Here is a 42,558-nt window from a genome sequence, read left to right as displayed (position 1 = left end):
ACCAAACGCTGTCGGCTCGGTTAACTGGCAAAACGAAAGCCGCCACCTGAAAACAGGCGGCGGCTTTTAACCATTAAAGTGTTTTAACCCTTGTGGCGACAGTTCTTAAAAAGAACAATAAAAGAAAAACGTGGCTTTAGTTAGAAATTTCAGCCAGTTCAATCACCCGACCGTCATAGTCTTTTACCAAAAAATTAAGCGGCTGGTCACGCCGAACTTTGTACTTAATCCGGCGTAGCTGTACCTGCATTAACACCTGCTCTAAGCAATCATGATCAAAACAAACATGGCGCTGACGGTCTTTGTGCCCTAAGCTAGCTCCGGTGATCACATGTAGCTGCGTATTCTTTTTCAACTGATACCAAAGTCCATCAGGGCTACCAATGGCGCGATCGCTGCTACCCAAACTGCTCGACAAATACATCGGATCTAAACCAGCCGTGCCCAGCGTTTGCTCATAGTTGTAATAGTAGTGCAGCGGCACATCGGCAGCAGGTAGCCCCAGCATCCCTTCATAAAATCGCCGCGCCATCTCTAGGTCAGAAACCATCATGGTATGCACCTTGGGGGCGCTGGTCAAAAATAGCCACATAGCCCCTGCATAAGCCACCAGCAGCATCACCATGATGCCTTGGGTAGACAAAAGGCTATCGAGCGGTAGACCGGGCCAAAAAGCACCAACGAAAGAGGGCATAGTCATAAAAAAAGGAAGGATGGCAGTCATGGATATTTTGAGGGATAGCGCCGCCATTTGCCCAACGGCAGAGAGGCCGATAGTGAAATATTTAAAAATTTTGGCGTTTCTTCTAGTTTATCAAGCCCAGATTTGTAAAAAATGTGTTCACTGGATAAGACAGTCGGTATAGTAGGAGCAATTCATTTTTCTATTGGTCTTATAGCCAGACACTAAACCTGTGAAGATTCCCCAGTTTCCTGAAAGTAACCACGAGCTGATCCGGGCACTTGGCCCCCTGAGCGACCAAACGCTGGTAGAGCTGTTTCAGCGCCACCCTGATTCAGGTAAATACTTCACGGCGATTTTTTGTCGCTACAGCCCGATTGTCTATACCCTCATTCGCCACTCAGCGCGATCGCCTGTTCAGGCTGACTATTTATTTGCCCTAACGTGGCGGCACATTCTCCACGAGTTGAGCGGTTTAGACATTCCGCCTCTCTCCAGTACCTCTCAGCAGCCCGCCTTTTCGCTACAAAACTGGCTCATTAACGTCACTGCCCTTTGCATTAACCAGGCCGTTCTGCCGCCAGTTGAATCTATTCATTATTCTTTGACGGAAGCCTCGCCGCCGCTTTGGTGTTATATCGAGCTAGCCCTCGATCGCCTGCACCCCACCCAGCGACTCATTATTGTGATGGCGCAAACCTTCCGCTGGAGCGAAACCCGCATTGCCGCTTATTTGCAAGCCGAAGGAGAGCGCATTTCTCCGGCGCAGGTGCGATCGCGGCGCAGACGCGCTTACCAAGAGCTAGAAGCCGCCTTACCAGAAGACATTCAAGAAATTTATCTGGCGGATGGGCAAGCCTTATCACCCGCTACGAGTGAACTCGAAGCGGCAGATTTAATGCCAGCTTTGTAGTGTGTTTGAACCGTTGCGATCGTCATTTCATTTTGCAAAATCGTCATGGGCAAGTTAAACCGTCCGTCTCGCTCAGTTTGTCAGGTGCTCTTTGCTGTGCTGGCTTTGGCTGTGAGCAGTCCGCTGGCAAAGGCTGTTGATATTAATGAACAGCTTGCCATTCCCGCTTTTAACGGCACCGAAAGCCGAGCGCGAGATGTGGCCGATCAGCTCATGCGGCTCGGTTCTCAACAGCAGCTTGAAGGCAGCTACCAGCAGGCCATTAACTCTTGGTTTCAGGCGATCGCCATTTACCAAGATCTGCAAGACTTCAGCTCGATGGGGCTAGCTTATGACTATATTGGCCTCACCTACACTCAGCTTGGCCAGTACGAAGCGGCAGAAGAAGCGCTGCGCCGCCGCTTGGCCGTTGCCCGAGACAACGAAGATCTACAAGGCCAAATTTTTGGCTGGAACAACGTCGGTAGCCTTTTTTTGCAGCGTGGCTACGTAGGCGTTGCCAGAGAGTCTTTTGAGCAAGCCCTTACCATTGCCCAAAGCGTGCGCCACTTTCAGGGAATTGGCATGAGTTTGAGCAACCTGGCTTTGGTAGAACGTTCAGTCGGAAACTTGCAAGAAGCGGCCAAACTTTACGAGTCAGCGGCTAACTATCGCTATCAGGGAAACGATCTCATTGGTGAAGCCAATACGCTCAACAGTTTAGGCGATGTTTTTCTAGCCCTCGAAGATTATTCGGGTGCGGTTGGTGCCTATCGGTTGGCGCTGCGTTCGGCTAGGGAACTGGGCGATCGCCCCCTACAGCTTCGGGCGCTAGACGGGCTGTTTACCATTTATCTGGCAAGAGGCGATCGCCGCGACCTGGCAGAAGTTTTAGACGCGCGGGTAGCCCTCACCCTAGATGGTGGTAGCGATCGCTGGCAACAACTGCTTACCTATCGACAACTAGGCGAGTATTACGAAGACTTAGGCCGCTTTGCCACCGCCCAACAATACTACCGTCAGGCGCTTGACCTTGCCCGCAGCCTGCAAGAAAAGCAGCAAGAAGTCTTTTTAACCAACAGCCTAATTCGGCTGGGCGAAGGGCCCCAGCCAGACTAAGCTATAACTTTTTAAGGGGGGTGCTGGCCTGCTGCCAGCGGCTACCCTTTAGATTCTGCCAGGGCTGAGGCATCCGCGCTAACGTCTGGCGTTGGCTGAGGGGTGCTATTGGCGGCGATCGCTGAGCTTGCAGACAGCGAGAGGGGTTTGCGCTCTTCAATCAAACCAATGGCTCGGCGCACGCTTTCGGGCAAAATGACCACCAGACTGTTGTCGGGGGCTTCGTCCAAAGCGGTATGGATGGCTTCAACCTCGTTGAGAATAACCCGATAGTGGCTTTGCTCACCTGCTGCTTTGACCCCTGCCACAATCAGATCAGCGGCTTCACCCCGCGGGCGACCTCGGGTATCGTCATCTTCTTTGACAATTACCTGATCGAACATGCCGTCCGCTAGCTTGCCTAAGGTAATAAAATCTTCATCGCGGCGATCGCCAGGGCCACCCACGACGCCAATGCAGGTACCCGGCCAGTTATTGACAAATCCCGCCAGCGCTTCATAGCTAGCTGGGTTGTGGGCATAGTCAATCAACGCATGAAACCGCCCCAAGTCGAAGAGATTCATGCGCCCTGGGGTCTGGTCGGCAGAAGCTTGGAACGTATGTAGCGCTTGCCGAATTATTTCAATGCTCAGCCCTTGGGTAAAAGCCGTCAGGCTAGCCGCTAGGGCGTTGGCAATCATGAAGGGAGCGCGCCCCATCATGGTTAGCGGCACATTCACCGCCTGCTCAATTCGCAGCACCCAATCCCCCTTGAGAATACTCAAATAGCCATTCTCATAGACTGCGGCCAGCCCGCCTTGCTGTGTATGAGCCTGCACCAGTTCATTGTCAGGGTTCATCGAAAAGTAGGCCACCTGAGCCTTAACCCGCTGCGCCATAGCCGCCACCAGCGGATCGTCGGCATTCAAGACGGCATAACCGTTGGGTCGAGCCGCTTCGACCACCACGCTTTTGAGATGGGCCATTTCTTCGACGGTATTAATATCACCTAGCCCCAGGTGATCGGCAGCTACGTTTAGCACAACGCCAACATCACAGCTATCAAACCCCAGTCCTGAGCGCAAAATTCCGCCCCGCGCCGTTTCCAGCACCGCTATCTCAACGGTGGGGTCTTGCAAAATCACCTGGGCGCTTTGCGGGCCAGTGTTGTCACCGGGTTCTACCAAATAATCGCTGATGTAAACGCCGTCTGTAGTGGTGTAGCCCACCACTTTTTGAGTTTGCTTGAAGATATGGGCAGTGAGGCGGGTGGTGGTGGTTTTGCCGTTGGTGCCCGTAAGGGCGATAATGGGCACCCGCGTCGGTGTACCGGGCGGAAACAGCATATCAATTAGCGGCTCTGCCACGTTACGCGGAATGCCTTCACTGGGCGAAAAGTGCATCCGAAAACCAGGTGCAGCGTTCACTTCAACTACCACACCGTCGGTTTCCCGCAGCGGGCGGGTAATGTCTTCGGTGACAACGTCAATACCGGCAATATCTAAGCCAATGATTTTGGCGACTCGCTGAGCCAACCAAACATTTTGCGGGTGAATTTCATCGGTGCGATCGATGGCAATGCCGCCTGTGCTGAGGTTGGCTGTTGCTCGTAGATAGCAAACCTCGTCTAAGGGTAAGACGGTTTCTAAGGTGTAGCCTTGCTGGTCGAGCAGTTGCCAACTGGTGCGATCGACTTCAATCCGCGTCAGGATGTTGTCGTGGCCTTCGCCGCGCCGTGGATCTCGGTTAGTGGCTGCGATCAGTTCTTCGATTGTAGAGCGGCCATCCCCCACGACGTGGGCGGGTACCCGTTCAGCAACGGCAACAACCTTACCGTTGATTACCAGTACCCGATGGTCACGACCGCGATAAAAGCGTTCAACAATCACCCCCTTAGAAACGGCTCTGGCCGCATCGTAAGCTGCTTCCGCCTGAGCCCAAGCGTTGATGTTGATGGTGATGCCCCGACCGTGGTTGCCATCTAACGGTTTAATCACAATCGGAAAGCCACCGACCGTTTCAATGGCCTCCTCAAGTTCGTCTAGATAGTAAATAACGGTTCCTCGCGGTACCGGAACCCCGGCATCTTGCAAAATTCGCTTGGTTCCTTCTTTGTCGCAGGCTAGTTCAACGCCTAGAATTCCTGTTTGGCTGCTTAAGGTCGCCTGAATGCGCTTTTGGTAAACACCTTGACCCAGTTGAATCATGGCGCGACTACGAAGCTGCGTCCAGGGAATGCCTTTGGCTTCAGCTTCTTTGATGATGGTTTGTGTGCTGGGGCCTAGGGCGGCATCTGCCCATAAGTCTCTTAGGTCAGAGAGATCCTGCTGGAGTTCATCGACTGGGTAACGTCCTAGCTCAATCAGGCTGTTACACAGGCGAACGGCGGCTCGAGCGGCATACCGACCCGCTTGTTCATCCAAATACTCAAACACAACTTGCTGGATGTCTGAGGTTGCCGTAGAGCGCGTACGGCCAAAGCTTACTGACATGCCTGCTAGGGTTTGCAATTCTAGCGCGACGTGCTTAACAACATGTCCTAAGTCGGTTCCCGACTTGACGCGCCGCAAAAAACCACCCGCTTCGCCGTCGGCGCAACGATGTTCGGTCAGCGTTGGTAGCGCTTCGATCAACCCTTCGTAAAAGTCTGGAATGTCGCGGGTAGATGTTTCGGCTAGATCTTCTAAATCTAGGCGAACAACAATCAGTTGGTGGTATCGGGTGCTCCAGTAGTTGGGGCCGCGCAGGGTTTGGGTCTTCAGGATTCTCATGGTGGTTATCTAGCCAGCAGCAGAATAGCAGATGCGAAAAAGCTTACATGGACTCTATAGGCGTCTAAGCACGCAGCATAACTATTAAGCACCGCCCAGGAAGCTCTTAAAGGACTGATTGGAGGTCAACCACGACTTGAGCCAGGGACGTTGTGGCGACAAGCTTGAAATTAAAGCCAGTTTAAGAAAATTCGGGCGCATCTTTTATCTACCTAAAGCCTAATCTGAAACGGTTGGGTGTTAATTAGTGACTGACAATGTGGTGGTGCTGCAGGTCATAGCGATCGCCATGGGTGAGCACATGAACTCGCAGATTGTGTAAACTCAAGGGTTCTGTGGCATCAATATCCGGCTCGTTGGTGTAGGTTACCTCCGTGGGATCGACCACCGTGACGGTGCCTTTACCAATCACACCAAACACGCTATCGCCTTCAAATAGGGCACAGGTGTCTTCATCGATACCAAGGCCAATTTGATCGGGCTGCATGGCGATGGCGCTCACTAAACGCGCCATGCGGTTGCGGTTGTGAAAGTGCTGATCGACCACAATGCTGGGTAAAATAGCCAACCCAGTCGCCATATCGACCAAAGACCGATTGGGAGATTCGCCACTGCCGCCGCCTGCAATCATATGGCGACCCATGACAGCGGCTCCCGCACTGGTGCCTGCTAGGGTCATTTCGCCGATCTGAACTTTGCGCCGAATATGTTCAATCACCGGGGTATCGGCTAGCAAGCCGCAAAGACGTACTTGGTCACCCCCGGTCATGAAAACCCCTGTGCAGTTTTCTAAATGTTTTTCCCAAACGGGATCTTCACCCTGTTGGCGATCGCGGATATCCATCACCTCGATCGCTTTAGCCCCCATCTCGTCAAAAATTCGTCGATAGCGCTCAGAAATAATACTGGGCTCTCGCGAGGCACAGGGAATAATGGCGATATTGGCATCTCGTCCGCCTGCTCGTTCAAAAAAGGTGTAGAGGATCTCTCGGCCATGAACTTTATCTTCTGCACCACCAATGACCAGAACAGCCGATTTAGTTAGGGGAGGCATCCTCTGCTCTAGCGAAGATTCTAATTGCTGCATGATAAGCTTTTGGGTCACACTTCGGTCAATTTCCCCAGCAGTTGTAAAAAGTGCAAGAAGACTTCTCGCCGCACACTGACTTTGGCTTAAACATCGCCATAGGGGACCCATATTTGCAAGAGTGTATCACTCTTACCGACGTAGGCTGGTATAACAATCATCTGAAGCTTGGATTGAGGCTTAAATATCAACCCAAATTTCAGACGACTCAAACAACTATTATTTCAGACCCTTAAGCGAATTGGGCAATCGGTTTTTGAGTCTGGTGTCTAAATTTTTGGCAGAACTTGGCTGTACTATGGCTGTTTCTCTAGCGGCTCCGCTTCGGTTTGATGTGGTTAGCCTTTTCCCCGATTTCTTTGTATCTCCTTTGGCCTCAGGTCTATTGGGCAAGGCCATTGACCGCGGCATTGCTGAGGTTCACCTGATCAATCCGCGTGATTTTGCCACAGACAAGCACCACCGTGTAGACGATGAGCCTTACGGTGGCGGGGTTGGCATGTTGATGAAGCCAGAGCCAATTTTTGCTGCGGTTGAGGCGTTACCGTGCCTTCCTCGACGAGAAGTGATTTTGATGACGCCCCAAGGAGAGCCGCTGCAACAGCCCCTGCTGCAAACGCTGGCAGCAGATTACGATCAAATTGTTATCATTTGCGGACATTACGAAGGGGTGGATGAACGGGTTTTGCACCTGGTGACGCGTGAGGTGTCTTTGGGGGATTTCGTGCTGACCTGCGGCGAGATCCCAGCGCTGGCGCTGATTAACGGGGTAACGCGCCTGAGGCCAGGTACAGTCGGTAAGGCTGATTCGCTCAAGTACGAAAGCTTTGAAGCGGGGCTGCTCGATTATCCGCAGTATACGCGTCCGGCCAATTTTCGCAGCTGGCAGGTACCCGAAATTCTACGCTCAGGTAATCATGCTGCGATCGCCCAGTGGCGACAACAACAACAGCAGCAGCGGACGCAAACCCGTCGTCCTGATTTGTATCAAAAATGGTTAGAACAGCAGTCTAATTTGGAGCCGCCTCAATCGTGAACATTCGTATTGGTAACGGTTACGATATTCATCGCCTAGTTAGCGATCGCCCGCTTATTCTCGGTGGCGTCAAAATAGAGCATTCGCTGGGTTTGCTGGGGCATAGCGATGCTGACGTTTTAACCCACGCCATTATGGATGCCCTATTGGGCGCTTTGAGCTTGGGGGATATTGGCCTTTATTTTCCCCCCAGCGATCCCCAATGGCAGGGAGCCGATAGCCTGGTTTTACTCGAACAGGTTCATCAACTGGTGCAAGCGCGGGGTTGGCAAATTGGCAATATTGACAGCGTCATTGTGGCTGAGCGACCCAAGCTAAAACCCTACATTCAAGCTATGCGCGATCGCCTCGCCCAAAAACTTCAGCTTGAACCAGAACAAATTGGCATTAAAGCCACCACCAACGAAAAGCTAGGCCCAACTGGGCGCGAAGAAGGCATTGCGGCCTATGCCGTCACCTTGTTGCATAAAGTTTCTTAACCTAATTTCTGTAGTTCATTAAATATTTTGATGACTGGCGCTGGCTTGACCGAAAAGCCGCAGAGAATGAGTGTAATTCACCGTTACTGAATCAGATAAAGTTTCGACCCAGCAAAAAGTGACTTCAAACTCTATTTTCTTAAGCTTTTCGTTGGTTTTGGCGATTCTAAGCTTTGGGCTGAGCTGCGTCCGTCCGCCTGTTTTCTCGATTTTTATGCCGACAGGTAGATTACATCAGCCGAGTCCAGACCTATAAAATCTGCTAACTGGGCCACAGAATCTTCTCAGAAAAATAGTGAAAATACGGAAATAATTGGCTTTTTTGGTTAAGATACTAGTCAAAATCTTAAGAAGCCGTCGATCTTTAACCCTTAATTGTAGCAAGAAGCACATTTAAGTTGTTAACTTCCGCCCTAACAGAGAACGGATGTGTGTTCCCAGAAGAACGTGAAGAAGTTGCCCAGTTGTGATGGGCTAGTGCTGTTTCAATTATTTGTGGAAGGTGATCACCTATGGGTGCGTACGAAGCCGCCTATACATCCGGTCAAATTGCTGTAGGCATACGGGCAGGAACATCGGTTGCTCCAATGCCTGGTCTGTCATGGTATCGCGCGATTCCGCCTGAACGGGTTGGCCTGCGGGGAGAATACGATCATCAGGGGTTGGCCAAGCGCGTACAGCAGCATTTTCGCAGACGATTTAAGGCTGAAGTGGCGGGAATTTCTGTGCGCCAGCGAGGGCGGGTTGTGATTTTACGCGGCCAGGTAGCTTCTGAAGCCCTTATAGACCAGTTGGTGCGAACTGCTATGCAAATTGAAGGCGCAGACGCCGTCGAACTACACGGGGTAACGGTTCAACCTCAAAAGTAGCCGCCAGACTCAGAGGTTGGCAAAAACGCCAACCGCAGCAGCGACAGCCCCAAAATGATTAAAAACAGAACCAGCCCAATTGTGCAGGCGTAGTTAATTTCTAAAGATTGAAAGGCTTGCTCGTAGACGTAATAAACGACTGTTTTTGAACTGTTGCGTGGCCCACCCTGGGTCATGATAAAGACTTCTTCAAAGACCTTGGTGGCTGAAATCGCTGAGATGACACTGACCAAAAAAATGTAGGGACGCATGAGCGGGATCGTAATGTCCCAGTGCCGTTTCCAGCCGTCTGAGCCATCAATGGCTGCAGCCTCGTAAAGGCTGGTAGGAATGGCTTGCAACCCCGCTAGATAAATCACCATGTAGTACCCTAGCCCTTTCCAGATGGTAACCGCCATGACGCTAGCCAAGGCCAGATCAGGGCTGGTCAGCCAGGGAATGCCTTGCTGGCTCAGGCGCAGTCCCCTCAGTATTTGGTTAAACAGTCCATTTTCGGCGTATAGCCACTGCCAAGCAATGCCCGCGACCACCATCGAAATCACCACCGGGGTATAATACGCCACCCGAAACCAGCGAACACCTTTGAGCTTTTGGTTGACCAAAATTGCTAATAAAAGCGGCGCGATCGCCAAAATTGGGACAACCCCAACCAGGTATAACAGCGTGTTTTTAAGCGTTTGCCAAAACACCTGATCGCCCAGCAGGCGGCGAAAATTTTCAAAGTTGTTCCACTGGGGCGGCTGGGTCAGGTCGTAGCCATAGCTCGTAAAGCTTAGATAAAACGCCTGCAAGGCTGGGCCAAAAACCGTCAAGCCTAAAATAATTAAAGCTGGTAGTAAAAAGAAGTAGGGCGTTACCCCCGGTGGCCAAACTGAACGAACTTTGGTCATGGTCTAAAAAGCAAGTTCTCCGAGCGCTGTGCGGCGAAAAATGTAGCTCAAGGCAAATTGAACGGTTTCCTGTCAGTCGCTTTCAGCCACTTAAGGGCTTGAGGCTTAGGGGCTGTCGCTATAGGCGGTGCTGCGTGCCCACCGAGGCAGTCGGGGCTAGTTAGAGAAAACGACGAAAGTCTTGACCTAAAAACAGCGATCGCTCGGCATTGCGGCGTCGAGTCAGACCATCGAGCACCCGTCCGCCCGCTCGATTCCAGCGGGGAAACTGGTCGGCTGCCCCTTGAATGTCGTTTTGATTTAAGAGCCGTAACAAAGTTGAGCTACGAAAGGCTCCTGAGCCAACGTTATAGGTAAAAGACACCAGCGCTGAAAACTGGTTTTCATTAATAGGCACAGTGACGCCTTCCTGGACGGCTTGTTCAAACTTGTTTACGTCTCGCCGTAAAAATTGCTCTGCCTGAGCCTGAGTAATCTCCATGCCTGGGGTAACGCCCTGCGTAGTGCCATAGCCAATGGTCCAGATACCAACCGCATCTTGGTAAGCTTTGAGGCGTAATCCTTCAAACGATTTGATCAGCAAAAGGCCGTCATCGTTAATGCGCCCCCCGCTGGTTTTGGTAGGGGGTGGCGGCGGCGGCAACGGCAGCGGTTCTTCGCCGCCAGGAGAGACGGTCATACCGCGAGGTGCATCGTCACGGGTAAACCAAGCCTGCATGCCGCGAATGTTCAGAATTTTCTCGTTGGGATTGTTTTTAGAGGGGTACTTAGAGATCTTTGATAAGTAATATCCTCCCTGCATTAGGTAAATGGCGTTATCTGTCTCTTTGATCCAAGTTCCCATCTGGTATTTTCCCCAATTGCACGTTTTGAACTGATTACCGCTCAATTCTCCATAAGAGATAACAGATAGAGCCATTAACATGGATTAAGAAAGTTATCTCTTTAAGATTGTATGTACTCCACTCTGGCTACCCCGGCTTTGGGTTCCCAGCTTCATTTACCGACTATTCAGAAATTATCTAATGGTCTGACGCTGATTGTGGAACAGACTCCCGTAGAGGCGATCAATCTCAGCATTTGGTTGGGAATTGGGTCATCTGTAGAGTCAGAGTCGATTAACGGTATTGCTCATTTCTTAGAACACATGATCTTTAAAGGCACGCCCCAGATTCCTTGTGGGGAGTTTGAGCGTGCTTTAGAGGCTAGAGGCGCTGTTACTAACGCTGCGACCAGCCAGGATTATACCCATTACTATGTCACGGCAGCCCCTCAAGACTTTGCCGTGCTTGCGCCGCTTCAAATTGAGTTGCTCATTAACTCTAGCCTAGAGACAGAAGCTTTTGAGCGAGAACGTCCGGTGATTTTGGAAGAAATTCGTCGCTCTGAAGATAATGCCCGACGCCGCAATTTTTACCGTTTTATGGAGCTGGCTTTTGACCAGTTACCTTATCGGCGGCAGGTGCTTGGCCCTGCTAGCGTGATTGCTGATCTGTCTGTAGAACAAATGCGCCTTTTCCACCGTAGCTGGTATCAGCCTGATCATATGACGGCGGTGGCTGTGGGTAATTTGCCTGCTGAACAACTGATGAGTATTGTTGCCGATAGCTTTGAGCAGGCGCTTAGCCGTCGTGACCAGGTGTATCCCTTGGCCTCTCTGGCAGAAACGCCTGCTAGCCGTCGTCCAGAACCTTCATTTAGCCAGATTCGGCGACTGCACTATGCCGATAAAACGCTGCGTCAGGCTCGTTTGGTGATGAGCTGGCGGGTTCCGGGTATGAACGATTTAGCCCAAACCTATGCTTTGGATGTGATTGCTTCAATCTTGGGTCAGGGGCGGACGTCCCGTTTAGTCAGAGATTTGCGGGAGGAACAGCAACTGGTTGACGGTGTTGTGGCCAGTAATATGAGCTATCGCCAGCAAGGACTGTTTTCAATTTCGGCTCAGTTGCCTGCTGAGCATTTGCAAAGCGTTGAAGCTAGCATCATCAGTCACATCAGCCGCTTACAGAATACGCCGATCGCCTTAGCCGAACTACAGCGGGTTCAAACCCAGGTGGCCAATCGCTATATTTTTGGCAGCGAAACCCCAAGCGATCGCGCTGGACTTTACGGCTACTACCAAGCGCTGGCGGGTGATATTAGCCATGCGCTCAGTTATCCAGCTAGTATTCGGGCGATTACCCTGGAGGACTTGCAGCAGGCAGCTCAACGCTATCTCTCGCCTGAAGCTTACGCCATTATGACGGTGGTACCCGAGTAGAAACGTCGGTAGACAAAGAACCAGCCATGTGGAATACGATCGCCCAGCATATTAGCCAAACAACTGGACAGCCGTTTGAAATACGCGATCGCCGCTCTGTCGGCGGCGGCAGTATCAACCAGGCTTATGCCATTACAGACGGGGAGCAAACTTTTTTTCTCAAGCTGAATCAAGCCACCCAACTGGCGATGTTTGAGCGAGAAGCCTTGGGGCTGAAAGAAATTGCCGCCAGTCATACTCTGCGAGTGCCCCGTCCGGTCTGCTGGGGGCTAGCTGAAAGTTCGGCTTACGTGGTGATGGAATGGTTAGACTTAGGTGCTGGCAATGCTCAAGCTTGGCAAAAGATGGGGCAGCAACTAGCCGCTATGCACCAGGTAGAAAGTTCGCAAGGCTTTGGCTGGTCGCAAGACAATACCATCGGCTCTACGCCCCAGCTAAACCCCTGGACGTCTGATTGGCTAACGTTTTACCGAGAACATCGCCTCCGCTATCAACTACAACTAGCCAGTCGTCGCGGCCATTTTCCCCGCTCGGCAACGCTGTTGGCAGCCCTGCCAGATCTGCTTGCTGGTCATGAGCCTAAACCTGTGCTGGTGCATGGCGATTTGTGGTCAGGTAATGCTGCTGTGACGACTACTGGCGAACCAGTGGTGTTAGATCCAGCCGTTTACTACGGCGATCGCGAAGTAGATGTCGCCATGACTGAATTATTTGGGGGCTTTCCGGCCTCTTTTTATCAAGGCTATAACGATGCCTATGCGCTCGATCCAGGGTATGCCCGCCGCAAGGTGCTGTATAACCTGTATCACATTCTCAATCACTTCAACTTGTTCGGCGGCGGCTATGGCGCTCAGGCCAATCGCATGATTGATCAAATACTGTCGTCATAAATTGATTTGATTAATAGACTCGCCTCAATCCATAGAGGGATGACAATGCTTTACATAACTTGATATAAAGGATCCAGTCACCAATCGTACAAGAGGTCTATGAAATATAGCGTTCAATTAAAAGGCAAAAGCGCTGAAGAACAGTCGGAACTGTACGCGCTAGAGGTTTTTGCTGACCACAAGCAAGAAGCTAAGACAATTGCTTTAGTAAAAGCGCAATCAGCCGGAATTGATGTGAAAGTATCTTCGATTGAAGTCACAACTAGCCGCTAAGCTGGTTATCACTTCAGACCTGTCTGGGTCACTTGGCGCTTTAGCCTACGTATAGGCTGTCTTCGTTATCCCCCCAACTCTCCACTTTGGGGGGATTTTAACTGCCTCAAGGCACGCCTTGGCCTTTGGGCGTAAGCGGGTTAGTCTTGCTGGTGAGAAAACTGATAAGCGCCAACAAAAGACAACGCGATCGCCACTGCTAGCAAAATGGGAATTGAGTACCAGGGAAAAACCGCGATCGGCTGATAGGCAGCGGCTCTCAGGCCAATAGTGGTATAGGTCAGCGGTAACAGAAACACAATAACTTTTAAGGCTAAGGGCAGCGTCATCGGATCAAAGAAGGTGCCACCCAAAAAAGACATCGGCACAATCAAAAAGTTGTTAAACAAACCTACGCTCTCTAACGACTTTACGTTCAGCCCCACAATGACGCCTAATCCGGCAAAGACCGAGCAGTTTAACACCAGCAATAGCAAAAACAGCGGATTAATAAAACTCCAGACCTGCCCGGTAAAGAGTACCGCCACCAAAATGACCGAAGCGGCTGTCATCAGACCGCGTACTACCCCGGCCAGCATTTTGCCTAAATGAAGCGAGAGGGGATGTACCGGCAACAGCAGCATTTCCTCAAAGGTTTTGCTGAAGAGGCGATCGCCGCAAATTGAGAAGGTTGTGCCCCCAAAACTGATCACCATTGAAGAGAGCGCCACCATCCCCGGCAAAATAAACTCCAGGTAATTGTCTCCGGCGCTAGGTTCGGTAACTTGATCAATGGAACTACCCAGTCCCAGCCCAAAGGCCAAAATATAGATTAGCGGCGACACCAACCCGGATGCTGCTACTTGGGGAATGCGGACTCGGAGATCTAACCAGTCTCCCCAGAACACAGTGAAGCTGTCTAACACAATCGTTTGTAACGGAAGCTGGCGAATGCGTTTCACGGCCATTAGCAACAATAAGCTTTATTTTTACTTTATCTTTTATTCTTTCCTTAGACTGTGTTCTGTTAGCGGAATACTCGGAAGTCTTATTTTTGACAAACTTAGCGATCGCTAGCCCAGTTCTGCAAAAATCAGCGTTAAGTTTTTACCGAATTTGTAACGTTGACGGCATACTGGAAGAATAACGGTGTACGAGCAACCGATATTTCGGCTGAATTCGTGAGTTTATGAAACGAAAATCCTCTCGATATGCACCTCCAGCAGAATCCCCCCGTTTTTCTGGCGGCGGGGAGCGGGGGCCTTTCAACTATTTAACGGTAGCTGTTCTCGGTGGCGTTTTTATTCTAGGTATTGCGCTAGGCATTGTTTTTAGCTCATCGGCTAGCTTCAGCCCAGAAAATATCGCTTCCCGTGAAGCCATCGACCGCAGCGCCCCTAACCCTGAGCTATGCGCTCGTTACGGAGCCAGCGCTGTCGTTTCAGATATGCGCGTTTTTATGACGTTTAATCCTTTCAACGTCTACATTTCTCAGCCGAGAATGCAACCGGGTTGCGTTTTGCGTCGCAACAACTGGGCCGTTCTAGAACAGCGCGACCTGGTGAGCAATACAGACGTGCGCCAGTGCCGTAATCGGATGAATACCTTTGGCTTTACAGGCGATATTGGTGATACCCCCAATATTGACTGTGTTTACCAAAACGATGCAGCAGGCAACATGTTCCTGAATCAGCCTGGATTTGGCGCACCTCCACCCGAATCAGAGCAGTTCTAAACAAAAAAGGCTAGGCACTGATGCCTAGCTTTTTTTTGCGACAGACTGGCTGATAACAGGGGGGGTATCAGCAAACTAGCATTTGCCAAACGGGGGCTATTAAGCTTGCTCTAGAAGATGGTCATAGCTATAGCCACCAGCGTTGAGACACTGCAATGGCTGTAAGCTGCTGAGAGGAAACGTTTCTTTCTGCTTTCAGCCTTTTGCTTTGAGCTATAGCTCAACCACTGGCTATCTGTGCAGCCAGAAAACTAACGCCGTAAGTCTTCTAGCACCTGTACCTGAATAATCTGGTTGGGTTGAATCACTACTGCTGGTGGGGAGGTGGCATAGCTGGTAGCAGCCCCTAAAGCTGCACCGGCCACTAGGCCAATACCAGAGAACCCTGATAAAACGGTGATGGCAGCGGCTCCTAGCCCTGAGTTGCGCAACACATTGGAGCCTGAAACCTGAGGATTACCCAAGACGTCTGATTCAGCCGAGAGGGGTAAATTTTGCCCTTGTAAACTAATGGCCTGAGCAATAAATCGGGGGTTGGTGGCCGTCAGGTCAAAGCGGCCTACAACTAACGCTCCTTTAGGAATGAGTAATTCATTCGTTTGGGGATGACGAACATCTTGGCTAAGAACCAGTACCTCTTGGTAATTGATGGGATCGTTGAGGGCTAAGGGATCAGGCTGGGTGTATTGCAGCGGTAGTTGCGTACCAGCCGGAATTAACACCGAGTCGCTATCTTGTCTGGCTATTAGCGGAGCTGCTGCTGGAGCTGTTGATTGTTCCGTCGGCGGTAACGGCTGACCAAAGGGGATAGTAGGGGTTCTTTCTGATGGGGCTTCAGCCGCAGTCGGCGGTAGCGCTGGTACGGTGGTTGGAGCCGCCACTTGAGGGAGCGGTGTGGTTGCTGGCTCCGTCTCTAAAAAAGGCGGACTTTCTAGAGCCGTTTGGGGAGGGGCCGTTGGTTGGGGGGGGCTTAGCTCAGGTAATGGCTGGGCTGGAACAGGCGGTGATAGCTGATTAGTGAGGGTTGTTGAAACGGCTGTATCAGCAGCGATCGCCTCTGTTGTTTCTGCTACTGGCTGACTGGCAGAAGCCGTCTCCGTTTCGGCTGTGGCTTCTAAGGGGGATTCATCCGCTGCTAAAAAAGGCGGTGCCCCGTTTGGCGCTGCCTCTATCGCTGTCGTCGTTTCGAGGAAGGGCGGTGATATAGGGACGTCAGCCGCTGTGGGCGAAACAGGGGGCTGTTCAGTAGCGGTCGAAGCCGTCTCAGGGACAGCTAAATCGGTGGTTGGGGCTACTGGCTCCGCAACTGGGCGGGGGGGAGCGGTGACAGCAGGCGTTGTGCCCAAGGGGGGGACGCTTACAGTCACCGAAGCGTCAACCCCAGCAGGAGGAATACCTGTGAGAGGCGTTGCGGGTAGCTCACTTTGGGAAACAACATCTGGCCCAATCAACAAACTAGCGGCAGATAGGCCAATACCTTCAGAATTGATGATCGGTAGCGGTGGCTCTACAGTGGCAGGCTCTAAAGGGGATACGGGTGAAACAAACGTTTCATCTACACCAGATCTGACAGCAGCGGCAGAGTTGTTTGGTGCTGCTGGCTCAGGGGGGACATTAGCGGGGGCGGTGATAGGGTTGGGAGCGGTAGCGATCGCTGCTTCGCCTGCTAGCAGGGGTTGTAAAATCCAGCGATTTTGGCCGTTGACTTCAACAGCAGCTAGCGTGGCTTGCCTGGGATCTAAAACGACCCCTGGTGCCAACTCCACCACGATTCGAATAATGTTGGCTTCAAATTGAGAAATCCGTACGCTGCGAACAGCTCCGGCATAAGTCTGGGTAGTGGGAATTGCCCCCATCTGAGCATTAGGAATATCCAGCACAATGCGAGCGGGTTCTGCCAGCAAAAAGTATTGAGGAGCGAGGTCGGCTGGTAAATTCAACTGTAGTTGTTGTGTACTGGGGTCAAAGCTCCACTGAGACAGCACAGCCGCCCTAGCTGGAGCGCTGGCTACAGCCGTAATTACCGCCGTTGTCGCCAATAAGCTTAGCGCTTGCACCGATGGCTGAAACAGCCCAAAACTCAGCATCATTGCTTGTTTACACTCCCCTTGCAACTACAGATGGACAGTCTGCTGGATAAAGGATACGTCGGATGTGGAAAAATGAACAAAAAAATCATTTATTAGTCCGCTAACCTGGGCGACGGCTGTAGCTGTAGCCACCCGCATTGAGACACTTCAATGGCTGCAGGCTATAGAAAAGCTTTGCTTCTGCCCTCAGCCGTCCGCCTTTGGCGATAAAAGCTCAGCCAGCGCTCTCCTTCTTGGCTCCAAAGTTTTTTGTCCATTGCTTTGTCAGCCTTTTTTAGGCTTTGTTTAAGAAAGAACCGCCCCTCTGCTGCCCTAAATTCGTCATCATGGACTTGAATCTAGTCTATTTATGGCAATGGAACTTAACGAACTGGTTACGCTGATTTTGCTGCTGAGTCCTGGTTTATTGCTTTCTATCTTGGTGATGTCTGCCTTTGCCGCTGGCGGTTAGCGCCTTGGCTGCCACCTCTATAGACTGCTAAAAGCGATCGATAGGCTGGCAAAACGGGTTTGCGAATTGAACTTTTAAAGTCACAACCCGCCCTCTAGCTGCATTCAAAGCTGCGGGTTGGCAGACATTCAGTTGATAGACACTAAAGCGTTATAGACGTTATTTGTTGGAAGGGAGGTTCTTGCCCGTGGTCATGGTTGAATCGACGATGTTAGCGCTGGGGACGCCTGCCCCAAGCTTTCGGCTACCTGACGTGGTTTCAGGAGAAATGGTTTCGCTCGATCATTTTGCCGATAAAAAAGCCTTGCTAGTCATCTTCCTCTGCCAGCACTGTCCTTTTGTAAAGCACGTCAAAACCGAATTAGCACGACTAGGGCAAGATTATGAGCCTCAAGGGGTGGGTATTGTGGCGATCAGCGCCAACAACGTAGACACGCACCCCCAAGACAGCCCAGAATACCTCAAAGCGATGGCGCAAACGGAAGGGTTTAACTTTCCGGTTTGCTATGACGAATCTCAGGCGGTTGCCAAAACCTATACGGCTGCCTGCACCCCAGACTTCTTTTTATTTGATGCCAATTTACGGCTGGTTTATCGCGGTCAGCTTGACGATAGCCGTCCTAGCAATGGTGTACCCGTTACAGGCAAAGATCTAAGAGGTGCCCTCGATCAGGTGCTAGCCGATCAGCACGTCCCACCCGAACAACGCCCCAGCGTGGGTTGTAACATCAAGTGGAAACCGGGTAATGAACCACCCTACTTTGGTTAGTCTGCTGCCAGCGTAATTGACAATAGGCTGAGGCTTTGGCGCTTTGGACGTTAGATATTTCGTCGCGATCGCGAGTGTATCGGTTTCGATCAGTTAGTTGATGGCGTTATGATGGTACCCGGGGCAACTATCGGTGGCTGTTTTTTTGCTGGCGTGCAAGCTTTGCTTTTGGCAGTTTGTTTGATCCGGTCAGTTTTCCTGAGTATCCCCTCTAGCGTTTGTCGGGGGGAATCTGCGGCTTTGTTTGCCATTGTTAAGGCAGCTACGGTTCAACTAAAGCTGTAGCCTCTAGAGTTGAGACACTTAAATTGGGCTGATAAATGGCTGAAAGCCGCTGACAGAGAACTTTTTGTTTTGCCTTTAGCTGCAAGTTTCACATCTTCTGACAGGCGAGCGGGAGAGGCTTTCCTGCCTTTTTTAGTGAATTGGAACAGGGCGTTAAAATAGCCTGTTGCTAAAGCATACGGCTCCTCTAGCTCAACTCAAGAGGTGACGCCGAACAACCCTTAGAAGATAGCTCAACCCACTTTTAACGAAGACACCTAGGAGGATTTATATGGCCCAAGTGGTCGTTGGAGAAAATGAACAAATTGAGTCAGTTTTGCGGCGATTCAAACGCAAGGTTTCGAAAGCTGGAATTTTCTCAGATATGAAAAAGAATCGCCACTTTGAAACGCCTGCCGAGAAGCGAAAACGTAAAGAAGTGGCTAAACATCGGCAGCAAAGGCGTTTTCGTAGCCGTAGCAAGCAGACTTAAAACGAGCATTCAACTCTAATGCTTAAATCGTAGTAATCACTTCCCCAGTAATCGGGAGAAATCAATATCATGACACAGGCTAAAACTGGCGATACCGTAGTTGTACATTACACAGGGAAGCTACAAGACGGTACCGTTTTTGACTCTTCAGTCGATCGCCAACCTTTTCAATTCTCTATTGGAGGTGGAGAGGTGATTCCTGGCTTTGAGCAAGCCGTAGTCGGCATGGCACCGGGTGAAGCAAAAACTGAAGTGATTCCCTGTGACCAAGCGTATGGCCCTCATCGTTCTGAAATTGTCTTTGAGGTGCAGCGCCAGCAACTTCCGGCTGAAGCTGAAGTTTCGATCGGCCAGCAGTTTCAGCTACAGCACCCTAGCGGTCAGATGATCCCCGTGATGGTGACTGAAGTTGAAGGTAGCAAAGTTGTTCTAGATGCTAATCATCCCCTAGCTGGTGAAGAACTTACCTTTGAAATTCAGCTAGTGGATATTGCCTCTTAGCCGGATCGGTCAGCTTTGATTAAACGAATGGGCTAAACGGGTAAATCGGCGCGGGGATTAAGGGTTTCGGTGCGGCGTAGTTCAGCATAGAGTTCTCTTTCGCGATCGCTCAATCTGCTGGGCACTACAATTTCAATCTGTACGATTTGATCACCGCGTCGATTTTGGCCAACCGGGTACCCTTTGCCCGCCAGCCGCAACCGCTGACCGGGTTGTACGCCTGCGGGAATGTTCATTTTGACTAACCCATCTAAGGTGGGCACCTCAATAACGCCCCCCAAAGCTGCTTCGGCGGGCGTAGTCGGTATGCGACAGACAATATGATCGCCCTGCAGCTTAAAAAAAGGATGGGGTTGTACCTCAATTCTGAGATACAGGTTGCCGCCGCCAATTCCTTGCCCTTTAAGCCGAATCCGCTGTCCGGTAATCATTCCGGCTGGCATATCGACTTCTAGCGATCGCCCGTCTTCTAGGCGCACCCGTTCACGTCCCCCTGTATACGCTTTTTCTAGGGGCAAGCTCAGGCTAGCTTCGGCATCTCGGCGGCTAGACTTGGTTTGAACGGTATAAGCGGTTTTGGTTTTGGCGGGTCGATAGGGATCTTCGGTAACCGGACGGCTGCGAGGGCTGGCTTTGCCATTGCTGGCTTCTCGGCGGCGGTTCAAAAGCTGATCGACGAAGCTGTTAAAGTCGCGGAATTCACCAAAGTCTAGATCTTCTAGCGAAAGCCCGCCTCGACCATTGCTTCCTTTGCGACCCCGAAAACCTTTTTGCTTCCAAAAGCTGCTAAATTCTTCGTACTGCGATCGCCGCTCTGAATCAGATAAAACTTCGTAAGCTTCTCCTAGCTGCTTAAAACGTTCTTCTGCCAACTTGTCCCCCGGATTCATATCCGGATGATACTGGCGCGCCAAACGACGGTAAGCGCGTTTAATCTCCTCTGTTGAGGCCTCTTTAGAAACTTCTAAAATTTCGTAGTAGTTTCGAAAGTTTTGCATGAATACCGTCTAAAAAAATCTGAGTCGTAATTTTTACACTCAATAACCAACCGCTGGCAGCAGGCGGCCAACAGCGAGTTTAGAACCACTCGTCGTCATCTCCCCACTCTTCAGTATCATAAGCATCCCGGTAACGATTGGGGTTTGCGTCGGCGGGCGGCTGCTGGGGCGGATAGTCGCGACTCCGGCGATCGCGACGAGCATAGCGGTCTTCAGGCGGGGTTGAACGGCTAGCAGGCGGATAGCCGTTTTCGGGTAAAGGCGGTTCTGGGCGACGACGAGATGGATAGCTCTCACGCCCTTCTCCTCGACCTGTGTAAGGGTCGTACGGGTCAGGGCTATAAGGATCAGGTGCTGGATAGCTCTGCCGGGGGGGGTAAGGATCGCGGGCGTAGGGATCACGGGCGGCTGGCGGTTGCGGTTCATAGCGATCGCCGCGGGTGTCGTAAGCAGGGCGACTGGGAGAGCGATCGTAGCTGTTGTCCCAGCCCCAATCATCGTCTTCCCAGCGGTTATCCCGGTTCCAGCTACCGCTACCCCCGTAGTTGTAGTCATCTAGTTCGCGGTCTTTATCCCCTGAAAAGGTTCGACGCAGCGTCCCGCCAATTTGACTGAGTAAGTCTTCTTCTTCGCCTTCTTCGTCGTAGAGGTAGGCTTCCCGATTTAGCTCGTAGACTTCGTCTTGAAGTTCTGCCTGGGCAATATCAATACCCCGCTCATCGCCGCGTTCTAGGCTATCTCGCAGTTCTTGAATCAAACCTTCAATCCGGCGGCGGCGATCGCGAGCAAACTGCATACCAAAGTCTAAAGCAACTTCTCTGAGCACCCGTTCGGCCTGATAAGTCAATGCTTCAGCCCGGTTGCGCTTTTCTACACGCTCTCGCTGCAGGCGATCGGTTTCGGCGTTTTCTTCCGCTTCGCGAATAATTCGCTGAATTTCGGCTTCTTCTAATCCGGTAGCCCCTTGCACCGTAATGGATTGTTCTCGCCCGGTGGTTTTGTCTAAAGCAGATACCTGCAGGATGCCGTTAGCGTCGATGTCAAAAGAAACTAAAACCTGAGGAACGCCTCTAGGGGCGGGAGGAATGCCCATCAGCTTAAAGCGACCCAGCGACTTATTGTCTGCCGCCATTTCTCGCTCGCCTTGCAAGACGTGGACTTCCACCATCGTTTGGTTACTCTCAGAGGTGGAAAACACATCAGAGCGCCGTACTGGAATCGTGGTGTTGCGCGGAATGAGCTTTTTCATCACGCCACCTACTGTCTCTAGGCCAACCGAGAGGGGAGTGACATCTAGCAGCAAGATATCCTGAATCTCTTGGTTTAAAATGCCCGCTTGAATCGCTGCCCCCACCGCCACTACTTCATCCGGATTGACGTTTTGATTCGGCTCTAGCTTAATCAGGGTACGCACCAAATCTTGAACCATCGGCATGCGGCTAGCGCCCCCCACCAAAACCACCTCATCAATGTCGGCAGGGGTCATGCCAGCGTCTGCAAAGGCTCGCTTCAAAGGCCCCCGCAACCGCGACAGCAAATCACTACACATTTCCTCAAACTGCAGCCGACTTAAGCGAGTTTCTAAATGCTTTGGGCCATCAGCTGTAGCTGTAATAAACGGTAGGTTGATTTCGGTTGAAGCGACGCCTGAAAGCTCAATTTTGGCCTTTTCTGCGGCTTCTGTAAGCCGTTGCAAAGCTTGGCGATCGCGGCGCAGGTCAACATCTTCGGCTTGTAAAAACTGTTCTGCTAGCCAATCAACAATTTTTTGGTCAAAATTGGTGCCGCCCAACTGGGTATCGCCGCTGGTCGCTTTAACCTCAAATACCCCATCGCCCACCTCTAACAGGGAAACGTCGAAGGTGCCGCCGCCCAAGTCAAAGACTAAGATGGTTTGGCGATATTGCCGATCTAGCCCATAAGCCAGAGAAGCCGCTGTTGGCTCATTTAAAATACGTTTTACCTCTAAACCCGCAATTCTTCCCGCATCGCGCGTTGCCTGCCGTTGGGCATCGTTAAAGTAAGCTGGAACCGTAATCACAGCGCCTGTGACGGGCTGACCCAAGTAACGACTGGCTTCGTCAGCTAGCTTACGCAGGATCATGGCCGAAATTTCTTCAGGAGCAAAATCCTTTTCTAGGCGCGGACACTTGATGCGAATGCTGCCATTTTCTTCGCGCCGAATGGTGTAGGGAACTCGTTTGGAGTCTGGGCTAAGCTCACTATAGCGACGCCCCATGAAGCGTTTGATGCCATAGAACGTATTTTGGGGATTAAGCACAGCTTGACGACGCGCCATCTGTCCGACTAAGCGCTCACCTTCTTTGCTAAACGCCACAACGGAGGGCGTGGTACGCATACCCTCGGTATTGGCAATTACTAGTGGTTTTCCCCCTTCCATGACAGCGACAACTGAGTTCGTGGTTCCCAGGTCGATGCCAACTACTTTACCCATGCGATTTGGTTGCTCCCGTATTCGACGACTAAGCTTTCGCTGGCTAAGGGCTAAGTCAATTCTGCTCTAGCCTACCGAATGTTGCTGCTAGAAGATATAGACCGTCAGCCAAACTTTAAAAAGCCACTGCTTGACTTTGAACTTTAGAGCTACGGCTGTAACTATTCATAACTTAATAATAGTCTGTGCCGAGAGAGGCTTCTTGCCCTTGCTGATATATTTCATCTGGCTACTCTGCGCCAGTAACTTCAAAGCCAGACGAGTTGGCTAATTTCAGAGGGTTACTGCGTGCATCTACTCCTGCTTTAAGCAGATAGCGATCGCGGTTTGACTGCCAGCCAGCGTTCTTTGCCGCTCAGCCCAAAACCCACTTAGTCCTTTTGGCTCCAACTGACTCAGAATATTTGCAAAATTCTTTGTGCGGCTAGCGTAGAGTGGCTGCTTTCTTGCTATACTAGCTCACTGAATGCGGATGTGGCGGAATTGGTAGACGCGCTAGATTTAGGTTCTAGTGTCTTCGGACGTGAAGGTTCAAGTCCTTTCATCCGCATAACGTTATCTCTACAGAGTCTGCTCTTTGAAGAACCAATGGCTACCAGTAGGCATGTGGTTGGGTTTTAGCCTGCCTACGGGGTCAAAGACGAGAGCCGCCGCTGCGATGATGACGCTGTCAAACAGCTTTGCGGGCAAATTTCCTTCAAATTGTATAGAAACCCTTTAATGTTCCCCGATAACATAGGGTGAAAGTATGACTGACCGTGTGCTCTGTTGCGAGGTTGAGGAAAACCGTGCTGCTCTCTAAAGGATTTGAAATTGAGATTTATACGGGTACGCCAGCGGGAAAAGCGGTGGGCCTCTCGGATCAAATTGTGAATGACCTAGATGGGTTCGTACGAGAGCCAGATAGCCGTAATGTTGAGTACACCACTGCGCCGCTGTACCAATACGAACAGCTTCTTTGCGAATTGGTCAAACCTCGCCAGCGCTTAAGAGCTTATCTTAAACAACTCGGAGACTATACCCTGATTCCCGGCAGTACGTTGTCACTTGGCGGCAGTGAGCAGTTTTATCGCTCTGACCCCGGTAATCCTTACCATACTTATATAGAACAGACTTATGGCACTAAGGTAGTAACGGCTAGCATCCATATCAATATTGGCATTGCCGATCCAGAAGTTTTGATGCGGGCTTGTCGTTTAGTGCGCTTAGAAGCCCCGTTGTATTTGGCGCTGACGGCCTCTTCTCCCTTTTTGCTGAGCCGACCGACTGGCTATCATTCTACTCGCTGGCATGTTTTTCCTAAGACGCCGCCTCAAGTTCCTCTGTTCGTAAGCCATGCTCACTATATCCGCTGGACTGAAGCACAACTGGCGACAGGGGGCATGAAAAATGTTAGGCATTTATGGAGTTCTGTGCGACCTAATGGCGATCGCCGTCCCTACAACCTCAACCGCCTAGAACTGCGCATCTGCGATTTAGCCATCGATCCGATTTCGCTATTGGCCGTTACAGCCCTACTAGAAGCGAGGTTGCTGCAGCTAATTGCCGATCCAAGCTTAGATCCGCTGCTGAGCAGTCAGCTCGCTCAAGGCGATCGCTCTACCGCTTTATTAGAAATAACCGATATCAATGAAACGGCAGCGGCTCATCGTAGTTTAGAAGCCGAGTTGCATCACTGGCAGACAGGCAAAAAAATTATAGCTGCCGACTGGATTAGTCAACTCTACGATGAAGTCTGGCCTATTGCTAAGCAGCATGGCATTGCCTGCTTTCTCTTACCGCTCAAGAAAATTTTGCGAGAAGGCAATGAAGCTCAGCAGTGGCTTGCCCAATACAACCAAGGCCAAGACTGCCAGACTATTTTGATGCAGGCGATCGCCGCTGCTCAGCAGCAAGAAGAGGCGCTAGAAGCCGATTTGCTCTGCTATCAACCCCTAGCAGCGTAGCAACTGCCCCAACCAAAAACAGCCTGCTCTTTTTCAACAACTCAACCGCACCTAACAGTCAATTCAGACATTTGGGCTAAGGGCATTACGCCAACCCATCCACGATTGGCCCCCGGCACCCTAAAACCGACACGGCAGAAACCACGCCATTGTGAGAGACTGCCTGGTGCTGGCCAATGATAGTAAATGCTGATAGTTATCTTTAGAAATTTAGATAGGCTGGCCGCGTAGCCTGTCTACACGCATTTCAATAAAATTCACCTGTTCAATGCCTAAGATCGTTCTGGTTAACCCGCTAATTCCGCCCAATACGGGCAATATTGCCCGCACCTGTGCTGCTACCAGCACTGAACTTCACCTCGTAGGCCCCTTGGGTTTTGAATTAAGCGATCGCTACCTCAAGCGAGCCGGACTCGATTACTGGCCTTACGTTGACTTGAAAGTTCACCCTTCTTTTGCTGCTTTCAAAGAATATTCGCAGCAACAAGCACCTGGGCGATGGATAGGATTTAGCACTTCAGGACGATGCAGCTATACTCACATTACTTTTGAACCAACTGACTGGTTGCTCTTTGGTAGCGAAACAAAAGGACTCTCACCCAAGATTTTAAGCACCTGTCAGCAGGTCGCTCGTATTCCGATGGCTCAAGCAGGTGTGCGTAGCCTCAACCTCTCGGTTAGCGTAGCGATCGGTTTGTTTGAGGCTTTGCGACAACTCGGTCAACTCGAACCCAACTTGAGCTAACAATTTCCTGATTACCTAAAGTTATCCAACGCCATTCTGTTTCTAGCCATTCCTGAGCCATTCTGTCAGCAGAACGGCTTCACTACTCTATTTATATATGTTCATTAATCTGGCGTTGAGATTTTGCCGCTTTTGCGGAACTTCAAAGTTGGTTTGTAGTCGTGAGTAATACAAAAAGGACAAGATTTCGATAAGAAATTTCTATAGACTTCCGGAGACAACGAAGAATTCCTGAAAATCGTTTAGGCGGAAGTCTGTCCGCCAACATGGGCACTCAAAAGTAAATCTTATTTGTTTTTGAGCTTATCCTTGTTGGGTAAACTGTAGAACCATCGCCAAACTGTTATCGCTTTTAAGCTACTGTCAAAAAGCCTGTATTCCTTTCTGGATAGGGCGTTTGGCGGTCGTTTAAGTAATATCCTTGGCTGGTAAAACCCGCATACATCCCATATATATAAAGTGAGGAATTGATTGAGAAAATTTTTTAAAGCTTGAACTTCTTTGGTACTGCGCATTAGAATTCATTCGACAAAATAAAGCGCAAGGATAGGGATTGAATTTTTCGTTAACTCGTGTAAACTTGCCTAAGTTAGGCTAGCAAGGTAATGTTACCTAGTCAGAATCGCAACCCAGCGGTTTTGCCATTTCCTTGCAAACAGTATGCGCCAAGATCGACTTTGAATTGGGTGGTGCATATGGCTCGACTGAGCCAGATTGTGTCCGAACAACAGTTGAACGCTGGTCATTAGGAGGTCGTTCCTTGAAACGAGCATTTCCACAGGAACCCGTATCTGACTCATATCATTCGCCCTGTGAGGGCAAAAGTTTTGAGCAGGAAGAGCAAGGGTTTTCCGGAAACCAACGCAGAGTACGCACCTCTGCTGCCATGATTGGTCTCGCCCTTTCAATGGGGGCGTCAGGAGCACTTCTCCCTCGCCAAGATCAAGCAGCAGCCGCTGAAGTACCTGCCGCTAGGTTTTCTTTACCAACCGTCCCACTCGCACTACGCATTGCCTCAATGCCGGGTCTAGGCACCACGGTGGCGATGGCAACGCCTCAGGCGGCTGCTTATCACACAGTTGCAGCCGGACAAACACTCTGGCAAATCGCCCAAATTCACGGCGTAGATGTGGGAGAGATTGAGGCTGCCAACGGTGTCACTCAAGATACCGTTCTACAGGTGGGGCAGGTTTTACGAGTGCCCGTTGCGGCGACTAACCGTCAGCCTCAGGCTCCTCTAGAGCTGGCGCTGGCTGATGAAGCACCGCAGCTTTCTCAAGCTCAGGTTCTGAGTGCTTCAGCCGAACAAGACGCTCAACTAAAAGCTCAGCAAGACGAAGCTTTGCAAACGCTCAATCAAAAGCGCGACGAGCTGAGCGCAGTGCTTTCACAAGTCGAGGCCGAAGCCCAATTTGAATCTGAGATTGCTGCTCAGGAAGGTGTTCCTGTTATCGCTAAAGCATCTCCAGAAAATGCTTTAGAAAGCTCAGTAGGAAGTTCAGCCTCCTCTGCCGAAACTGAGTCTGTAGAGAGACTCTCTAAGCAACCGCTTAGCCTAGACTCTTCAGAGTCCGTAGATGTTGCTCTAGAGGCATCTCCAGAACTCAGCCCGGTTGATCCGCTAACCACTGCTACAGATGAAACTTGGCAGTTCGAGTCTGGCTTATCTCTCCAACCTTCAGCAGCCGATCAGGTTGAAACCGACGAGAGTGCAGCGGCAGCTTCTCCAAATGTTACTCCCCAGTCATTGGCCTCATCGCCTGCGCAATCATGGGAGACGCCTGCTGTAGAAGCACCTCTGGTGCCAACGGCTGAGATAGCTGAAACGGTTACGGCCTTGCCCGCACCGATTGCGGTAGTTCCAACAGCTGCTCAAACTTACGAAATTCGCTCCGGTGACACAGTCGCTTCGATCGCTAGAGACTATGGCATATCGGCTTCTGAACTAGCTGATTTCAACGGCATTACAGACCCCAACTTTATTGTGGCTGGTAATGTGCTAGCGGTTCCTCAGCAAAGCTTATCGCCTCAAACTGACAACGATGCTTTAGCCGCCGCGACGCCTTCCGTTTTTCAGCCTGAAGTAGAAGCAGCTGATGGCGTTAATCCGCGACTTGCCAGACTGCAAGCTACGGTCATTCATCGTGTTGACCCAGCTGATCTACTAAACAAGCTTAGGCAGCAACCTACTGTCGCTGAGATTGATGACGTAGCCGCGACTGCAGAAGCCAGCGAGACGCCTGAGTTGGCAGAGGCTGCTTCTGATCCCTATGTTGCCAACTTGCTGGCAAATGTTGAGGTGGCTCGTCAAATTCAGGCAAGTCAACCTGAAGTTCCTGAGGTTGCTTTGGGGACGGTTGAGGCTTCGACTCGCGCAGTGGTGCCTCTCAATCCTGAATTTAGCAACCGTGGCTCTGAGCCTGAGTCTCCCTCGTTGCCGAATACGCTACCTCAGGTAGAGCAAGCTCAGCTTTTTGCTGCGGCTCCGCTTGGCTCTGAGGTTTATGCGCCGCTCAACCCCACACCTACGGGTCGAGTGGTATCGCCAGCGATGCCAGCTTTGCCTGCAGCCGATGAATTTTTGCCTGAGACACCCAGCCACTTTAATGGCTATGCTTGGCCAACAACGGGTGTTTTAACCTCTGGCTATGGTTGGCGCTGGGGTAGGATGCACCAAGGTCTAGATATTGCTGGGCCTGTTGGTACACCTGTAATGGCGGCAGCTCCAGGCGTTGTTGAGCGTTCCGGGTGGAATTCTGGCGGATATGGCAATTTGGTTGAAATTCGCCATCCCGACGGGAGTATGACCCGTTATGCCCACAACAGCCGTTTGCTGGTAACCCCTGGTCAACAAGTTGCTCAGGGTCAGCAGATTGCCGAGATGGGTAGCACGGGCTATAGTACCGGGCCTCACCTGCACTTTGAAATTCACTTGCCGGGTCAAGGAACCGTTAACCCCATCGCTTTCTTGCCTAGTCGCTAAGGTTAAGTTTGTCTCCGCTATGTCCCAGGGTGTCCTAGGTTTTAGGGCATCTTGGGGTGTTTTCTGGGCGATCGCGTTTTGAAATTAATCTTCGCAGATTTTTTAGATCCGATATTTAAGCGACTGTTTTTGTGTTAAATTGTACAACTGTGTGATTGATGCAGCGTTGGCTGACTCAATTTGTCTGTTTTCTGGCTCAGTAGCTCAGTGGTAGAGCAGGGGACTCATAAGCCCTTGGTCGCGTGTTCAAATCACGCCTGAGCCATTTTATTTACCGAAAAAATTACAGAGTAAGGTTTTGGGGTAGGGCTTATGCTTTTGAGGGGCAAGCTTTGTCTGTGAAGGCGAAATCATTACGAGTATGATATATTCTAAAAAGTGAGCAGTTTTAAGCTAAGTTTTGGGAATCTCGCCTACCGGGGCGGTCCAGCTTGGTTATTACCTATTGAGACGCAAGTATTTAGGAGAGTGAACTCATGACTTATCAGGTAGAAGGATGCCTGCGTGTTGGCCAAGAGGCTCCTGACTTTACGGCAACAGCCGTTGTTGATCAAGAGTTCAAAACCATCAAACTATCTGACTATCGCGGCAAATACGTTGTTCTGTTTTTCTATCCGCTTGATTTCACTTTTGTTTGCCCCACTGAAATAACTGCTTTCAGCGATCGCCACAGTGAGTTCAAAGACATCAATACTGAAATCTTAGGGGTTTCAGTCGATAGTGAATTTTCTCACTTGGCTTGGATTCAAACCGAGCGTAAAGCAGGTGGCGTTGGCGATCTCAACTATCCGCTAGTGTCTGACATTAAAAAGGAAATCAGCAGTGCCTACAACGTGCTAGACCCGGATGCTGGCGTGGCGCTACGGGGCTTGTTCATCATTGATAAAGACGGCATTATCCAACACTCAACGATCAACAACCTTTCCTTCGGTCGTAATGTCGATGAAACCTTGCGCGTTCTGCAAGCGGTTCAGTATGTTCAGTCTCACCCAGACGAGGTTTGCCCCGCAGGTTGGCAACCGGGTGAAAAGACGATGAATCCTGATCCGGTGAAGTCCAAGGAATTCTTCGCAGCAGTTTAATCGCAACCTGACTAAAAACGATTAAGTAACCGATTAAAGCCCCAAGAAGACCTGCCATTGTGCAGTCATACTTGGGGCTTTAGACGCTTTTTAGATGCTTTAGAGGGCTGATATGCTCTATCTAGAGAAACTCATGTCGGTAGCTACAAGCGTTAAGATACTCCAATCGCGCAAAGCCGCTGGCAGCAACGCATTCTTTCTGCCCTTTTACCCTTAGCTATCAGTGGTGCAGTTGGGGGTGATGCGGCGTCGGTGTCCACCTGTCTCATCAGCTAGGTAATGCCGAGCAATGACACCTCCACTAATCCCTATCATTTTTTGTCCAGCTACCAGCGGCTAATCCCATCCCAAAATTATGCTGACTTCCACCAACTTCAGCGGTTTGATTAATCAGCGGTTCTTTAAAAACTTCTTGCCCATTCCAGCCTGTAGTCGCCTTAATATTGGCGATCGCGCGCCTGATTTTCACCTACTCCATGTCCAGTCAAAAGAGATGGTGACCCTCTCAGACTACTGGGGTAAGCAGCCTGTTGTTCTGGCCTTTACTCGCATCTTCACTGAAAACCAATATTGTCCGCTTTGTTTTCCTCATATTGTGGCACTGAACAAAGCCTCCAAGCGCCTCCAAGCTAAGGGCGCGGCTGTTTTGCTAATTACCAGCACCGATGAGCGTCAAAGCCAGATTGTGCAGCGAGATTTGGGTCTAGAAATACCGTTGTTGAGTAATCCTAGCTGCCAGGTCTTTCGGCGCTACGGCACGGGGCAAGCTCTTGGCGCACCGCTGCCAGCCCAATTTGTGCTTGATCGGCAGGGTAATGTTGTCTACCGCCATTTGTTTTCTTTTTTAGATGCCAATGCCCGTACAGAGCAGTTGCTCAAGTATCTTTGAGCAAGACTGAACAGTAGCCTGTAAGCGACTCAGCTTGCTTTAGACCAAGTGTGTTCAGGTTTAAGCGATCGCTTAAAAAGCTACAGCAGGTGCAGAGGATGACATCTAAACTTGGCTGCGCGGATAAAACTTAAAGCCGCTAAAGCGGAGAGGGAGGGATTCGAACCCTCGGTACGGTCTTAACCGTACAACAGATTAGCAATCTGCCGCTTTCGACCACTCAGCCACCTCTCCGTGGTTCGAAGATTTATCATAGCAGAAAATCTGCTGGGGATTGCACCTGACTCGACAAATCCGTTGGCCTTTCTGGCAGAGCCAAGCGTTCGCACCGCCATGTTGACTTTACTATAGCCAGAGCCACCAGTGTTGAGCCGCTTCAATCGCTGAAAGCCTCTGATAGAAAAGCTTTCATTTTGCCTTCTGCCCTTGACCTTCTGCCTTTAGCTATATCAGTCAGGCCAGAATTTGCAGCAATTGCATAGTCTTTTTGACTGTTGCGTAGATAGGGCGATCGCCAACTTCAGTTGGCGATCGCCCTCCGTTGAACGACTTTTTGCTTATTGCTAGGGTCGTTGTGATGCATCGCTGTCTTGATGGGTGGCCGTTGGTTCAATTTCACAGGCTGACTCTACCAAAATGCGTGGCAAGCGGTGCTTGAAACTACAAAGAATTTCCCAGGAAATTGTGCCTAAGGTATTGGCCCAATCTTCTGCTGTAATTTGGCTTTGGCGATCGCGCCCTAGCAGCGTTACGATGTCGCCTTCTTGCAAATGGGTCAGATGGGTAACATCCAGCATCATCTGATCCATCGTAATCGCCCCAATCTGAGGGGCAGGGGTGCCATGAATTAAGGCCGTTAACCGATTTGACAGCAAGCGAGGCACTCCATCCGCGTAGCCAATGCCGACTACTGCAATCCGCATAGGGCGATCAGCGACAAACTGATGTCCGTAACTGACACCTGTGCCCGCTGCAATCGTTTTTAAGTGAGTAATCCGAGCTTTTACTTGCATAACGGGTCTGAGGGATAAGGCTGTTTGCAAATGCGGAGCCGGATACAAGCCATATAGCCCCAACCCCACCCGGACTAAATCGTAGTGCAGCGACGCGTCAGTAAGCGTAGCGGCTGAGTTGGCTAGGTGCAAACGCGGTGGCTGCAAATCTAGCGATCGCAGTTGAGCAATTGCCGCTTCAAAGCGTTGCTGCTGGGTTTGCATAAAAGTTGGATCAGGGTCGTCAGCCGTTGCCAGGTGAGAGTAAACGCTGGCAATCTCAAGCTGTGGCAAACGCTGCACAAACCGATAAAAATCGGCTGCTTGCTGCCATGAATAGCCAAGTCGCGACATACCCGTATCGAGTTTTAAGTGAACGGGCAAAGGCGATCGCTGCTTGCTGTCATTGACCAAAATATCGGAAAAGACCAGCGCCTGCTTCGGCGTCACAATCGTCGGCTGTAGCTGCCATCGCGCCATCACCCGCACTTCTTCAGGTGTGTTCACCGCCCCCATCACCAAAATAGGAGCCTTCAGATTAGCTTGACGTAGCTCAATTCCTTCGGGGACGGTCGCCACACCGAGCCAACTCGCCCCTGCCTGCAACGCCGTTTTGGCAACGGTAACGGCTCCGTGTCCATAAGCGTCAGCTTTGACCACGGCCATCAGATCGCTTCGAGCTGCTAAACTGGCTTTGATTTGCTCAACATTGTGTTTGAGCGCAGCTAGATCGATTTCCACCCAAGCGCGACAGTGCCGCATGGATGCAATGCTTGAAGATGTTTCCCAACTCAACATGATTCATCACTCCTCACCACTCACTGCAGCCTAGTATTGACCGCGACTGCTCTATATCGTTTCGGTTTTTCTAAATTTGTTCTATTTGCCTTTAAGGCAGCTTTGAACAAACGCTGATCTATCCCCGGTACACCAATTTAAGTGACAGTCTAGCAGGGGTTATTCAACAGACAACAGCCTTAAAGCTAAGGTTGGTAGCTGGTTTGCAACTGTTCGTTGCGGACGGATCGCTGTAGCAAACAGACGGTAGAGTAACTGTGCTAGTATCGGGGAACATTCTGTTGACTAATCTCGATGAGCAAGGTTCTGGTACTCAATGCCTCTTACGAACCCCTCAACATCACCAGCTGGCGACGAGCGGTGGTCTTGATTATCAAAGGAAAGGCAGAGCGAATTGAACATAACGGCAAGCTGGTCTACGCCGACTTACCGCTGCCTACGGTCATTCGCTTGCGGCATTACGTGCGTGTGCCTTACAAAGAAATTCCGCTCACCCGCCGTAATTTGCTTCATCGAGATGCTCATACGTGCCAATACTGTGGCTATGCAGGCGATGGCTTGACCCTTGATCACGTCTTACCGCGATCGCGAGGCGGCGGTGACACTTGGGAAAACATGGTAGCGGCCTGTGTTCGCTGCAACGTCAAAAAGGGCAATCGCACGCCCAAAGAAGCAAATATGCCGCTACAAAGCCCGCCCCGGCGGCCTTATAGCAGTCTTTACTTTGAAGTTAGCCGCCAGGTCAGAAGTGGGATTCATCAGGAGTGGCGCAAATACGTAATTGGCACCTAACGGACGCCCCTTAAACGCCAGCAACGCCAGAAACGGTCAACCCCCTCGCTGCTTTATCTATCTTTCGTTATAGATTCTCTAAAAGTCAGGGTTCACCCCTGGCAATTTTCAGTTGGCGCTGGATAATCAAAGTATAGAAACCTAAACACGGCTTAGAACAAAGGCAAGTCTCTACCCGCTTAGGATTGACCCGTAGAAGGCAGCTACCCGCTGAAGCAAAACTTTTTTAGTCGATACGCTTACTATTCACCTAATGGCAAATAATCAACTTGTGGCAGATTCCCCTAAGCCCGAAGCTGGCCTTCTGGAGCGACGCGGCAGCGAACAGCCAACGCGGGCGCTTGAGCGGATGTTAGAGGCTCATGCGGGCGATCGCCAAATTATTTTACTGCAAGACTTTCCCGATCCCGATGCGTTGTCTTCTGCTTGGACTTACGAACTCATTGCTAAAGACTACGATATTACCTGCGATATTTTTTATGCGGGTACACTCAGTCATCAAGAAAATGTAGCTTTAGTTAAGCTCACAGGATTACCCGCCCGCCGCTGGAACCTGCAAAGTAACGACAACCCTGACTTTGCTAAATACCAGGGCTATGTCCTGATCGACAACCAGGGGACTACCAGTCAACTGACGCCCCTAGTCAAAGCCGCAGGCGTGCCGCTGGTTTTGGTCATCGACCATCATGCTTATCAGACCAAGCTAGAAGCAGAGGTTTTAGATGTTCGTCCCCATATCCGGGCTACAGCCACCATCTTGACCCAATATCTGCAAGCCGGGTTGCTTGAACTTGATCGCAGCAATAGTCGTCATGTGAAATGTGCAACAGCTTTGATGCACGGTTTGCGTTCAGATACTAACCACCTTATGCATGCGGCTGAAGATGATTTCTTAGCAGCGGCCTATTTGAGTCGCTACTACGATGCTCAACTTTTGAGCGCGGTTTTGCAAGCGTCGCGTTCTAAACGTGTGATGGATGTGATTGAGCGATCGCTGCGTAATCGCAAAATCGAAAACAGCGTTTCGATTGCTGGCGTCGGCTATCTGCGCTACGAAGACCGAGATGCTATCCCCCAAGCTGCCGACTTTCTAGTCACCGAAGAAAACGTGCATACAGCGGTTGTGTATGGCATTGTCCACGACGAAGACGAAGAACGCGAAGTCGTTATTGGCTCATTGCGTACCAGCAAAATTACCCTCGATCCAGACGAATTCATCAAAGAAGCTTTTGGCCAAGACAATCAAGGCCGCTTTTTTGGAGGTGGGCGATCGATGGCAGGTGGCTTTGAAATTCCGATTGGATTTTTGTCAGGCTTTTACGAAAACAGCGACTACAACCGCCTCAAATGGGAAGTCTTTGACACCCAGGTCAAACAAAAGTTGCTGCGCTTGATTAACCCCGAAGATGGCGTCTTGAATACCGACTAAGCAAACCGGGTCTTTCGGCAGCAGTGGATAAACCTTGGCTGGCGCTTGAATGCCTTACACTAAAGTTTTCTAGCAGCTTTTTGCTGCAGAGGCTACGTGATTGCTCTGACAGCGCTTGGCTTTATGTTTGATCGAGCTACCGTCTCTGGAAAGCTGCCTGAAAGCGACTAGCAAGTTTTCTGAGAAACTACTGAGGAGGCTTGGCATTGCTAGCGAAGCGTTCTCACCCAATATCTGTTGCAGTTGCAACAGATGTTTGGGGGTCATTCACGGTGAATAAACTTAGCGCATAGCAACGGTGAGATCATGACGGTATGTGACTATCGGCCCGGACTTGAGGGAGTTCCGGCAACTCAGTCCAGTATTAGCCATGTTGATGGCCAAAATGGCATTTTGGAATATCGAGGAATTCGGATTGAAGAACTCGCCCAAAAAAGTTCATTTTTAGAAACGGCTTACTTACTCATTTGGGGAGGATTGCCCACCAAGCAAGAGCTAGAAGCTTTCGAGCATGAGATCCAGTTTCATCGACGGCTCAAATTTCGTATTCGAGACATGATGAAATGCTTTCCTGAAAGCGGTCACCCAATGGATGCACTGCAAGCTTGTGCAGCGGCTTTGGGGCTGTTTTACTCGCGACGAGCTTTGGATGATCCAGCTTATATTCAAGCAGCAGCCGTACGGCTACTGGCGAAAATCCCCACTATGGTGGCTGCCTTTCAACTGATTCGTAAAGGAAATGATCCGGTACAGCCTCGGGATGATTTAGGCTATGCGGCTAACTTTCTCTACATGCTGAACGAGCGTGAGCCAGATCCGTTGGCTGCCAGGATTTTTGACATTTGCTTGACGCTCCACGCTGAACACACCATTAATGCCTCTACGTTTTCGGCCATGGTGACGGCTTCAACGTTAACTGACCCTTACGCCGTTGTCGCGTCTGCGGTGGGCACTTTAGCAGGGCCTTTGCATGGGGGTGCTAACGAAGAAGTGATTGAGATGCTAGAGAGAATTGGCTCAGTCGAAAATGTGCGGCCTTACATTGAAGATCGAATTCAGCGTAAGGCCAAAATTATGGGCTTTGGCCACCGAGTTTATAAGGTTAAAGATCCCAGAGCAATTATTTTGCAACGTCTGGCAGAGCAACTGTTTGAAAAGTTTGGCCGAGACGAATATTACGACATTGCTCTGGAACTGGAAGCCGTGGTAACGGAGCGCTTGGGCAGTAAAGGTGTTTATCCTAACGTTGATTTTTATTCGGGATTAGTTTATCGCAAGCTTGGCATTCCTACTGATTTGTTCACGCCTATTTTTGCGATCGCCCGTACGGCTGGCTGGTTAGCTCACTGGAAAGAACAGCTAGAAGCTAACCGCATCTTTAGACCCACGCAAATTTACAGTGGCCCCCACGATCAGCCCTATGTGCCTTTAGCCGAGCGGCCTCAGCTTTGGGACAAAAAGTCTATTACCAGTAATGGACTGGTTCAGGAATAGCCCTGATGGGCTAGACCCCTCTTCCCAACTGCGAAAATCCCCGGCATCATACGTCCAGTGACGATTTTCAGGAACTCCAGCCCCTCCAAACTTCCCTTTGGAGGGCTTTTATTTGCCAGTTGTTAGTTTTCTTATTGAGTCAAGTTAATACACTTCGGGATTGACGCAGTGGGGCAAGCGATCGCCTTGGAGTCCGGCAATCAGGTTGGCGATCGCCATGTCGGCCATTTTTTTTCGTGTGGCTCGGCTAGCGCTGCCTAGATGCGGGGCAAAGGTAACATTATCGAGTTGCAATAAAGGACTCTCTGGTGAAATCGGTTCTGGCTCGGTTACATCTAGGGCTGCTCCGGCAATTTGGCCGCTGATGAGTGCTTGGTAAAGGGCTTCTGGTTCCACAATTGCTCCACGGGCAGTATTAATCAGCAAAGCAGTCGATTTCATCTGCCGCAGTTCGGCAGCCCCTATCAGCGATTGAGTGGCAGGTGTCAGTGGGGTATGAATCGAGACAAAGTCAGCGTTTGCGAGCAATTCGGCTAGCTCAACATAAGTGGCTTTTAACGCTGCTTCTAAGGCCGGATCACACCGATGCCGCCCCGTATACAAAATCTGCATATCAAAGCCCACAGCTCGTTTGGCGACAGCCTGTCCGATACGGCCTAAGCCAATAATGCCAAGTGTTGCTCCGGCAATGTCTAACCCTAGCAGTAAGTCAGGTTCCCACGTTTGCCACTGACCGTTGCGGACAAAGCGATCGCCTTCTCCCACTCGCCGCGCTGCAGCCATCATCAGTGCCCAGGTAAAGTCCGCTGTGGCTTCTGTCAAAACCCCTGGTGTGTTGCCTACAGGAATTCCCCGCGCCGTGGCAGCCGTCACATCAATGTTGTCAAAGCCGACAGCCATCTGACTGATGACTTTGAGGCGTGGCGCTGCTGCTATTAACTCTTGATCAATGGGATCTGTCAGTAAACACAGCAGGCCGTCCACCTCAGCTAGCTTTGATTGCAAAACGTCAGCCGTTGGCGGTTGTCGCTCAGGCCAGACTTCAACGCTTGCCATTTGCTCTAAGGCTGCTAGGGAAGTGGGTAAGCGACGAGTTAGCCGTACCTTAAATTCAGTGGATTCAGGCATAAAAATCACCCAATAAGACGGGAACTTCGGATAATAGCGTCTTTTTTCGGAGATTAAGGCGGATTTTTGCCCGTTTAATCAACATCGGGGTTCGGGGTATCTAACAATGCCAATGCTTTACAAAGTATTTATAAAGGGTTTGGAGCGTAAAACCTTCTGGGTGCAGAGCAATCTGCCAAGCGTGTGAATTGACGAATTGAGACTGGTGTATTCGTCTTAGCAAGACTTGGAGCTTTTTGAAGTATGAGGTATTCCTCAGTTTTTCTGAGCAGTGCGATCGCGCTGTTGGGTAGTTTCGTGGCAGCTTCTAGCCAAGCGGCTGTTTTTAGCGCTATTAACGATAATGTACCGAAATTTTCGCTAGATAGTGACGAGGCCACCATTATCTCAAGTGGTGCGGCCTCAGTCACCTTCGGAGACACAACGCTCTATATTGGCACTAATCAGGCTTCAGGACAAAACCAAGATCCGATCGTTGCCAGCTTTACCAACGGCTTAAGAAATTGGGCCAGAGCCGATTATGAAACGACAGGAGCCGATGGGCGCGGAATTGGCCTCTTGTGGGATGGTTTGTCTAACTTGTACGCGGCTTTTAGTATAGATGGTACGCAAGGTAGCCCCAGCGAAGACTTTCGTCGCTTTACCACTAACGGCTGGCTGCCTACTTATGGGACAGGGGGTGGCCCTACCGTTAGCGTATTGCTGAAATTAGATCCGACCACGGGCGAGGGCATTCCCGGTATTGGTACTTACGTACGGGCACAGCTCTCTAGCGGTGCCACCAACACCGTAACACCCTCAGGGCTGGACTTAGTGAATGATCAGGTTGTGTTCTTGGGTGACTCGTTCTTTGCGCCGCTGCGAACCGATCGCTCAGTCATGGCTCCTAACACCGATGATTTGCAAAGTCCATTTGATTATCGAGTGGTCTTTAACAGCGACCTTACCGCAGCGCTGAGTGCAGAAGCAATCGGTTGGGATGGGGTAACAGCCTTTAGCCCCCTGATTGACGACAGCGGTAACCCAGACAACCCCGATAATCCCGATAACCCCGATACGCCGGACAATCCCGATAACCCGGATAACCCCGATACGCCTGATAATCCGGACAATCCTGATACTCCCGGTAACCCCGATACGCCAGACAATCCCGATACGCCTGATAATCCCGATAATCCCGATAACCCGGATAACCCCGATCCTAAAGCAGTTCCTGAGCCAGCTACCACCTTAGGAATGGCAACAATTCTCGGCTTTGGTGTGCTGAAACGACGACGCAAGCAACAGAGAGCTTAATACTTGTCTAGAAGCCAAATTTTTAGGTGCAACTTAGCAGTTCTCGCAGCATCTTGAGAGAGTCTGGAAAAAGCTCCGAAGATTCAGCAATAGGTTAGGCTGGGCGATTGCCCAGCCTTTTTTGATCATGACGTGAATGATCAGAACCTAAGCTTTAGTTGAATATTGAGGTTCGGGACACTTAGGAGACTTTGGGGCTTCTCTAGTGAGAGCATAAAGCTTAAAGCAGACAAGGAATAGGCATGGCTACTAAACTCATTCGACTACAAGACGGCACACTAATAGAAGCGCAAGTTCCTGAAGATCAGGCACAGCAAATTTCAGGCGGCTTTGCTCAAAAAGTAGATGCCTCTTTTGAAAGAATCAAGCCATTGCTGCTAAAAGCCTGTAAGCCAATTGCAGAAACCTGGAAAGAGCTAAGCCGGGATATGGATATTGACCAAGCTGAAATAGAGCTGGGTATCGCTTTTGAAGGCGAAGGCAACTTATACATTACAAAAGCGAAGACTGAAGCAAACTTGACAGTTAAACTGGTGCTAAAGCCAAAGGCATAAGATCTACGCTCTCGTGAAGTTAGAAAACTCAGTTGTTTTAGTTACTAGCCAGGTTCCAGGCAACCACTACTTTGGTACAGGGTTTGTTATTCGTCGCAGTAGCGGAGCTGTATATATCTTGACTTGCGCTCATGTCGTTAAGGATGTGGGTGGGGAAAGTCATATTTATGTGGATGGCATGTCTGCAACGGTCGCTACTTCCGGGGAGCCTGAAGGATTAGATTTGGCTGTCTTGAAGGTCGAGGGCTTGTGGCAGAAGCCGCCATTAAAACTAAGATGCTCAGGCGATCGCAGTCATACAATCGAAACCATTGGTTTTCAAAAGTTTGATAGTTACCGTCAGCGGAGATCACTGTCTGGTAAGTTAGGGAATCAAGTCGCTCTACACGCTCACAGCGGCGATCGGATTCAAGCTTGGGATTTGCAAATCACAGATAACCATCCTCTGAAGCCAGGGTATAGCGGTTCTCCAGTAATCGATACTGGTAGTGAAACTGTTATTGGGGTTGTCAGTCACTTACAGGGGCAGGGAGAATTTGGTTTAGCTATCTCGATTGAAGCGTTGAATCAAATTTGGCGCGTGGTCGATAGCGAACAGCTCTATCGGACGTTGATGAAGTTGGGCTATCGGCAACAGGTACGGCAGTTTACGCAACTGATTCGCAAACATGCGATCGCCGCGCTTTTGATTTACGGCGATCCTGGATATGGCCAGAAATGGCTGCTCAATCGCTTAGTCAATCAACACTTGCCCCATAACTTAACAGGTAAAGTGGTCAAAGTTGATTTGTCTCGGCGAGTGCGGCGTAGCGATGTTAGTGCTCTATGGCGGGAGCTAGCTAGACGTGTCGGCTTAAAAGGACAGCCTGTGCCTGAAGAGATTATTCAGCGTGTGTATCGCTGGTGGGAAACGCAAAATGTCTTACTCATTTTCCACAATGTAGATTTCTTGCCTCAAGCTAGCTTTCAAGGTTTACTGCAAGACTTCTGGCTACCGCTAGCCAGTCAGGCTCGTGAGCTAAAAACACCAGCCTCTGATTACAAGCTGCTGATGTTTCTAATTGACTATCAGGGACGAGTAGGAGACTGGAACGCACCGTTCGTTGAAAAAATTGATTCTCGTTGGTCGCCGCAGTTTCCAGTGCGATCGCCTCGGTTAGAAGAATTTTCTGATAATGAGCTATTGGACTGGATCACAGACGAATCTGATGAGTTGCCACCAGAATTTAAGAATGAAGAAGAAATTGTCGAGCAAATTTTAAAAAACAGCGACGATGGTATACCAGAACTAGTCTTGCAGGAAATCTGCGAGCGCTGTGGCTGTGACTGGTACGAGGAGCTAGAGCGGTGGCTAAAGCTATAAATGGCAAGCTGACTTACACAGGTAAAAAACAGCCAATATATGATGAGCAAGATCCTCAAACAGGTCAGTTGCGGTTTCCCTATTTGCCTAGCCCTGAACTTGTAGAAGCGGTCAATCTATCTATTTTTCTAGGACGTCCGCTATTACTGAAGGGAGAACCTGGCTGCGGCAAAACGCGGCTAGCCCAGGCCGTTGCTTATGAACTAAATTTGCCACTGGAAGCTTGGTACGTGAAATCTACGAGTCGAGCAAGGGACGGACTATACACCTATGACGCAGTAGGACGTCTACGAGATGCTCAGCTTGCCGCTGCGGGGCGACTTGATAATGAGCAGATTCAGCAAATTGACAATCCGCAAACCTATGTCCGTTGGGGGGCTTTGGGTCGTGCTTTGCAGAATCCTCAGCGCACGGTGGTATTGATTGACGAGATCGATAAAGCTGATATTGATTTTCCGAATGATTTGCTGCTAGAGCTAGACGAGCAGCGATTTGTAGTAGAAGAAACGGGACAAGAAATTCAGGCCAAAGCTCCGCCGATCGTAATTATTACCAGTAATGATGAAAAGGATCTGCCAGATGCTTTTCTGCGACGCTGCTTGTTTCATTATGTTGAATTTCCGAGCCAGCAACGACTGGTCGAAATTGTTGAAGCCCTATTCCCCAAGGCTCCAAATCTTATCATCGACAGAGCTGTGGAGAGATTTTTAACGCTACGAGAAGATATGCACAAGGGTCGTGGTATGTCAGGTAAGAATGTTAGCACTAGTGAACTTATAGATTGGTTTACAGTGCTGCATCGCTACCCTGAAGATGAGGCACTAGCGAAGCTCAATGGCAAGTTGCCCTATTTAGGCGTACTGCTTAAAAACTGGGAAGACCATCAGCGCTATCTAGCGCGGATAGACTCTGTGCAAGGAGGACAGTGGTGATTTTTATCAATCCGAAAACTGATTTTGCCTTCAAGAAAATTTTTGGGTCTGAACAGAGCAAAGATATTTTGATCAGTTTTCTGAATGCTTTGCTCTACAACGAGCAGCCTGTAATTGAAGATCTGGAAATCCTTAATCCGTATCTAGCCCCTCGCATTCGCGGTATTAAAGACACCTATCTAGATGTACGGGCTAAAGTCACGGGCAATAAAACCGTCATTATTGAAATGCAGATACTCAATATTGAAGGGTTTGAAAAACGCATACTCTATAATGCGGCCAAAGCTTACTCCATTCAGCTCAAAAGTGGTGAAAGCTATACTTTGCTAAATCCAGTCATTGCGCTAACTATTACAGATTTCAAGATGTTCGACTTTTCAGAGAACGTGATTTCTCGCTTTGTGCTGAAGGAGAAAGATTATTTGGTTGATTATCCTATCTACGATCTTGAGCTAGTGTTTGCTGAACTGCCAATCTTTACGAAGTCGCTGGAAGAATTGGAGACGCTAACGGATAAATGGTTTTATTTTTTGAAGGAAGCTAGGTCATTAGAGCAGATCCCGCCCACAATGGCAGCAGTTCCCGAAATTCAGCACGCCTTTGAAATTGCTAATCAGAGCTTGCTAACACCAGAGGAACTGGAGGATTTAGAGCGGCAGGAGATTTATATCTATGATGCTCGTAATGCGATCGCCAAAGCGAACAAAGAAGGACTCAAGGCAGGTGCGCAAGCAAAAGCACTAGAAATTGCTCGCAGCTTGCTAGATGTTCTAGATGTTGAAACGATTAGCCAAAAAACGGGACTGTCTGTAGCCGATGTTCAGGCTTTGGAACAAGCGAGAGCATGACTGATGAGTTGCTGCCATTACTAACGCTTTTCTCTCGTTTGCAGGAGGCAGGGCTACCCTTAGGCTTGGGGGAGTATCAACTGGCTCTAAAAGCGCTTCAATTTGGATTTGGCCTATCAGATCGCAAAGCGTTGGCGCGATTGTGCCGTACGCTTTGGATTAAGACCGAAGAAGAACGGCTGATCTTTGACTATCACTTTGAACGGCTGATAGAGCAATCTGCCGAGGTAGCTAAGGCTAAGGTGTTGCAGGCACGTATCACAGAAGCGCAGTACCTTGCTCAACGCACTAGCCAGTATGCCATACGAGGGGCGATCGCCTC

At 50.2% G+C, this 42,558-nt stretch carries 36 protein-coding genes, 3 tRNA genes and 1 pseudogene; 28 read left to right on the top strand and 12 right to left on the bottom strand.

The window, feature by feature from the left end; translation table 11 throughout:
- Nucleotides 1-136 precede the first annotated feature (136 nt).
- Nucleotides 137-700, bottom strand: coding sequence for a VOC family protein (locus ACTS3T_RS22575; protein ID WP_462935791.1), 564 nt, complete (start codon nucleotides 698-700; stop codon nucleotides 137-139).
- A 214-nt stretch (nucleotides 701-914) separates the two neighbouring features.
- Between ACTS3T_RS22575 and ACTS3T_RS22570 the strand changes: the two genes are divergently transcribed.
- Together ACTS3T_RS22570 and ACTS3T_RS22565 are read left to right on the top strand one after the other, a co-directional pair.
- On the top strand, nucleotides 915-1,595 hold the full coding sequence (locus ACTS3T_RS22570) for an RNA polymerase sigma factor (RefSeq protein ID WP_377966988.1): 681 nt from the start codon (nucleotides 915-917) through the stop codon (nucleotides 1,593-1,595).
- 45 nt (nucleotides 1,596-1,640) lie between these two features.
- Entirely contained in the window at nucleotides 1,641-2,693 is a 1,053-nt protein-coding gene (locus tag ACTS3T_RS22565; protein ID WP_377966986.1) for a tetratricopeptide repeat protein, read from the top strand.
- Nucleotides 2,694-2,734: 41 nt separating this feature from the next.
- Here ACTS3T_RS22565 and cphA read toward each other — a convergent pair whose 3' ends face one another.
- Both cphA and ACTS3T_RS22555 read right to left on the bottom strand, forming a co-directional pair.
- Nucleotides 2,735-5,443, bottom strand: coding sequence for a cyanophycin synthetase (gene cphA / locus ACTS3T_RS22560; protein WP_377966984.1), 2,709 nt, complete (start codon nucleotides 5,441-5,443; stop codon nucleotides 2,735-2,737).
- 244 nt (nucleotides 5,444-5,687) lie between these two features.
- The gene (locus ACTS3T_RS22555; RefSeq protein ID WP_377966982.1) at nucleotides 5,688-6,530 is read right to left on the bottom strand and encodes a cyanophycinase; all 843 of its coding nucleotides are present in this window, start codon (nucleotides 6,528-6,530) and stop codon (nucleotides 5,688-5,690) included.
- 298 nt (nucleotides 6,531-6,828) lie between these two features.
- Here ACTS3T_RS22555 and trmD point away from each other — a divergent pair, with 298 nt between their 5' ends.
- The 3 genes from trmD (at nucleotide 6,829) to ACTS3T_RS22540 (ending at nucleotide 8,914) form a co-directional block, all read left to right on the top strand.
- Nucleotides 6,829-7,566 carry a tRNA (guanosine(37)-N1)-methyltransferase TrmD gene (trmD, locus tag ACTS3T_RS22550; protein ID WP_377966980.1) on the top strand — a complete coding sequence of 246 codons (738 nt, stop codon included), beginning with the start codon at nucleotides 6,829-6,831 and terminating at the stop codon, nucleotides 7,564-7,566.
- On the top strand, nucleotides 7,563-8,045 hold the full coding sequence (ispF, locus tag ACTS3T_RS22545) for a 2-C-methyl-D-erythritol 2,4-cyclodiphosphate synthase (protein ID WP_377966978.1): 483 nt from the start codon (nucleotides 7,563-7,565) through the stop codon (nucleotides 8,043-8,045). The genes trmD and ispF overlap by 4 nt, the downstream gene beginning before the upstream one ends.
- A 512-nt stretch (nucleotides 8,046-8,557) precedes the next feature.
- Nucleotides 8,558-8,914 (top strand): BON domain-containing protein, encoded by a 357-nt coding sequence (locus tag ACTS3T_RS22540; RefSeq protein ID WP_377966975.1) that lies wholly within the window; start codon nucleotides 8,558-8,560, stop codon nucleotides 8,912-8,914.
- Here ACTS3T_RS22540 and ACTS3T_RS22535 read toward each other — a convergent pair.
- Together ACTS3T_RS22535 and ACTS3T_RS22530 are read right to left on the bottom strand one after the other, a co-directional pair.
- On the bottom strand, nucleotides 8,905-9,804 hold the full coding sequence (locus ACTS3T_RS22535; RefSeq protein ID WP_377966973.1) for a carbohydrate ABC transporter permease: 900 nt from the start codon (nucleotides 9,802-9,804) through the stop codon (nucleotides 8,905-8,907). The genes ACTS3T_RS22540 and ACTS3T_RS22535 overlap by 10 nt on opposite strands.
- 160 nt (nucleotides 9,805-9,964) lie before the next feature.
- The gene (locus tag ACTS3T_RS22530) at nucleotides 9,965-10,723 is read right to left on the bottom strand and encodes a lysozyme (protein WP_377966971.1); all 759 of its coding nucleotides are present in this window, start codon (nucleotides 10,721-10,723) and stop codon (nucleotides 9,965-9,967) included.
- 36 nt (nucleotides 10,724-10,759) lie between these two features.
- Here ACTS3T_RS22530 and ACTS3T_RS22525 point away from each other — a divergent pair, with 36 nt between their 5' ends.
- From ACTS3T_RS22525 to ACTS3T_RS22515, 3 genes are all read left to right on the top strand, one after another.
- The gene (locus tag ACTS3T_RS22525) at nucleotides 10,760-12,067 is read left to right on the top strand and encodes a M16 family metallopeptidase (RefSeq protein ID WP_377966969.1); all 1,308 of its coding nucleotides are present in this window, start codon (nucleotides 10,760-10,762) and stop codon (nucleotides 12,065-12,067) included.
- A gap of 26 nt (nucleotides 12,068-12,093) precedes the next feature.
- Nucleotides 12,094-12,957, top strand: coding sequence for a fructosamine kinase family protein (locus tag ACTS3T_RS22520; protein ID WP_377966968.1), 864 nt, complete (start codon nucleotides 12,094-12,096; stop codon nucleotides 12,955-12,957).
- Between the two features lie 99 nt (nucleotides 12,958-13,056).
- Nucleotides 13,057-13,230: a hypothetical protein gene (locus ACTS3T_RS22515; RefSeq protein ID WP_377966966.1), complete on the top strand. Its 174-nt coding sequence runs from the start codon at nucleotides 13,057-13,059 to the stop codon at nucleotides 13,228-13,230.
- A 140-nt stretch (nucleotides 13,231-13,370) separates the two neighbouring features.
- Here the strand turns inward: ACTS3T_RS22515 and ACTS3T_RS22510 are convergent, their stop codons facing one another.
- A complete protein-coding gene (locus ACTS3T_RS22510) occupies nucleotides 13,371-14,177 on the bottom strand; it encodes an ABC transporter permease (protein ID WP_377966964.1) in 807 nt (268 codons plus the stop codon).
- Between the two features lie 221 nt (nucleotides 14,178-14,398).
- Between ACTS3T_RS22510 and ACTS3T_RS22505 the strand changes: the two genes are divergently transcribed.
- Entirely contained in the window at nucleotides 14,399-14,944 is a 546-nt protein-coding gene (locus ACTS3T_RS22505) for a DUF3172 domain-containing protein (protein ID WP_377966962.1), read from the top strand.
- Between the two features lie 251 nt (nucleotides 14,945-15,195).
- Here ACTS3T_RS22505 and ACTS3T_RS22500 read toward each other — a convergent pair whose 3' ends face one another.
- Nucleotides 15,196-17,034, bottom strand: coding sequence for an AMIN domain-containing protein (locus tag ACTS3T_RS22500; RefSeq protein WP_377966960.1), 1,839 nt, complete (start codon nucleotides 17,032-17,034; stop codon nucleotides 15,196-15,198).
- Between the two features lie 638 nt (nucleotides 17,035-17,672).
- Here ACTS3T_RS22500 and ACTS3T_RS22495 point away from each other — a divergent pair.
- From ACTS3T_RS22495 to ACTS3T_RS22485, 3 genes are all read left to right on the top strand, one after another.
- Entirely contained in the window at nucleotides 17,673-18,254 is a 582-nt protein-coding gene (locus ACTS3T_RS22495; RefSeq protein ID WP_377966958.1) for a thioredoxin family protein, read from the top strand.
- 556 nt (nucleotides 18,255-18,810) lie between these two features.
- Entirely contained in the window at nucleotides 18,811-19,011 is a 201-nt protein-coding gene (rpsU, locus tag ACTS3T_RS22490; RefSeq protein ID WP_377966956.1) for a 30S ribosomal protein S21, read from the top strand.
- Nucleotides 19,012-19,080: 69 nt separating this feature from the next.
- Nucleotides 19,081-19,512 carry an FKBP-type peptidyl-prolyl cis-trans isomerase gene (locus tag ACTS3T_RS22485; RefSeq protein ID WP_377966954.1) on the top strand — a complete coding sequence of 144 codons (432 nt, stop codon included), beginning with the start codon at nucleotides 19,081-19,083 and terminating at the stop codon, nucleotides 19,510-19,512.
- Nucleotides 19,513-19,544: 32 nt separating this feature from the next.
- Here the strand turns inward: ACTS3T_RS22485 and ACTS3T_RS22480 are convergent, their stop codons facing one another.
- Nucleotides 19,545-20,510: a DnaJ C-terminal domain-containing protein gene (locus ACTS3T_RS22480; RefSeq protein WP_377966952.1), complete on the bottom strand. Its 966-nt coding sequence runs from the start codon at nucleotides 20,508-20,510 to the stop codon at nucleotides 19,545-19,547.
- 79 nt (nucleotides 20,511-20,589) lie between these two features.
- Complete coding sequence (gene dnaK, locus ACTS3T_RS22475; protein WP_377966949.1) at nucleotides 20,590-22,965, bottom strand: molecular chaperone DnaK; 2,376 nt, start codon at nucleotides 22,963-22,965, stop codon at nucleotides 20,590-20,592.
- Between the two features lie 468 nt (nucleotides 22,966-23,433).
- On the opposite strand from dnaK, the gene ACTS3T_RS22470 reads away from it, so the two are divergent.
- From ACTS3T_RS22470 to ACTS3T_RS22440, 7 genes are all read left to right on the top strand, one after another.
- Nucleotides 23,434-23,515: transfer RNA gene (locus ACTS3T_RS22470), tRNA-Leu, on the top strand.
- Nucleotides 23,516-23,753: 238 nt separating this feature from the next.
- Nucleotides 23,754-24,911, top strand: coding sequence for a glutamate--cysteine ligase (gene gshA, locus ACTS3T_RS22465; RefSeq protein ID WP_377966947.1), 1,158 nt, complete (start codon nucleotides 23,754-23,756; stop codon nucleotides 24,909-24,911).
- Nucleotides 24,912-25,179: 268 nt separating this feature from the next.
- The gene (locus tag ACTS3T_RS22460; RefSeq protein WP_377966944.1) at nucleotides 25,180-25,656 is read left to right on the top strand and encodes a tRNA (cytidine(34)-2'-O)-methyltransferase; all 477 of its coding nucleotides are present in this window, start codon (nucleotides 25,180-25,182) and stop codon (nucleotides 25,654-25,656) included.
- Between the two features lie 886 nt (nucleotides 25,657-26,542).
- Nucleotides 26,543-28,639, top strand: coding sequence for a peptidoglycan DD-metalloendopeptidase family protein (locus ACTS3T_RS22455; protein ID WP_377966942.1), 2,097 nt, complete (start codon nucleotides 26,543-26,545; stop codon nucleotides 28,637-28,639).
- 193 nt (nucleotides 28,640-28,832) lie between these two features.
- Nucleotides 28,833-28,904, top strand: a tRNA-Met gene (locus ACTS3T_RS22450).
- 211 nt (nucleotides 28,905-29,115) lie between these two features.
- Complete coding sequence (locus ACTS3T_RS22445) at nucleotides 29,116-29,721, top strand: peroxiredoxin (protein ID WP_377966940.1); 606 nt, start codon at nucleotides 29,116-29,118, stop codon at nucleotides 29,719-29,721.
- A gap of 355 nt (nucleotides 29,722-30,076) precedes the next feature.
- The gene (locus ACTS3T_RS22440) at nucleotides 30,077-30,610 is read left to right on the top strand and encodes a peroxiredoxin family protein (protein ID WP_377966938.1); all 534 of its coding nucleotides are present in this window, start codon (nucleotides 30,077-30,079) and stop codon (nucleotides 30,608-30,610) included.
- A gap of 145 nt (nucleotides 30,611-30,755) precedes the next feature.
- Here the strand turns inward: ACTS3T_RS22440 and ACTS3T_RS22435 are convergent.
- Both ACTS3T_RS22435 and alr read right to left on the bottom strand, forming a co-directional pair.
- Nucleotides 30,756-30,844: transfer RNA gene (locus tag ACTS3T_RS22435), tRNA-Ser, on the bottom strand.
- 329 nt (nucleotides 30,845-31,173) lie between these two features.
- Nucleotides 31,174-32,400, bottom strand: a complete 1,227-nt coding sequence (gene alr, locus ACTS3T_RS22430) for an alanine racemase (protein WP_377966936.1) — start codon at nucleotides 32,398-32,400, stop codon at nucleotides 31,174-31,176.
- A 294-nt stretch (nucleotides 32,401-32,694) separates the two neighbouring features.
- On the opposite strand from alr, the gene ACTS3T_RS22425 reads away from it, so the two are divergent.
- The 3 genes from ACTS3T_RS22425 (at nucleotide 32,695) to ACTS3T_RS22415 (ending at nucleotide 36,115) form a co-directional block, all read left to right on the top strand.
- Nucleotides 32,695-33,192, top strand: a complete 498-nt coding sequence (locus tag ACTS3T_RS22425) for an HNH endonuclease (protein ID WP_377966934.1) — start codon at nucleotides 32,695-32,697, stop codon at nucleotides 33,190-33,192.
- A gap of 253 nt (nucleotides 33,193-33,445) precedes the next feature.
- Nucleotides 33,446-34,621 (top strand): DHH family phosphoesterase, encoded by a 1,176-nt coding sequence (locus ACTS3T_RS22420; RefSeq protein ID WP_462935790.1) that lies wholly within the window; start codon nucleotides 33,446-33,448, stop codon nucleotides 34,619-34,621.
- Nucleotides 34,622-34,927: 306 nt separating this feature from the next.
- Nucleotides 34,928-36,115 carry a citrate synthase gene (locus tag ACTS3T_RS22415; protein WP_377966930.1) on the top strand — a complete coding sequence of 396 codons (1,188 nt, stop codon included), beginning with the start codon at nucleotides 34,928-34,930 and terminating at the stop codon, nucleotides 36,113-36,115.
- 144 nt (nucleotides 36,116-36,259) lie between these two features.
- Here ACTS3T_RS22415 and ACTS3T_RS22410 read toward each other — a convergent pair whose 3' ends face one another.
- Nucleotides 36,260-37,243: a 2-hydroxyacid dehydrogenase gene (locus ACTS3T_RS22410; RefSeq protein ID WP_462935789.1), complete on the bottom strand. Its 984-nt coding sequence runs from the start codon at nucleotides 37,241-37,243 to the stop codon at nucleotides 36,260-36,262.
- 243 nt (nucleotides 37,244-37,486) lie between these two features.
- On the opposite strand from ACTS3T_RS22410, the gene ACTS3T_RS22405 reads away from it, so the two are divergent.
- The 6 genes and pseudogenes from ACTS3T_RS22405 to ACTS3T_RS22380 all read left to right on the top strand — a co-directional run.
- Nucleotides 37,487-38,539, top strand: coding sequence for a PEP-CTERM sorting domain-containing protein (locus tag ACTS3T_RS22405; protein WP_462935788.1), 1,053 nt, complete (start codon nucleotides 37,487-37,489; stop codon nucleotides 38,537-38,539).
- 242 nt (nucleotides 38,540-38,781) lie between these two features.
- Nucleotides 38,782-39,093: a CU044_2847 family protein gene (locus ACTS3T_RS22400; RefSeq protein ID WP_377966924.1), complete on the top strand. Its 312-nt coding sequence runs from the start codon at nucleotides 38,782-38,784 to the stop codon at nucleotides 39,091-39,093.
- 13 nt (nucleotides 39,094-39,106) lie between these two features.
- Nucleotides 39,107-40,456: a trypsin-like peptidase domain-containing protein gene (locus ACTS3T_RS22395; RefSeq protein WP_377966922.1), complete on the top strand. Its 1,350-nt coding sequence runs from the start codon at nucleotides 39,107-39,109 to the stop codon at nucleotides 40,454-40,456.
- Nucleotides 40,441-41,388 carry an AAA family ATPase gene (locus ACTS3T_RS22390; RefSeq protein WP_377966920.1) on the top strand — a complete coding sequence of 316 codons (948 nt, stop codon included), beginning with the start codon at nucleotides 40,441-40,443 and terminating at the stop codon, nucleotides 41,386-41,388. The genes ACTS3T_RS22395 and ACTS3T_RS22390 overlap by 16 nt, the downstream gene beginning before the upstream one ends.
- On the top strand, nucleotides 41,385-42,236 hold the full coding sequence (locus tag ACTS3T_RS22385) for an Rpn family recombination-promoting nuclease/putative transposase (protein WP_377966992.1): 852 nt from the start codon (nucleotides 41,385-41,387) through the stop codon (nucleotides 42,234-42,236). Before ACTS3T_RS22390 ends, ACTS3T_RS22385 begins: the two co-directional genes overlap by 4 nt.
- Nucleotides 42,233-42,558: pseudogene (locus ACTS3T_RS22380) on the top strand (hypothetical protein); the annotation flags it as partial. The gene ACTS3T_RS22385 and the pseudogene ACTS3T_RS22380, both read left to right, overlap by 4 nt.

The sequence above is a fragment of the Almyronema sp. genome (assembly GCF_052168255.1).
GTDB lineage: Bacteria > Cyanobacteriota > Cyanobacteriia > Phormidesmidales > Phormidesmidaceae > Sphaerothrix > Sphaerothrix epifaneia.
This window is presented reverse-complemented; position numbering and strand designations above follow the sequence as displayed.

Bases quoted from the DNA above. Each gene is read 5' to 3' on its own strand.
- ACTS3T_RS22575 (WP_462935791.1), bottom strand. From the start codon at position 700: ATGACTATGCCCTCTTTCGTTGGTGCTTTTTGGCCCGGTCTACCGCTC.
- ACTS3T_RS22565 (WP_377966986.1), top strand. From the start codon at position 1,641: ATGGGCAAGTTAAACCGTCCGTCTCGCTCAGTTTGTCAGGTGCTCTTT.
- cphA (WP_377966984.1), bottom strand. From the start codon at position 5,443: ATGAGAATCCTGAAGACCCAAACCCTGCGCGGCCCCAACTACTGGAGC.
- ACTS3T_RS22555 (WP_377966982.1), bottom strand. From the start codon at position 6,530: ATGCAGCAATTAGAATCTTCGCTAGAGCAGAGGATGCCTCCCCTAACT.
- trmD (WP_377966980.1), top strand. From the start codon at position 6,829: ATGGCTGTTTCTCTAGCGGCTCCGCTTCGGTTTGATGTGGTTAGCCTT.
- ACTS3T_RS22540 (WP_377966975.1), top strand. From the start codon at position 8,558: ATGGGTGCGTACGAAGCCGCCTATACATCCGGTCAAATTGCTGTAGGC.
- ACTS3T_RS22535 (WP_377966973.1), bottom strand. From the start codon at position 9,804: ATGACCAAAGTTCGTTCAGTTTGGCCACCGGGGGTAACGCCCTACTTC.
- ACTS3T_RS22530 (WP_377966971.1), bottom strand. From the start codon at position 10,723: ATGGCTCTATCTGTTATCTCTTATGGAGAATTGAGCGGTAATCAGTTC.
- ACTS3T_RS22525 (WP_377966969.1), top strand. From the start codon at position 10,760: ATGTACTCCACTCTGGCTACCCCGGCTTTGGGTTCCCAGCTTCATTTA.
- ACTS3T_RS22520 (WP_377966968.1), top strand. From the start codon at position 12,094: ATGTGGAATACGATCGCCCAGCATATTAGCCAAACAACTGGACAGCCG.
- ACTS3T_RS22515 (WP_377966966.1), top strand. From the start codon at position 13,057: ATGAAATATAGCGTTCAATTAAAAGGCAAAAGCGCTGAAGAACAGTCG.
- ACTS3T_RS22510 (WP_377966964.1), bottom strand. From the start codon at position 14,177: ATGGCCGTGAAACGCATTCGCCAGCTTCCGTTACAAACGATTGTGTTA.
- ACTS3T_RS22505 (WP_377966962.1), top strand. From the start codon at position 14,399: ATGAAACGAAAATCCTCTCGATATGCACCTCCAGCAGAATCCCCCCGT.
- ACTS3T_RS22500 (WP_377966960.1), bottom strand. From the start codon at position 17,034: ATGATGCTGAGTTTTGGGCTGTTTCAGCCATCGGTGCAAGCGCTAAGC.
- rpsU (WP_377966956.1), top strand. From the start codon at position 18,811: ATGGCCCAAGTGGTCGTTGGAGAAAATGAACAAATTGAGTCAGTTTTG.
- ACTS3T_RS22485 (WP_377966954.1), top strand. From the start codon at position 19,081: ATGACACAGGCTAAAACTGGCGATACCGTAGTTGTACATTACACAGGG.
- ACTS3T_RS22480 (WP_377966952.1), bottom strand. From the start codon at position 20,510: ATGCAAAACTTTCGAAACTACTACGAAATTTTAGAAGTTTCTAAAGAG.
- dnaK (WP_377966949.1), bottom strand. From the start codon at position 22,965: ATGGGTAAAGTAGTTGGCATCGACCTGGGAACCACGAACTCAGTTGTC.
- ACTS3T_RS22460 (WP_377966944.1), top strand. From the start codon at position 25,180: ATGCCTAAGATCGTTCTGGTTAACCCGCTAATTCCGCCCAATACGGGC.
- ACTS3T_RS22455 (WP_377966942.1), top strand. From the start codon at position 26,543: ATGATTGGTCTCGCCCTTTCAATGGGGGCGTCAGGAGCACTTCTCCCT.
- ACTS3T_RS22445 (WP_377966940.1), top strand. From the start codon at position 29,116: ATGACTTATCAGGTAGAAGGATGCCTGCGTGTTGGCCAAGAGGCTCCT.
- ACTS3T_RS22440 (WP_377966938.1), top strand. From the start codon at position 30,077: ATGCTGACTTCCACCAACTTCAGCGGTTTGATTAATCAGCGGTTCTTT.
- alr (WP_377966936.1), bottom strand. From the start codon at position 32,400: ATGTTGAGTTGGGAAACATCTTCAAGCATTGCATCCATGCGGCACTGT.
- ACTS3T_RS22425 (WP_377966934.1), top strand. From the start codon at position 32,695: ATGAGCAAGGTTCTGGTACTCAATGCCTCTTACGAACCCCTCAACATC.
- ACTS3T_RS22420 (WP_462935790.1), top strand. From the start codon at position 33,446: ATGGCAAATAATCAACTTGTGGCAGATTCCCCTAAGCCCGAAGCTGGC.
- ACTS3T_RS22415 (WP_377966930.1), top strand. From the start codon at position 34,928: ATGACGGTATGTGACTATCGGCCCGGACTTGAGGGAGTTCCGGCAACT.
- ACTS3T_RS22410 (WP_462935789.1), bottom strand. From the start codon at position 37,243: ATGCCTGAATCCACTGAATTTAAGGTACGGCTAACTCGTCGCTTACCC.
- ACTS3T_RS22405 (WP_462935788.1), top strand. From the start codon at position 37,487: ATGAGGTATTCCTCAGTTTTTCTGAGCAGTGCGATCGCGCTGTTGGGT.
- ACTS3T_RS22400 (WP_377966924.1), top strand. From the start codon at position 38,782: ATGGCTACTAAACTCATTCGACTACAAGACGGCACACTAATAGAAGCG.